Raw genomic sequence first — 57671 nt, 5'->3', positions numbered from 1 at the left:
CCGGCTTGCAGGACGAGATGGTGCCCGCTGCGGAAGGCGTCGGCCGCTTGGGCCTGTTCGTCAGTGGGGGTGTGCAACAAGGACTCCGTGAAAGAGGAATGAGGACGAACGCGGACGATGCCGGAGACTGCCCGCGCCGGGAAGCGGAGAGGACAGCTCTTTCACGGCGCGGCCGATGGACCGTGGTCCTGCCTCCTTGTGCAGCAAGGCGGCTCCACCCGCGAGGACTTCCTCGGGTGTGTGGTCGGTAAGCAAGGGCTTGAGGCACTCCTCCTCGCGGGCACGGGCGATGGCCACGTGCTGGCGCAGGACGCCGCGGGAACGCTGCCCCCGGGCGGCCGCGTCCCGGCGCGGGGCCCGGCCGGCGGTGTGATCGAGCGGGACGTTGAGCAGGACCTGGCCGTGCCGGTCGGGGTAGTGCGTGCTCACCACGTCGATCGGCAGAGGTGTGTCCAGCTGGCGCCGCAGCAGATGCAGGGCGGCGCCCGGACTGGCGGCGCGCTGCACCGCTTTCAGCCGGGTACGGTCCGCGTTCACGGCCAGCCAGCTGCTGCAGCGGACATGACGGAGTTCGCCGGGGCTGGCGGGCCTGGTCAGCAGGATTTCGGCAGCATGACACGGCGTCACGGGCGCACCGCTGTCTGCGCCTGACCGGCGGGGCCGGGGCGCCGGACGGGAGTGGGGAGACGGGCGTGGACGTGCTCGTGATGACGCAGAGGGTCGAAGGGCTCCCAGTCGGCCACCGCCAGGTCGGCGGCCGTGGGGATGGCGGCGTGCTGCAGACAGCGCTGAGCGCGCCAGCGCAACTGCTCGGCGTAGGAGATACCGGCGAGATCGTAGACGGCCATGACCGCGGCGGTCAGGGCCGGCTGACCGCTCTGCGCCGGCGCCGGCAGCAGCGTCCAGGTACCGGGCAGGGCGCCGCAGGAGAGCAGGTTGTTGTTGCAGCGCTGGCGCCGCCGGGTCTGGGCGACGCACTGGATGTCGTCCACCGGGCGTGCAGCGAGGTAGTGCGCGTACAGCAGCCGAGTGATCGGACGCGCCGGACGACAGGCCCGCACGCCGACCCGGGGTACCGGGTCCTGCGCCGCGGCCGAGGGAGGGGTGAAGGCGCCTGCGTCGATCAGACGGCGGGTGTTCACGGCCAGCGACCGGCGCAGCCCGGCCAGTTCGGCAGGAACCGGTGCAGCGTCCCGGGCGGGGCAGACGGCGGCGTGCGGCAGACGGCACCAGCTGCTGCCGTCCCTGGCCGGGTAGGCGGCGCCGGAACTGACGTGCCAGCGGCAGCCGGCGGGCACCCGGCCGGCCGGCAGTTCGTGCGGGTGCAGGCGCACGGGGCCCCGCTGCGGGCCGGTGCCGCGGGGGTACCACTCGATCCGGTTGCCGCACTCGCGGCACCGGCCGCCCTTGCCGCAGCGCAGCAGCCGGCTGACGCCGTCGGGGGAGACCTGCAGGGAACGGCGCGTGCGAGGGGCGGCCGGGGGGCCGCCCTGGTGCCGGGGTGCGGGGTGTGGTGTGGAACGCATGCGGGCGAACCTGCCAGCCAACACGCCGGGGCCACGCTCGCAGTGCTGACAAGTCGCCCGGTCGGCCTCATTTCCTGAGGCAGCTGTGCGAACGGCCGGTCACACGTTCGAGGTGCTCTCGCTGGTTCGGGTGGTCCTGCTGCGGCCGTGCGGGCCGGGCGTCAGCCGTCGGAGGGGCCCGGCAGGTCGTGCCCGCGGCACAGCGTGCTGAAGAGCTCGTCGAGCGGGGTACCCAGCGCGTGGGCGAGGGCGTGCCAGGACTTCAGCGTGCCGATGGTGCGGCCCTGCTCGATCTCGATCAGTGTGCGTCTGGCCAGGCCACTGCGGGCGGCGAGTTCGTCGTAGGTCCACCCGTGAGCGGCCCGCAGGCGCGCGAGCTCCAGGCGCAGCGCGCTGAGGTCCGGATCGGGCGGCAAGATCGTCACCCGTCCATCCGACGGTGCAGGACCCTGCCCTGTCAGTGCAGACCTCTGCCCTATTTCTGCAGGTGGCAGCATCAACGCAAGGGCAGAGGTCTGCACTACGGTGGAGCGCCGCCCACAGTCCCGACAGGACCGGCGCACCAGCGACAGGAGGAACACGCGCCATGAGGCTGCGCACAACCTGCCCGGCGACACCACGCGCCTGGACCGTCGAACTACGCTCGCACCCCAGCGGGCTCGTCCTCGTGTGCCAGCACTGCATCCACGGCAGCAGGCAAATCACCGCCCCCTCGGCCCGCTCGGCGGCACTCGCCCACCTCGCCCGCCACGCACGAGGACACCTCCTGCCGCCCCACCTGCGAACCTGCCAATGCCACGAACGCGGTTGCCCCTGGCACCCCCGCCACCGCGGCTGCGCCGGCCCGATCCGCCTCCTCCTCACACGCGAGCACGGCGGACGCGTGTGGCGGCTCACCGATGCCTGCACTGCCTGCGCCGCAGCGACAGCACACGCCGCCGTCGTACCCGACACCGCCCTGGCCCGCGCACCGCAGCAGGCCGTCCCCCGACGGGCCAGACGCCAGCCCAAAGGCCTCGGCGAGCGGATCAGAGTCCGCGAAATGCTTACCTACCTGGCCGCCGCCCTCCCCGAGAGCACCCCAGCCGCAGCACGCCTGCTCGCCCTGCAGTGCGCACTGCGCATGAACGCCTCCATGCGCGTCCGGCTGGCCCGAGGCCTGCTGCGCAGCCTCCGTCTCGACAGCCCAGACCCCTGGCACGAGTTGGAACAGGCACGATGGCTGCACGTCAGCCCTGCAAGCGGCGCCAACGAAGTCACCGCGGAACTGCTCGACGCCACCCTGCTCGACCAGGCTCCCGCCCGACCCGACCGGACGCAGGCCGCGGACTGGGCCCTACGCATTGCCTGCCTCGCCCCAGCACAGGCACCAGCCGGCCCGCTGCTGCAACTGACAGCCCTCTACCTCACCGCACACGCCGACCCCGGAACCGGCGTCGGCGCGGCCGAACTCGACCAGCTGGCACGCGCCTGCGGGACACCCTCTGCGCAACTGCCTGACCTGCTTGACCAACTGGTCTCCACGAAACTCCTCGCATCGTGGCAGACCTGCCACCACATGGAAGACCTGATCTGGAATCTATGGGCGCTACCGGGCGGCCCATCTCCTGGCGGGCGGGGATGAGCAGACAGGTCCGGTCGAAACTCCTATGCCCAACGCCCACGCCGCGGCAGCAGATGCGGTGCGGCCGCGAACAGCGTCCCCTGACATGAACGCGGACACCAGGCCAGCATTCGCCAGCTCGTCCACCCGCACAGCTGCCTACCGAGCTTTCGAACGAGGAGCATCAAAGTCGCCTCGCCCAAGGACCCCCACCCGTCCGGGCCCCTCTTGTAGCGACACCTGTTGCCTACGGTGATCACCCCCGGACGATGGAAATACGTATCATGCCTCCCTTCCAGGAAGCTGCATCTAGGGCGTGTATCGAAAGTGGATCTTGGCCGTGAGATGATCTTGGCTTGTGGCGCGTGGAGATCTGACGGACGACCAATGGGCCGTGCTGGAGCCGCTGTTGCCGAAGGGCACGAAGCCCGGCCGCCCACCTACTTGGACCCGGCGGCAGTTGATCGACGGCATACGCTTCCGCGTCCGTACCGGCATCCCGTGGCGTGACATGCCTAAGGAGTACGGGCCGTGGGGCCGGGCGTACGACCTGTTCCGCCGCTGGCAGCGCAACGGCACCTGGCAGCGCATCTTCACCCAGCTCCAGGCGCGGGCCGATGCGCAGCACCTGATCACCGGGGACCTCAACGTCGACTCCAGCACGCCGCCGGGGCGAGGAAAAAGGGGAACTGCAGAAGGAACCGCCCGGCGGCGTCACCACCGAGCCCGACGACCACGGCCTTGGGCGCTCGCGTGGCGAACTGACCACCAAGCTGCACCTGGCCGTTGAGCCGGGCCAAAAACCCATGTCCATCGTGATCACCGCCGGGCAACGCGGCGACTCCCCGCAGTTCGAGGTCGTCCTGAGCCGTATCCGGGTGGCGCGGCTGGGGCAGGGCAGACCGCGCACCCGTCCCAGGCGGGTGCGCGCCGACAAGGCATACGCCTCCCGCAAGAACCGCGCCTACCTGCGCAGACGTGGCATCCGCTGCACCATTCCGGACAAGGCCGACCAAGCCCGCAACCGCAAGAAGCGCGGCTCCCACGGCGGCCGTCCGCCGAACTTCGACCCGGAGGACTACAAGGCTCGGCACGCGGTCGAGTGCGGTATCAATCGCCTCAAGATGCACCGGGCCGTGGCCACGAGGTACGACAAGCTCGCGGTCCGCTACGAAGCCACCGTCCTCGTAGCAGCCATCAACGAGTGGCTGTGACCCAGGGCGGCGTCGTTCAGTCGGTGTGTCCGGGTTGATGGGGTTTCAGGAGCTGGGGCACCGCGGCGTCTGCAGAACGGCTCGACGGGCTGGAGCCCCCCGGCGTTCGGGGGCCGACCCACGAAAACGTGACGTCCTGAAGCGCCAGCTTGGAGTCATCCCCGCGGTCACGCAGGACCGACACAGGATCGCTCAACAGGCGTTCCAGCGCAATGGAGTCATCCTTGCGTGCGCGGGTTCACTCCTGCGTCACCTGGGGTGACGTATCGGTCCGGTTGGCCAGGACGGGGAGATGACGAGATGCGGGGATGTGGAGTGACGAAATCAGAGACCACATGCCGTAGGGAGGGCCTGCCGACGTGGCCAGGCGCCCATGTGACTGCCTTTCGGCGGTACTGACGTCAGTCGACGATCTCCGCGTCGACCACCCCGTCGTCGTCATCTCCCCCCTTCGGTAGGGCTGCGGAGGGTCGGTACACCAGCCACTCGGCCACATCAGGCGACATGTCCCCTTGGCTGATGAGGCCCCTGTCTAGCAGGAGTTTGAGCAGCTCCATCTTGTGCTCGCGATCCTCTCTGGCCTCCTGCCTGATCATTTCCATGAGCCTGAACATCGTGTCTGTGTCCTCAGGATGGCCGCTGAGGTGTGTGCTGATCAGCGAGGAGATGTCACCCAGCAAGGGAGGAAACACACCCTCCAATGGCATCTCTGCCAGCGCGGCTCGTTGCCACAGCAGATCGAACCGGCGGAGTTGCTGTTCTGGCGTGGTGTTCCGCGCTCTGGAGCCCAAGACCTCGACGAGTGCATCAATCGTGTCTCTTCTCGGCAAGTAAGTACCGGTGAGAGCGTTGTGCAAGGTGCTGCGGGAGATGATCTTCCTCGCGTCCTCGGTGAGCGCAGCATGCATCTGAGAGATGGAGGGGCGCCCCGCTAACAGGTGCAGTACGTGAAGGGCGTCATTGAGGTCCTTCAACGGCCCGCTCTCAAGTGAAGGTCTCTTAAGGACGCCTGGCTTGCCCATGTGCCGCTTCCTCCTGTGCAGAACCGTCCAGAACCGTCCAAGCATGATGCCATCGTGTCCGGAGGTCGTCAGCGGTATCCGAGGGTTCCGGTGGTGCTAACAAGCACGTCCAGGTAGAGGCGAGTTGGGGACATGGTGATGCGCACGGTCCAATCGATGCGAACCCCAAGGAGAGTTGAAGTGAACGACTGGTTCAATCTCGTTCTGGATGGATTGATCACCAACCTCCCCGCACAGTTCGTTGGAGCGGTGACGGCAGCTGGAGCGGGATTCGTTTGGAGGCGCCGATGCCGGCGGGCGGCGCCCGACCAGAGCAAGTAGGCATATGTAGGGCGCAGAGCTGACAGCCCTGCGCCCTACATATGTGCGATTCATCCCGTGCGCCACGCTGAGGACCTTCGCCAACGGTCGGCCGCGCATGGAAACTGACAACGCCGTCTGTCCGAGGGCATTGGCATGATCCTCGAATTGCCGCACCGGCGCTATCCCGCCGGCGTCGCCGCCAGGCGCTCGGGGGTTTCCAGACCTGGGTCCTCGACGCAGGGTCGCGTCGTTCAGGTGACGCGTCCTGGTTGATCACATGATGCCGAGGGTGATCAGTGGACGGTTGGCGTCGCGGGCGTGGTGGCGGAGTCCAGCGGCGATGTTCGTCTGGTCGGTGAGTCGGAGAGCGCCGATGGCCAGGTTGCGCAGGGATGCCATGGCACGTGGAGCGGTGCTGGTGCGTATGCGGGAGGCATCTTCGGCGTACGTGGTGTCCCTGGCGTGGTGGATCTTGTTCTCGATGCCCCAGTGGTCGCGGACGCGGCGGGCGATCTCGGTTGCGTCGGCCTGCTCCGCGGTCAGGTCGGTCACCCCGTAGACGCGTTCCAGGGTGACCTTGCCGGTGGTGACGATCCGTCGGCGGCGCACGATCTGGATGGCCTGCACCGCGTGTGGGAATGCGATCCCGGTGACGGCTGCGGCTTTGATCCGGCGGATCTCGTCGCGGCCGTGCGCGGTGGCACGCGTCTTGTCCAGGAGTGGCACTTCGCGCCATGGCAGGGCCTTCAGCCACCAATGCAGGGTGGGCTGGTTGCCCTTGATCAGCGCGATGTAGTGGGCGTGCTTGTCCTCGACGAGGAAGCGCGCGTGGGCGGTCTGCGAGTGGAGGGCGTCGAAGGTGATCACCGTGCCGTGCAGGTCGAGCGGGGCAAGCAGGGGCTGGAAGACGGTGATCTCGTTGGTCTTGCCGTCCACCTCGCGCTGGGCGGTGACCAGGCCCGTCCCCGTCATCGCGGCGAGCAGGTGGACCTGGGAGCCGTCGGTGCGGCGGGCACCGCGCACGGTCTTGCCGTCGACGGCGAGGGAGGGCAGTGGCTGGTCGCTGTCGTTCTCCGCCTGGCGGGCGGCGCGTTCGCGCCCGGCGAGCCAACTTCCGACGGCCGTATCCAGCGCGTCGCCGTCGATGCGCTGGAGGACACGACGCACGGTGGCCTCGGCCGGGGCGACGGGGCCGCGGTCGGGCTCCCGGCATGGGCCACCGAGCCGGGCCAGGACGTGCGGCGGGGCGTCGGCTGCCCACTCCGCGATCGCGGCCAAGGACTTCGCTCCGGCCAGGACCGCGCAGGCTGCCAGGGAGAGGATGAAGGCGAGCGGGTGGCGTCGGCCCTGGTCCCGTCGGGGATCGGGCACCTGAGCCAGGCAGGTCAGCAGGCCGGGGAGGTCATCTGGAATGGTCGGTGCGGCGTCGGTGAGTTGGCCCAGAGGGCCCGGGATGAGCAGGGATGAGGGGGCAGGCACGGTCTTCCGTCGTGGTGATCAGGGACTCGACATCTCATGATCACCGGAAGTCGTGCCTGCCTCCGCGTCAGCCCCCGGTGACCAACTCGAGTTCCTGCCCCAGCTCCTGAAGCCCCATCAACCCGGACACACCGACTGAACGCCGCCGCCCTCGTCTTGCCCCGTCTATGACTCGGCGCCCGTGACGCGCTTTGCTGCTCTGTTGGTTTGGGCAGGTTGGGGTGTCGATCTGTCGTCGGTGCCGCGGTATGCGTGGACAGCGTCAGGTGGGGCTGGCCCTGGCGTGAGGATCAACTGGGCAGTCGCAGCAACTCCCACACCCGGACGGACGGGCTGGGGAAATCCAACGGTCTGCGAGCAGCGCGCCCACCCTGGGTAGCGCCCGCCATTCACCTGCCCAGACCCGAGTCCTCGCCCCTTCTGGGAGGAGCGGCTGCAGTGGATCGAAATCGTTGCGATGCGCCGTTGGCCTCTCCCTGGACGGAAGCCCGCAACGCCTCCTCGTCGCCCTGGAGTCAGGGCTCGGAGCCTGTCACCTCCCTCGACGCTCATGGGGGCTAAATCCGGCCATCCTTGGGTTGCCGACGGCTTGCGCCGTGTTGATGTCCTGGCAGTCGATGATCGCCTGGGGGTACGCGTACCTCGGCGTTGCGCAGGTTTTGCCTCGGTCATGACAATCGGCCAACCTTGCGCCTCCCTCTTGATCACGGCACACGGAATCTCCAAGATCTTGGGTTTGTGTGCGAGGCGTGTTGCCTTGCGTGCACAGCGTGAGAGGGGTGGGGGAGTGTCGGCATCTGTGTCTGCGCGTTTGCGTGTCCTGGTTGTGGTGTTGGTGCTGTCCGTGGTGGCGGGTGGCGGCTGGCTGATCAGAGTGACCGCGGACGAGTCCGGTGGGGGCACCGACTACTCGTATCAGGGGCCGGAGCCTGCGGCGCATCAGGACGCGGTGACGCCGGGGGAGCGGCGAGAGCAGACCGCGGACGTCGCGGAGGCGACGAAGCCGCGTGGTTTGCCCGTGACGAAGAGTGATCCCGCTACGTCCGCGCAGATCGAGCTGCATCAGCAGAATCAACGGCAGTTGAGCGACGTCGGGCCGAAGTCCGCGGACACCATTGCCGGTTCGGACTCCGGAGTCACCCCCGCCTCCTTCACAGGCGGCGCGGATGCGGCCGCGGTGTCGTATTCGAGTGGTGCTCTATACCAGGTGACGGCTGACCCGTTCGGGAACACAGCTGCCCAGCAGGGCGGTTTCCTGGCGGCGCTCGGCAACCACATCGGCGCTGCTGTGCCGGGCGAGCCGCTGCAGGTGTCGGCCGGGATCTACCAGGCGGGGGGTGTCACTGGTGAGGTGCACCCGGTCAAGGTCCGTTGGAAGGTGGACTTCTACGGCTGCCGGCTGAGTAACGACGACGTTCAGTACTTCGACTTCGGGCAGACGGTCCAGGCGCCGACGCTGGGCACCGGTGTGGTGCTTCCGGTAGTGAACGCGACGTTCACGGTCCCGACGACGGAGTGCACGCAGCAGGTCCCGGCTTACACCGTCTGGGCCTGCACCACGGTCACGGACGATCCCACGGACACGGAGTCCTGCGGCTCCTACAACATGTTCTACATCGTCCCGGCCCTCCCTGAAGGCGCCGCGTGCAGCGCGGTGTGCGGGGACGCGAGCGGTTCGGCGGGCACGACGGTGATGCGCGCGGACCCGGTGAACACGGCGACGGGCGCATTCACGGAAGCGTTCACCGATGCCCACGTCGCTGCTCCCGGAGTTCCGCTGACGGTCGGACGGGTCTACTCCTCGGACAACACACTCACCGGCGCGTTGGGCAAGGGATGGCAGCTGCCGTGGGAGACGCGGCTGTCGTTCGAGTCCGACGGCGACGCGGTCCTGATCGGTGAGGGAGGGACCCGGCACACCTACGCCAAGAAGTCGGACGGGACGTTCACCGCTCCCGCGGAAGCCCGGTCCAAGCTGGCCGCTGACGGCACCGGTTACAAGGTCACGACGGCCGACCACTCGACGTACGGCTTCAATGCCTCGGGTCAGCTGACCGCGGTGAAGGACGGTATCGGGCGGGGCCTGGCTCTGGCCTACACCGGCAGTAAGCCGACGACGATCACGGATGCGGCCGGGCGCGCGGCCGCACTCGCCTATGTAGGTGACCGGCTGGACAAGGTGACGCTGGCTGATGGCCGGGTGGTCGACTACACCTACACCGGCGACTTGTTGACCGGTGTGACGTCCCTGGACGGGAAGACCGAGGCGTACGGCTACGACACCTCCGGCCGCGTCAACAAGGTCACCAACGCCCGCAGCAAGCAGGTGACGTTCAACGAGTACGACACCCAGGGCCGTGTGACGTCCCAGACGGACGCGCTGAACCAGAAGACGACCTTCGCCTACACCAAGAACGGCGTGTTCGATCAGGTCGATGTCACGGCCCCGGACCAGGGTGTGTGGACGGACGTCTATTACAAGAACGTCTTGTTCACGCAGATCGATCCTCTGAACAACAAGAGCTATTACCGCTACGACAAGTTCTTCAACCGCACCAGCGCGGTCGACGCGGAGGTCCGCGAGACCGAGTGGACGTTCGACACCTCAGGCCGATTGAAGCGCTGGTCCAACGCTGCATCGGACGAGGAGTGGTCCTACGACAGCAACGGCAACGTCGCCGCCTACTGGGACGGCGAGTACAACAAGACCGTCTTCGGCTACAACACGAACAACCAGCTGACCACGGTCACGGACCCGCTGGGCAAGATATCGACCAACTTCTACAACGCCACCACCGGGCTGCTGGAGACGTCCACCACGGCGCGCGGCAAGACCACCAGGTACGGCTATGACACGGCCGGCAATCTGACGTCGGTCACCACGCCGACGGGCAGCAAGACGACCTACACCTATGACGCGTCGGGACGGGTGAAGACGGCCGTCGACCCGCGCGGCAACGTCAGCGGCGCGGACCCGGCGAAGTACACGACCGCCGTCACGTACGACGACGCCGACCGCACCAAGACGGTTACCGACGCGAGGGGGTACACCACCGGCTACGGCTATGACGAGGTCGGCAATCTCACCACGGTCACGGATGCCCTGAAGCGGATCACCGCCTACGGCTACGACGCCGCCGACCGGCTGAACCTGATCACGGACCCGGTGCTGAAGCAGACCAGCCTCGGCTACGACCCGGTGGGCCGGCTGGCCAAGGAGACCAACCGCCTGGGCGCGAGCACCACGTACCAGTACGACAAGGCCGGCAATCAGATCAAGGTCGTGTCCGCCCGCGGGAACGCCACCGGTGCCGACGCGGCGAAGTACACCTGGACGATCGGCTACGACAAGGTCGGCAATCGCAAGACTGTCACTGACCCGCTGGGCAAGACCACCGCCTTCACCTGGGACGCGGACAACCAGCCGCTGTCGGTCACCGACCCGCTGAGCCACACCCGCAGCGTCACCTATGACGACAACGGCTCTGTCACCAAGACCACTGACGGCCTCGGCCACGGAATGACGCTGGCCTACGACGACGGTAACCGTCTGCTGTCGTCGAAGACCTGGGCCGGCTACCTCACCACCTACGAATACGACGACGACAGCAACCTGAGCGCGGAGGTCTCCCCGGAGGCCGAGCGCATCACGTACGGCTACGACGACGATGGCAACCTGGTCAGTACCGTCGACCCGCGCGGCAACGTCTCAGGCGCGGACCCGGCGAAGTACACGTGGACCTACGGCTACGACCCGGCGGGCAACCCCACCTCGGTCACCGACCCGCTTGGCCACAAGCAGTCGACCGGCTACGACGCCGTCGGCAACATCACCACGGTCACCGACGCACGCACCAAGTCGACCAACTACGAGTACGACGAGCTCAACCGGGCCAAGAAGGTCACTGCTCCGGACACCGGCACCACGGGCTTCACCTACAACGCCGCCGGTCTCCTGGAGACCACCACCGACGCCAACACCCACACCAGCACCTACGGCTACAACGCCGAGGGGCAGCTGACGTCGGTCAAGAACCCCCTGTCCAAGACCGTCTCCTACGAGTACGACCTCGACGGCAACCGCACCAAGGTCACCAACGCCCGTGCGCAGACCGTCACCACCACGGTCGACGCCCGCAACCTGCCCACCAAGATCGCTTACTCCGATGGCACGGCCACCGAGAGCTACGTCTACGACGACGCCAGCCGTCTCACCAATGTCACGGACGCGACCGGCAGCCGCACCCTCACCTACGACAACGACGACAAGATCCTCTCGATCACGTCACCGGGCGCCACGAAGCCGTTCAGCTACGTCTGGAACACGGACGACACCCTCAAGTCGCGCACATACCCCGACAGCCGGGCCACCAGCTACACCTACGACAAAGTCGGCCGGACCAAGAGCCAGACCACCAACAGCAAGGCCACCAACTACGCCTACGACCCGGCGGGCAACCTCACCACGGTCACCCTGCCCACCACCACGGCACGCAGCGAGACCCGCACCTACGACGAGGTCGGCCGCCTGACCGCGCTGACCACGCCGACCATCAGCAACACCTACACCTACGACGACAACAACCGCCTGGTCGCCGACAAGGCCGGCACCGGATACCCGGCCCGCTACGGCTACGACGACGCGGGCCGCATGACCCGCACCTGCACCGACACCTCGGCCACCTCCTGCCTGACCGGCACCACCGGCACCACCTACGCCTACGACAAGGTCGGCAACCTCAAGAGCACAGCCACCTCGACCTCCACCACGGCGTATGCGTACGACGTCGGTGACCAGCTGCTGTCGACCACCGTCGGTACGACCGTCACCAGCTACACCTACGACGCCGACGGCAACCAGACCAAGGACGACGACGGCACCTACGCCTACGACCCGGCCGGCCGCGTCAAGTCCGCGACCATCGGCGCCAACAGCTTCTCGTTCCTGTACGACGCCGACGGCAACCGCACCACCACCAACAAGAACAACGTGCTCGCGAGCACCTCCCGCTGGGACATCAACAACGATCTCCCGCAGATCGCCACCGACACCGACGCTACGGGCGCCCTGCTCGCGGACTACCACTACGACCCCGACGGCACGGCCCGTTCCATGGACCGCACCGCCGGCACCTACTACTTCACCCAGGACCGCCAGAGCTCCACCAGCGCCGTCTACGACGCGGCAGGCGTCGACAACTACCGCTATACCTACAGCACCTGGGGCACCCCCACCGGCACCGCCACCATCACCGGCGGCCAGACCAGCGCCTTCGGCTACACCGGCCAGTACAAAGACCAGTCCCTCCCCGACCGCCTCCAACTGCGCGCCCGCTCCTACGACACCACCCAGAACCGCTTCACCACCCAGGACCCGGTCCCCGCCGCCGCGGACAACCCCAACCAGTCGGCCTACAACTACGCGGACAACGACCCCGCCGACCTCTCCGACCCCTCCGGCAACTGCCCGATGTGCATCGGCGCAGGCATCGGAGCCGTCGTCAGCGGCGGCGTCTACGCCTTCACCCACCAGGACGACTTCGACTGGGGCGACTTCGCCGCCGCCACCGCCACCGGGGCCGTCATCGGCGCCGGTGCGGGCTTCCTCGCTCCCGCGGGTGCTGGCCTTGCCACGAGCCTCGGTTTGTCGGGCGGCCGTGCACTTGCTGTCACAGCCGTCACAGACGCCGCGATCGGCACGGGTTTCACCTGGGTCGTTAACACTGCTCAGTGTCAGCCGACCACCCCCCTCGACCTCCTTGTCGGTGCCCTCACTGGTGGGCTGAACAGCCTGTTCAAACCGGGATGGACCGCACTGAGGCGGGCCTTTGCAGGCCCCGCCAAGCCGGGTGGCTTGATCTTGGACATGCCGCAGCTTCCTGGGATTCGAGGGGCCGCAGGAGCAAAGAAACCCGCTGTCGTGCAGACCATTCCGGCCCCATCCAACTGGACTCATAATGGCCAGCTCAGCCAGGCAGAGAGCATGGTTGACCAGTTCGCGCTCAGCCACCATTCCGCCAGGACAGGTTCCCGAACCTACGTCGGTGGATACAATACGGAAACCGGAGAAATCGTTCTAGCCTCCTCTGGAGGTAGGCACCCAGGCTACAGTTATTGCGCCGAGGGGAACGCTTGCTTTGCCTTTGGCGGAGACGTTTCGAAGCTCAAGTTCACGAATGCGAAAACTGTGGAGAAGGTCAATGGCGTGAAGGTGACTCGCGTAAAACCCGTTTGCGTTGGGTGCCAGGACGACTACGACCCGTCCCAGTTCATACCCGGCATACAAGCGGAGCGAGGCGGAAGCTGGGGGCGCTAACGTGGGGCGCATGAACATTCTGAGCATAGAGATCGCCCGGCATGACTGGGGGCTGATGACGTGTGGATGTCGCAGGACCGGCGAGCATATTCCTGTGGACTTCCTCCGCTCGCTGGAGGGCCCGCCGCCAGATCGAGCAGGGGAAGGTTGGGCTGACAACCATGCGTTTGTGCAGTCAAACCTCATGCAGCCTGCAATCGCAACGGCGTCGATCGTCATGGCTGCCTTGACGAGGGGGGTCCCCGCCGAGCATCGGCGCCAGTTGATGCTGGTCCTCCATGCACTGGCCAACGGCGAGCAGGATGACATTGCCGAAGAATGCCAGGAAATCATTCGAAGCGGCGCATGGCTTCTTTACGAAGAGATCTCGTCTGGCCGCAATATCGACGCGGCGTCATACGCGTATGAATTGCTCGAACTCATTGAAGGTGAGTCCAGCCGATTGGAGGATTTCCATGCAGCGGTGAGGGAAAATCTCCCATCGGATCTACAGTGAGATGCCAGGACGATCGCTGCGTGCGGCAGGAGTGCCTGTGATGGGTATAGACCGCCTCGGTGGCTCCGGGAGCCGGTCCACGGCCGCCATCCCAGGGCGCAGGCCTGGTTCGACCCGGGCCGGACCAGTACGAGTGAAACAACCGTTCCGGCCGCCATCACGCGTGCCTGACGAAACTGCAGCTCACGGATGGTTGGTCCCGTTGAATCCAACGGGACCAACCGGCGTTGGCGGGGCCGGTCAGGTGCGGGTGGCGGAGGCGCTGTCGTCCCAGCCGTCTTCGCGCTGCCTAGGCCGGGCCTATCCGCTCTAGTCGGCGATGGTGACGCCGACCTTGCCCATCTTGTGGCCGGTGGAGGCCAGGCCTATGCGCAAGGATGTGCCCGGCCCAGCGGATCGGCACCCGGCCCGCTTCGAAATCCGTTTGATGGCTCGGTTGTTGCTGTCGGGGTTAAGCCGCCAGTGATGTGGCCTCACTGGCCGATGCCGACGAACGCGGGCGTGGACGGTCGGCCCACTGTTGGCTTCGACCGTTAGAGCCAAGGCTGGGTGGTGGTGTCCCGCCGAGCGGTGTAGAGATGCCAGCCAACTCGAACGAACTCAGCATGCTGAGCCGCAGATTGGTGCCTGTGGGGCACTGAAAATCGAACGAACCTACACCACTCGGCGGGACACCATCCAAGGCTGGGCCGCACCTGTCAGGTAGGGCTGTTTCGGCGGGATTGGTTGGAGTAGAGACACTGGGGCAGAGCTACGCAATGCTTCGACGGTGGCGAGAATCGGGAGGCGCAGCGACCGGCGCCGCTGGACTTGGATGTGCGGGTTCGCCCTGCTTCTGGTGGCGGCGAGCCTGACGTACGTCGGTATTCAACTTCGACGCGGCGGCTTGGACCCCTCCGGCACGGCGAGCTTGCTCGGTTTGCCCATTGGCTTGCTATCCCTTGCGGTATCCGTCGTGGCCCTGCGGAAGCCGCCCGAAGGGGCGTTGACGGATCTGGCTCGAGGCTGGGCAGCGACACTCGCGAAGCGAGTGCACCAGGAAGCGGCAGCGCAGCGACGGCAACTGCTAAGGGCTGTCCCGTAAATGATCTCTGACGCCTCGGGCGTGGTGGGCCGCCGTGCGGCCCGCTGGCCTATCCGGCGAGGACGAGGTTGTGCAGGCGGGCGATGCCGAGCATGGCGTGATGGACACCGTCTCCTTTGAGGCGGCAGTCGCGGAGGATCTTCCAGGTCTTCATGCGGGCGAAGACGTGCTCGACGCGTGCCCGGACCTGCTTGTGGGACTTGTTGTGTTCCTCCTTCCAGGCTGGAAGTTCGGTCTGGCCGCGTTCTCTGCGGTGAGGGATGACGAGCCCGGTGCCGGGATAGCCGCCGTCGGCGATCGTGAGCGTCTTGCCGACGGCGGCCTTGGCGCCGGACTCCTCCCACGCCTTGCAGTCGTTGCGGTTCCCGGCGAGTGGCCGGCCGACCACGACGACCATGCGGGTGTCGGCGTCGATGACGACCTGGTGGTTGGTGGAGTACCGGTAGTTCTTCGACCGCTCGGCGATCGTGTGGTCGCGGGTGGGCACCAGGGTGCCGTCCACGATGAGCACGGTGCCCTTGGCGAACCGCTTGCGAGGCTGGAGCGCGAGCATCGGCCCGAGGTTGTCGATGATCCGGTCCGCCGCCGACTTCGAGATCCCGAACAGCGGGGCGAGCTGGCGCATGGTCAGGTTCGTGCGCCAGTACGCCGCGACGAGCAGGGCCCGGTCCTCCAGCGGAAGGCTCCACGGTCGGCCCCTGCGGACCGGGTCCGCACCCTGGCCCCGCAGCACCGTCACCAACTTGCCGAAGGCGCGAGGGCTCAGCCCGGAGAACGGGGCTATCCAGGACGGCTCGGACGCCGTGTCACACCAGCCACAGCAAGATCATTCCAGTTGTCGGGCCTGCCAGCCGGGTCCTGCCCACAGCATGGAAATCAGGCGACCGGGCCTCATGCATCGTTCAGGATGACCTCATGAGCCAAGACCTTGTGACGTTCCTCCACGCACGGTTGGACGAGGAGGCAGACCTGGCCCGACGTAGCGACAGTGACGGCTGCGGGGAGTGGACCGCTCACGGGCACACGGTCGACTTCTGCCAAGGAGAACTCTCCGGCTTCCATCCCACGATGGCCCTACACGTCGCGCTGCACGACCCGGCTCGTGTTCTGCGGGAGGTCGAAGCCAAGCGACGCCTGCTCGCCCGCCATGTACTCAGTCCTGCCACGGGAGACCCTGAACTTCCGTGGGACAACCGCGATGACTGCCAGTACGACGGCGAGACCTGGCCATGCGACGACCTGCTCGACCTCGCCTCACCCTACGCCGATCACCCCGCCTACCCGCGACTGCCCTGAGACGGAGATCGTTTGCGGGACAGCCCTTAGATAGGTCACCGGCGCCCGCGAAGCCCCCGCATCAGCTCCGCGATGGCATACAGGATGTTGGCACGATCCTGCGACGCGGTGTCTTTAAGTGCCAGGCTGGCGATGATCACGGCTGCAGTCGCGAGGACAACCGGCCCGGCCAGCAGCACCCCTACTTCCCAGATCTCCATGTGTCTGTCTCTTCCGCTAGGCGTCCACCACCCCGTTCGAGGCGGTCAAGAGCACCCTTGCAACGGCCACAGCCGCCGACCACGGATGCCGGATCACCGGATTCCCAACCACAAAGTCTCCAGGTCACAGCGTCGTTCAACCCACGGTCACCGGATCGCACCGCCACGAGGAAGGACGGCACATGAGCGCAACAGATGAACCCACCTCGGGACGCGCCGCTCTGGCGAACCAACTCGGCACGCTCCACGCCAAACTGCGCGAGCAGGGGAAGACGCAAAAGTCTGCTGTCGAGGAAGCCAACCGGCGTCGCCGGATCGCCGGAGACCGTGCCCCAGGTGAACCCTGGCCGCGCAGAGATGGCGGACTAGATCTGTCGGTCAAGACAGTCAATGACTGGTTCCCCAAGCGAAACGCTTCGAAGACACCAAGCCTGCCAACGGACTTCGAAGACTTGTGGGCCGTGGTTGGGGTGATGCTGGGATGGACCGGGCAGTTCACTGATGAACGGTCCGCCGAAAGGCAACGCTGCGCCTGGAAAGCACTGTATGCCGATGCGCAGAGAGGGAGCGGCCTCAGCGAGGACGTGCGCGTCTACCTCGAAGCCGCCCGCGAGGCCGCCAGGAAGCACCCGCATCCGGGAATCAATCTGCTGGATCCGCCCTCACTGGCCGATGTCTATGTGCGCCAGCACAGCAAACCTGCAGCCGTGGACGCGCATGCATCAGCTCTCTGCGATGTCCCTGCCGTCACTACAGGCGGCACCGGCCCTAGCGTTCCAGCCGAGCCTGCCGAGACGATGCTCCGCAAGGCCGACCGCATGTGCGTGCTCATCGCCGGCCCGGGCGGTGGAAAGTCCTCGCTACTGCGCACGCGACTGCGCGATGTGGCCGACAAGTGGCTCAACGGCACGGAGCACGCTGCCACGGCGGGAACGGGAGTACCGATTTGGGTGAGCGCACGCGCCTTCGTAGGTGAGGAAACGCAGGTCCCGGACGCCCTAGCCGCCGCTACCCGAAAGCTCAGTCGCTATGGTCGGCAGCCGGGACTGGACCGAGCCCGATTCCTTGAGCGGCCATGCGCCGGGGTGCACTGGCAACTGCTCGTTGATGACCTCGACGAACTCCCCAACAGGGCCGAACGCCAGGCCGTGCTGGAGAAACTGGCTCATGCCGTCGCAGCCGAACCACCGCTGTACCGATGCGTCGTGGCCACCCGACCCTTGACCGACAATGATCTCGACGTCCTTGACCGTGTTTTCGGCTGGCAGGTGCCGTGTTATGACCTGCAGCCCTTCACCGCCGATGACCTGTACACCTACACCGAAAGCTACTTCGGCACGCGGTGGCCGAAGGAGGAAGCCGCACGCCGTGCCCAGCACTTCACCGGAGCGCTCCGCAGCGCCTCCCTAGCCGACCTGGCCCGCACCCCGCTGATGGCTTTCATGCTGTGCCAACTCTATTTCGCCCGGCGCGATCGACCGCTGCCCGCTGGCCGCACCGAGGTGTACGACGCATTCACCGATCTGCTCTATGAGAGCAACCACAGCAAGCGCATCGCGGCGAGCCACGAAGGAGCGATCCAGCACCTCGTGCAAAGCCTTCAAAGTCCCCGCGCGCGCCGGGAAACCGACGAGGCCGCCCAACAGGTCCACCAACGGCTGCCCGAGCTGATCGACTACCTTGCCTACCAGTGGCTCACGGGCCACCAAGCCCCAGCGACCCTGGTGCTGGCCTCACACGAGGACGTCCGCCGCCCCGCCAAAGTGAGTCCAGAGCGCTGGGACGCGTTCCTAGAGGACCTGTTGCGCCATACCGGCCTGCTCGTCCATTACGCGGACGGCCTCGGCTTCCCCCACCAGACCTTCCTTGAGTACCACGCCGCCCGCCATGCCACCCGGGACAAGCAAGCGCGCACAGAACTACTCGCTCAGCTTTTCCCCGCCAGTCTGCCATTGCACGTTCCCACCTTCGAACCCTCCTACTTGGGCTTCCTCCTCGATGCCCTCTTCGCGAGCCCCGACGACACCGCACGCGAGACCATTAGCAGAATCGAAACCCTCACCTGCCGGGGAGGAACAAGCGCCTGCGATTTCCTTGTCAAGCAGGTAGCCCTGAAAACCAACCTCGCCACTGAGCCCACCGCAAGACAACTCACCCGCTTTGCTCAGAACAGAGACCTTCACGGATACGACCGCGTGCGGGCGGCCGTGGTTCTGGCCGGGATGGACGGGTGCCGGGAAGCGGGTATGGGCCGCCTGATCGCTCTCGCCGACGACCCCAGCGTCGACGACGTCAACCGCCTGCGGGCGGCCGTGGTTCTGGCCGGGGAAGCAGGGTGCCCGGAAGCCGGCGCCAACTCGCTGATCGTCCTCGCCGATGCTCCCAGCGTCGACACGGCGGTTCGCGTGCGGGCGGCCGTGGTTCTGGCCGGGATGGACGGGTGCCGGGAAGCGGGTATGGGCCGCCTGATCGTCCTCGCCGACGACCCCAGCGTCGACGACCATGCTCGTGTGCTGGCAGCCGAAGGTCTTGTGGAGGTGGACGGGTGCCGGGAAGCGGGTATGGGCCGCCTGATCGTCCTCGCCGACGACCCCAGCGTCGACGACCATGCTCGTGTGCTGGCAGCCGAAGGTCTTGTGGAGGTGGACGGGTGCCGGGAAGTGGGCATGGGCCGCCTGATCGTCCTCGCCGACGACCCCAGCGTCGACAATCAGCCTCGGGTGTGGGCGGCCACGGCCATTGCCCACGCCGATCGGGATCGTGGGGCGAGCCTCTATGCCAGGCTTGCCAACGACCCCACCCTCATGGAAGGCCGCGTACAGGCAGCTAAGGCTCTGGCCCGGTTAGATGGGTGCCAAGAGGCAGGCACCAATTGGCTGATCGCCCTCGCCGACAGCCCTACTCTCTGGTTCTACCGCATGAACGCGGCCGAGGCTTTCGCCGAAGTCGAGGGGGATCAAATTCGCGTGGCCGACCTCTATGCCAGGCTCGCCAGCGACCCCACCCACTGGGTTCACGGCCGCGTACAGGCAGCCCAGATTTTGGCTCGGATAGAGGGATACCGGGAGGTGGCTGCCAACCGGCTGATCGCCCTTGCCGACGACGCTACTCTTGAGGGCCGCGACCGCATGGAGGCGGCCGACGCTCTGGCCGGGATAGAAGGATATCGGGAGTTGGGTATCAACCTCCTGACTGCCCTCATCAATGGGAGCGCAAGAGGATCGATGGGCTGAAGAGCAGGCGAAGTCAAATGGGCGCGGCTCTCCTGAGAGGTGTTTCCCCCATTGTTTCATCGCGAGATGCGGCTTTGACGTGCCATCAGAGTCCTTGCCAGGTGGGGGTGGATTCTTTAATGAGGCGGCGGACCATCAGAGAGATCATCGCAATGTAGATCATGGCGGCAGAGCGGGCCAGGAGGGCTTCGCAGCCGCGGGCCCGGTGGTGGAGCATCAGCCGGCCGAGCGTTCGTTCCACTGTCCACCTGCGTGGTTGCACGACAACGCCCCGGGTGCCGGGAGTACGGCGGACGATCTCGAGGTGGATGCCGAGCCGGGCGGCGTGGTCGACGAGGTACTCGTGATAGCCGCTTTTGCGAATGGTGGGGTGGGCTGAGGAGCTCCGGTTGACCAGGCCTCGCCCCCGGTAGAGTCCTGGATGCTCGCCGCGGTCACGAGGGTTGTCAGCAGCAGGCCGGTCGTGTCGATCACGACGCTGCGCTTTCCGTAGCCGGTGTGGTGTCCTCAGGGTAAGGCCGGTTTACGCGAGACATTCAGATGATGTCCGCACCGATCACGGGTCCACGACTGGCCTTCGTATCCGAAGAACGGTGGTACTCCTTGACCCTTCAGGCTTATTGCAGAATTCCGGACGCCAGAGTCGACGGAGTGAGGTGCTTATAGCCGACGCTGGTGAAATATACGAGCAGCTCGTGGTCGTCCCGGCTGAGCAGGTGTCCTTCCCCCCAGAGCCGGTGCCGTACGAGAGTACCGCCGTCGATGACAACCGGTCGCTGCGGGCCGCCCACACCGCGGTCGCCGCCCTCTTCCACGACAACGAGGCATTGCGGCAGCAGCTCAACAAGGGCACCGCGGGCACGGTCACCCCCATCCGCCCGCGCGGTCCGCAGCAACGCCGCTGAGCCCGTCAGGCCCACTTCAAGAGAACTCGAGTTATCGTTCTCCTGCCGATCCGTACCTCTGAGCGCATGGGTGGAGCCCAGGTTCTGATCGATACAGTCCGCTCCTGCATGGATTCGGGTGGTGTTGCCAATTGGCAACACCACCCGAGCACCTCAGGCGGCAACCCCGAGCTCCTTGCGGGTCCGCTGGACGAATTCGCGGACGGCCGGCTCGCGTCGCCAGGGGGCGAGGGCGGTGTTGAACTCGGCCACGTAGTCCTTGGCCCGGCTCGACTGGACGCGGGCGAGGATATCCACGGAGCGGTTGCCAAGCTCAAGACCGCGGTCGAGATCGCGGGCCTGGAGGTGGGCGGTTCCGACGATGGCGAGCCGCATGCCGACGGAGCGGGTGAAGACCCCGGTCGGCATGGCGGTGGCCTGCTTGTTCCAGGTCAGGGCGGCCTTGGGGTTCTTCAGGTCGCGGAAGACCTCGGCGGCATCCGCGGACAGGCGGGCGTGGTGATAGAAGTCGATCCACGCGGGCTCGTCGCCGCTGTCGATTTTCGCCTGGCCCAGGAGGTCCTCGGAGGCCTTCAACGCGCGTGAGGCGGCCCTCGGGTCGTTCTCGCGGGCATGAGCGCGGGCCTCGATCAGCTTGGTGAACGCCAGCACCCGAGGGACGGCCCGCCCCTTGGCACGGTTGAAAGCACCCTGCGCCATATCGACGGCCTCGGACGCGAACCCGCGCATGAGGGTCTGCATAGCCATGGTGGTCAGCACATAGCAGCCGAGCTGGACATCGCCGCCGGCGCGGGCGAGGCGGAGGGACTGGATGAAGTGCCGCTGGGCGGCATCATGCTCACCGACGTCGAACGCCGTCCACCCGGCCAGCCTCGACAACTCGGCAGTCACGGAGAAGAGTTCGCGGCCGATGTCATCGGAGAACGACCCTTGCAGCAGCGGGCCCGCGCGGTGGTCGAGGCAGTCAGTGACGGAGTTGGCCTTCCAGTTCCCGCCGCCGTATTTGGAGTCCCACCGCCTTGCGTCGTCGGCCGCGTCACGCAGTTCGTCGAGGTCGACCCGCCCGACCTGCTTCCCGCCGGCATGGTCGGCGGTGTCGTCGGCGGGGGTGACGAGCCAGCGGGTGACGGGGGTGGTGAATGCGGACGCGGCGAAGCCGGATCCGGCCAGGAAATCGCGGCGGTTCACGGAGCTCCAGAACGAAGTGGCGACGCGGACGGCGTCGGCGGGGTCTCGCGGGAAATCCAACCCCATATCTGCGCCGATTGTCTCTGCCTCGCCCATTCCGATCTCGCCGAGGTTGACGGGCCGGCCGAGCCTCTCGGCGATGGCCTGCGACAACAGCTTGGGGACCGGCCATTTCGGCGTCATCCCACGGCGGCACCAGTTCGCCACGGATGTGTGCGAGTAGTCGGTCTCTATCCCGGCAGCGTGGGCGAGCTGGTTGATGCGCAGAGCCAGGGACTTGTGGCTCGCGCCGCTGGCTTCGATGAGCCGGGCCAGGTCCGCGTTGGGCGGACGGGTCCGGCGGGTGGTCGATGCCACGCCTCTCCCTCTTGCCGGTGACCGGACCACGCACGGCTCGAACAGACGGTTGAGTACGTATGTCTGTACTTGATGGAGCACGAGAGATCCGTACTCGATGGGGGACGAAGAGTCGTACGCGTTCCGCGTGTTGGGTCAGTAACGATATTCCTCCGCCACCGGCCGCGAACCGTCCTTGCGAGTTGTGAGCCCCCCTGCGAGCCCTCCCCCCGCTCTTTGCGGGCGGCTGGGATGTGAGTCCAGGCCGCCGCCGGGACCGGAACAGATCTCCTTCCGGCGGCCGCCGCAGGCACCACCACATCCCGGGGGTGAACCAGATATGTGCGGAATCGCAGGACTGGCCGGAGCCGACGCCGTCCACCACGAGCACACGATCGGTGTGATGGGCGCCTCGCAAGCGCATCGCGGCCCGGACGGCACCATGCACACTGCCGCGACGGACGGTCGGGCGGTGCTGGCCATGAACACGTTGCTGATTGTTGAACCGCAGGCCATGCCCGGCCCCTATCTCGACCGTGAGGCCGGGATCCTGTTGGCTTTCAACGGCGAGATCTACAACTACCGCCAGCAGGCCGCAGCGTGGGGCATCCCGCTCGGCGACCGCGAGAGCGACTCGCACTTCCTGCTGCGGGCCTGGGCGAAGATCGGACCGTCCTGCCTGGACGGATTGGACGGCATGTTCGCCCTGGCCGTCTATGACCCGCGCACCGGGAAGCTGTTCCTCGCCCGGGACCGGCTCGGCGAGAAGCCACTCTACTGGCGTCTGGACGGCGGCCGACTCGCCTTCGCGAGCGAGGTCACCACCTTGACTGGCTACGGCCCCGCCCCCCTGGTCCTGCGGCCCGAGGTCCTCGCGATCGAGACCCCGGTCGGGGTCGACACCCCCTTCCAGGGCATCCAGCTGCTGGCCGCCGCCACCCTGCTGACCTTCGACATCGTCACCGGCTCGCTCGACCAGCACGTCTACTGGCGCCTTGAGGACCGGCAGCCGTTCACCGGCACCTACCGCGAGGCGCTGGCGAAGTACTCCGTCGTCCTGGCCGAGCAGGTCCCGCTCAGGGCCCCGGCCTGCGACTTCGCTCTCCTCCTCTCGGGCGGCCTGGACTCCTCGGTGCTGGCCTACCTGATGCGGCCGCCGGTCTGCGTCACCGTCCGCTACCCCGGACAGGACCGCCTCGACGAGTCGAAGATCGCCGCGGCCATCGCCCGGGACATCGGCGCCGAGCTGGTGGTGGTCGAGCCGGATCCCATCGACTTCACCACGGTGCTGCCGCACATGATGTCCGCGCTGGACTACCCGATGGGCAACGCATCCGCGTTCTCCGAGTACATGGCCTACCGGAAGATCTCCGACCTCGGACTGAAGGTCGCCATCGGCGGGCTCGGCCCGGATGAGTTCCTGATGGGCTACGTCCGCCAGGCCCTGGTCCTGTTCGGTCCGGACGCGGTCCTGGCCGCGGGGATGGATGCCTACAAGCCGCTGGCTGCCAAGCTCCTGCACGCGGCGGGCGAGGACCTTGAGCCGGCCGAGGCGGTCACCCGGCTCGTCCTGCGCGGCCCCGACCCGGACCGGCGCATCCACGACCTGATCGCGGGCGCGATGGAGAAGGCCGGCGGAGACCTGGCCCGGGCCCTCACCCTCGCTGACTTGGCGACGGCCTGGCGGCCACTGGTGATGACCAGCGACAAACTCGCTTCCGCCTACGCCCTCGAACGCCGGTCCCCGTTCCTGGCCCGAGACCTGCTCGAGTTGTCCTACCGGCTGCCCCAGGGGCACAAAATCTGTCACCCCGCCGAGGGCAAGCGCATCCTCCGCGACGCGGCGAAGGCTCTCGGGTTGCCGCGGGAGGTCTGGGGCAGCAGGGACAAGCTCGGTTTCGCCTCACCGGTCCCGTCCTGGCTGAACGGCCAGCTCGCCGCCTGGGCCGACACGCAGATCCACACCGCCTTGACCGAGGCCCCGGCCGCGATGCGGCCGCTGCTGGAAGGCGGCCTCAAGCCGGGCGGCCGGTTCGACCGCACGCGGATGCAGGCACTCATGGCAGCTGCCTGGTTTTGCGACCAGACGGTGAGGGCGGCGGCATGACGGTCGCTTACGTCACTACGGTGTCCGGATGCACCAGGACACCACTGCCGGTCTGCCGGCCACCGCCCGCGGAGCGGTCGCGATCATCGCCAACCGCCGCGGCGAACTCCTCCTCCACCTCCGTGACGACCTGCCCGGCATCGCCTGGCCGGATCACTGGAGCGTTCTGGGAGGGGGCTGCGACCCCGACGAGGACCCGGCCGCCGCGATCGTCCGCGAACTTCACGAGGAAGCCGGCCTGGCCGTCGACGGCCTGACCGAACTCTTCGAGATCCGTGACGAGCACGGCTCCGGCCAGCTGATCACGTTCTTCGCCGCCTCCTGGGACGGCGACGAGACCGCCCTGCCCCTCGCGGAGGGCGTCAAGCTCCAGTTCCTCGCCCCCGAGGACCTCGAAATCCGCACGATTCCGCCGTTCATCCGGGACGGGATCAACCGCCATCTGGCCGCCCGGCCCGCCTGACCACCCCGCCCTTCCGGGCGGGGCAGAGGTGGGGCCGCCAGCGGCCCCACCTCGCAAAGGAACCCCGCACATGAAGCTCACCGTGATCGGCTGTGGTTACCTCGGCGCCACCCACGCCGCCTGCATGGCCGAACTGGGCCACGAAGTCCTCGGCATGGACTCCGACATGGACAAGGTCGCCGTCCTCAACTCCGGCAAGGCCCCCTTCCACGAACGCGACCTCGACGACCTCATCGCCAAGCACACCGCCAGCGGAAAACTGAGCTTCACCGCCTCCTACGCGGAGGCCGCCGCCTTCGGCGACCTGCACTTCATCGGGGTCGGCACCCCGCAGCAGCCCGGCGAGAACGCCTACGACCTCAGCCACCTTTTCGCGGCCGTCCGCCAGCTCGCACCCCGCCTGAAGAACCCGGCCGTCGTCGCGGTGAAGTCCACCGTCCCGGTCGGCACCGCGCCCCGAGTCCGCAGCATCCTCCACGAGTTCGCCCCGGCCGGCGATGCCGTCGAGGTCGCCTGGAACCCGGAGTTCCTGCGCGAGTCGTTCGCCATCGAGGACACTCTCCACCCCGACCGGCTTGTCCTCGGCTTCGCGACCGAGCACTCCTGGGCCGAAGCCGTCCTGCGGCAATGCTTCGGGAAGATCATCGAAGCCGGGACGCCGACGATCGTCACCGACTGGGCCACCGCTGAGCTCGCCAAGGCGTCCGCGAACGCCTTCCTCGCCACGAAGATCAGCTTCATCAACGCGATCGCCGAGGTCTGCGAAGCCTCCGGCGCCGACGTCACCACCCTCGCCGACATCCTCGGCCACGACGTCCGCATCGGCCGCCGCGGCATGCGGCCTGGCCTCGGCTTCGGCGGCGGCTGTCTCCCCAAGGACATCCGCGGTTTCATGGCCCGCGCCGGTGAACTCGGCGCCGACCAGGCCCTGACGATCCTCCGCGAGGTCGACGCCATCAACAACCGGCGCCGCGAACGCATGGTCGACCTCGCCCGCCAGCAGCTCGACGGGAACCTCGCCGGCAAGCGCATCACCATCTGGGGCGCCGCGTTCAAGCCGAACACCGACGACGTCCGCGACTCACCCGCCCTCGCCGTCGCTCAGAAGCTCCACGAACTCGGCGCCGCGGTCACCGTCACCGACCCCCAGGCCCTGGACAACGCTCGCAAGATCCACCCCGAGCTCGACTACCTCGACGACCCGATCGCCACCGTTCAGGACGCCGACCTGCTGCTGCACCTGACCGAGTGGCCGCAGTACTCCGACGTCGACCCGCACCGCCTCGCCTCCCGCGCAGCGAGCCCGAAGGTGATCGACGGCCGCGGCACCCTCAACGCCGCTTCCTGGCGTGAGGCTGGTTGGATCTTCAGGGCCCTTGGGCGCCCTTGAGCCTCTCGTTGCAGATGCGGGCCCGCCCAGGTCAACCTTCCTGGTCACGGGCCTGCAGCTGTCTGCCGCAAGGGAGTCGAAGGGGCTGAGTGGCTTTGTTCATGAGAACGGGCTCTGGTCCACTTGCGCCCGTGAATCCCTGCTCGTTGAGGTGGCAGAGGAGTTCCGCGACGAAAGGGGAGGCGCGGGTTGCCGGCCGTCTGACGGTGTCGCCGGCCTTGACGACGCCTGGGGTAGGACGGCCGCCGGTCAGCGGCACTTCCCTTTCCACGGCCCCATCTTGCACGCGTCGGCGCGCTAGGTTGCCCAACTGGCGTGCAGCGCTTGCTCATGTCGGGTCCGTGAGGTTGTGCAGGTCGTCGCGGACGAGGCTGTCGCGTTGGGCGGCGGTGAGCCAGCGGGCCTGGGATCCGAGATGGTCCTTTTCCACCCACAGCACGTCGTTGACGGTTTCGGCGACCGGACGCAGGTGGCTGATGACGGCCAGGAGCGTGTCGGCGCCGACGTGCGTGCGCAGGACCTGCAGGGCGCTGTCGAGGGACGCGGAGTCCAGGGTGCCGAAGCCCTCGTCGAGGAAGAGGCTTTCCATACGGGTGCCGCTGCGGCCGTGCATCTCCATTAGCGCGAGGGAGAGCGCGAGCGAAGCCTGGAAGGTCTCCCCGCCGGAGAGGGTGCGCGAGCTGCGGCGGGTGTGGCTGGTGAGGCTGATGATGTCGAAGTTGTCGGCGAAACCCAGCCGGTTGCCGGAGAGCTGCTGCAGCAGCTCGCTGCCGTGCGCGAGCAGGGCACGGGTACGCAGGTCGGTGAGATGGCCGAGGAACTTCCCGTCCGTCAGATGCGTGCACACCGCCTGCCAGGCCGCCAGCTGGCGCTCGCCTGCGGTGAGCGCGGCCGCCAGCTGCTCCTTGTAGGAGATCTGGGACAGGGCTCGCTCCTCGTCCTTCACCGCGTTCGCGGCGTCGCTGCGCAGGGCGCCGACCTGACTGCTCAGGCTGTCCAGGAGGGCGGAATCCAGCGGACTAGTTTCCTCGGTCACCTGCAGCGTCACGGTGCCGGGGTAGATGTCACTGACCTCCTGCGCATCCGCGGAAAGCTGCGTGGTCAGCATCGTCATGGCCGCACGCGCCTCGGCACCGTGTCCGTCCAGTGCTGCCAGCAGCAAGGTGCTGGCAGCGTCCAGGGCCACGGCGTACTCCTGGGCAGCCGCAGGATCGTTCGCTGTGGACTGGGAGGGCAGGGCGGGCCGTTCGGACTCCTTGACCAGGGCTGCTGCGCTGCTGGCACGGTCCGCCCAGCGCTGCAGCCGCGCTTCAAGATCTTGCAGGGGCCCGGTGACCTCGCGCTGATGGCGCTCGGCCAGCTCGCCCCGCTCGGCGAGCAGCAGCTGCACACTCTCGCGCAGGTGTTCCTGCCGGCCGGCGAGGTCCTTGTGGCGGTCCTGTTCCGTGCGCACCACCGCGGCTGCGGTCTCCAGGTGGCCGGCCGTGGGCAGCTGCGAAGGCAGAGGGAGCGAAACTCGCACGGGCGCGGGCACCGAGGACCAGCTCGCCAGCAGGCCGCGCTGCTCCGTCTGCAGACCTTCGCCCCTCTGGTCCGCCTGCTTGCGTGCCTTGCTCGCAGCTCGTGTGGCCGATTCCAGCGAGGTTCGTTCTGCATCCAGCTGGGCTTGCGAGCGTGCCAGTTCGCCCGTGCAGGCGGTCGCGGCCTCCTGCAGCTGAACGACGCGGCTGCGGGCGCCCTGCAGCAGGTCACCCGTCAGCTCCTCCCGCTGGGCGGCCGTCGGCGGTAGCGCCTCAGCCATACGGGCAAGGGCCGCCGCGGCGGTGCTCTCCAGCTCCTTGGCGTACGCCTCCGGCTGCGAGTGAGCGGTGCGGGAGGCGAGATCCATCGTCTGAGCACGCACCGCGGGCAGCGATGCCTGCAGCCCGGCAGCGGCTTGTGCGACCTGCTGGTCATGTTCTTTTAGGGCGTGGCGCAGCCTCTCGACCTCCTGGGCATGGCGGGCGTGTTCCCGCTCGACACTGCTCAGCGCGGCGGTGGCCTCGTGCAGCGCCGTCTCGGCCTGCGCAAGGGCGTCGGCGTCCTGCGGCTGCGGCGGCCGGTAGCCTTGCGGAAGCGGCTGATCGCAGACGGGGCAGCCGTCTCCTGCGGCCAGACCATCGCCCGCCGAGTGGGCCGCCTCCCCACGCCTGATGCCCTGCAGGACACCCTGTGCGACAGCTACTTCGGCCCGCACCTGCTCAGGGTCGCTGTCCGGAGGCGCCTGGAGGAGAGCGCTGATCTTGCTGCTGGTAGCGGCCTGGTCCGCACGCTGCTGCGCCAGCACGCCGGCTGCTTCCCCGGCGAGCCGCACAGCAGTCGTCAGAGCCTGCAGGATCTCGGCTGCATCGGCCGCATCCTCCCCGGCGTCCTGCGCCTGCCCGCGCAGCTCGCCAAGGCGCTCCTCGGCCGTCTGCAGCTCGTCGGCACGACGGGCCAGGGCTTCTTCCTCGTCCGTGAGCTCGGCCAGGAACTGAGTGTGCGCGGCCTGCCCGTCGGCGAGGGCATCGAGCCGGCCGGGCAGATCCCTGAGAACCTGGGCTGCTGCCGCAAGAGCGTCGGGCGCCAGACCTGCCGCGTCGGCTGCCTCCTTCTTCGCGGTCACGTCCTTGAGGCTGGTCTCGGCGGCGGCCGCGGCCGCCGCATTGGTGGCCTGCAGGTGCAGCAGCTCCTCCTGGGCCTGCCGGATCGCGGTGGTCGCACGGTCGTAGTTGCTCACACGCCGCTCGGTGAGTTCGGCTGCGGCGCTCGCGCTGATCCGGGCGTGCTGCGCCGTCTGTGCGGCCTTGGTCTGCAGCCGGCGCAGTTCGGCCAGTCGGTTGCCGAGGTCGGCGGCATCGAGACAAGCGCGTTCGTACCGCTCCCTGTCCGCTGCAGCCTGTGCACGCGGGTCGGCGAGCAGTCGGGCGTCTTCCTCCCGTGCCTGGCCGAGGAGGTCCTTGATCCGGCCGACGGCCCCGTCGGCGAGCTGGCGCACATGCTGGAGCTCGTCGACGCCGAAGAGCGACTTCAGGATGCGGGAACGGTCGGCGTCACGGGCATTGAGCAGGTCATCGAAGCGCCCCTGCGGTACGAGGACGGAGGATTTGAAGGTCGCGTAGTCGATGCCGAGAAGATCGCGGACGGCCCTGTTGACGGGGCGTGTGTCGTCGGTGTGGTTGCCATGCGGGTCCGTCAGTCGTGCCTGGGTCCGGTGGGCGTGGAAGACGCGGCGCACCTGCCATTCACGGCCCTCCACGAGGAAGACGAGGTCGACCGTCATGGTCTGGCAGTCGCTGGAGCGCAGCTGGGCTGTCTGGTCGGTGAAGGAGCACCTGCCGTACAGGGCGACGGAGATGGCTTCCAGGATGCTGGTCTTGCCCGCGCCGGTGTCGCCGAGGATGCCGACGAGGTTCTTTCCGGTGAAGTCGATCTCGCAGGTTCCGGGGTAGCTGCGGACCCCGGAGAAGGTCAGGCGGACGATCTTCATGGGGTCGTCTCCGTTGCGCTGGGTGTGGTGCTGGTCCAGGGGCTGGCGATGGCCTGGGCGAGGAGGTGCTCGGCGGGGGAGTGGGGCAGCTCGGTGTCGGGGGTGTTCAGCAGGTCGGCGAAGGCGGCCACGACCTCGTCGGCGTTCTGTGCGGGGGTGCCGGCCTCGGCGAGATAGGAGCTGAACGTGGCGGTGACGTCGAACTGGCTGCCGTCGGTCGCGTCGGCGCCGCTCAATACGGTGGCGTGGGTGGCTGCGCACTCCTCCTCGACGTCCACCAGGACGGCGTCCGGGACGAGGTCGGCGACCCGCTGCCCGAGCCGGGTGATGGGTTCGTCGCTGTGGATGAGCACCTTGAGGTAGGCGCCGGTGTACTGGGCTGCCGCGGAGCCGAGTTCCTCGAGGGTGCCCCGGAAGTGGGCCAGACGCCGTCCGGAGCGCAGCGTGTGCGGAGTGGTGAGGGTGCGCCGCCCGGGGCTCGCCTCGATGACGGTGACGCTCTTGGTTTCGTCGCTCTCGCCGAAGTCCATCTGCAGGGGGCTGCCGGCGTAGCCGGCCAGGCGCCGCCCGATGCCGACGGATTGGGGCTTGTGGATGTGCCCCAGCGCGCAGTAGGCGACCTGGGGCAGCGCGTCGGCGGCGGTGGCGTAGGGCTCGCGCACCTCCCACATCCGCTCACTGTTCGCGGGCTCGGCGCCGGCCACGTACTGGTGGGCGGTGAACAGCAGCACGTCCCGGCCGGCGTCGTAGCCGTCGCTGAGCCGGGTGAACAACTGCTCCTGCAGGTCGCGCAGACCGGCCGCGTAGGCGCCCGCGGTGGTCCCGAAACCGGGGAACAGGTCCAGGTAGCGGTTGGGATGCACATAGGGCAGGGCGGCCAGACGGATGCGCTCGTGTCCGTCCCGGCTGTCGAAGTCGAGCACGGTACCCGGTTCCGTGTCGCCCCGGCTGTGCACGAAGCGCAGGCGGTCCTGCTCGGTTTCGGAGCGCAGCGTGCACACATAGTTCAGCAGGTTGAACAGTTCGGGGGAGTCATGGTTGCCGCCCAGCACCACGGTGGGTGCGATGCGCGCGAGGCTGTCGAGGCAGCGCATCGCGCGCAGGATGTCCTTGTGGGCGGGCCGGTAGGTGTCGAACAGGTCGCCGCTGTGCACGATCAGATCCGGCTGCACCGTCTCGGCTATGGCGATGATCTCTGCCAGGACGGCGTCGAACTCCGCGTCCCGGGAGCGGCGGCCCAGGGTGCGGCCCAGATGCCAGTCGGATGTGTGCAGGGCTTTCATGAACGCCTCTCCTCAGCGCAGACAGAACCGCCCGACGCCACCTGCCCCAGGGGCAACTGACGAAGTGCCGGGAACTCTACAACAGGAATCACAGGAGAAAACTGGAAAAACTTGGAATGCGGTAGGGTGGCTGCCATGCACGAGCATCTGGACGCACTCGAACAACGCATGCAACAGCTGCAGCACGCCATGCGGCGCGCCCAACTGGCCCGTGACAATGACCAGGTCAAACAACTCCGCGACGAACTGCGGCGCATCCAGCGCGCTTGGGACGCCCTGTTCGCACAGGCCGAAGAGGGCGAGGAGGACAACGCGCCCGGCAACGGCGAGAACACCGCTGCCGCACGTCCCGCCCCACCGGAGCCGCAGACCCTGCTGCCCGCCCGCGAACAGGTCCACCAGGTCCTGACCCTGCTCGCCGTGCCCGCCGCCCCCAAACTCATCAGCACCGTCCACGAAGCCTTCTTCGCCGGCGCGCTGGCCCCCTCCCGGCTGACCAGCCTGCGCCGCGACGAGGAACGCTCCTACCGCAGCGCCCCCGGCGCCCGCCCCTACTACCTGTGCCCGGCCCTCACCTCTGACCTGCTCTCACCCGCCCGCGGCCTGCTCACCGTCAGCACCTGGTCCCTGGAACAGCGCATCGTCGGCCCGCTCAGCGCCCGCGTCCACTTCCTCACCAGCGCCCTGAACATCGCGGACGCCGCCGAACGCCTCGACGCCGACACGCTGCCGCTGCCCGCCCGCCAACTCCTGGCGCGCTACGCCCAGAACATCCCCGGCGCCCAGCCCTCCATACAGCAGCCCAACCATGCCCGCGCCCCCGTCGACCTGATACTCCTGCGCCGCGCCGCCGAGGACGAACTCACCCTGCACACCGCAAGCGACACCACCAGCCGCACTCAGGCCGCCGCCCGGGCACGCAGCCAACTCGACGACGCAGCACTGCTGTTCGGCGGGCCCTTCCAGTCCGCCCGCCGCCTGCGCTCCGTGCCCTGACCGCCTGCGCCTCGCACCTGCCAAGGAAACTTCGTGAGTCTGCTCAACGACCGGCTCGACGTACTGCGCGGCCCCGCCCCCGCCAAAGGGCACGACGCCCGCACCCTCGCAGCCCTGACCACCAACCCCGGCTGCACCCGCCGGGCCCTGCTCGACGCCGCCGGCGTCGACAAGGACGCCATCGCGGTCCACCTCGGCAAAGGCCGCCCGCTCGCCAAATCATCCATCGCCCTCAGAAGCGGAGCCACCTTCGAACAACAGGTCAAGGCCGACGGCTGCGCCGAACTGCTGCGCCTGCTGCGCGACGTCCTGAAACTGCCGCTGCCCGAAGCCGCCCACACCGACCTGGCCGTCGTCGGCACCCAGGACGCCTCCCACCAGGTGCGCTACACCCACACCCGCAACGCCGTCCTGGAAGCAGCCCGCTCCACCAGCCCCGCCCGCACACTGCTGGACCACCCCATCCTGCAGCTGACCGTCGCCGGCACCCCCGTCTACCTCGAGCCCGACGTCGTCGCCTTCCAGATCGACGGCGTCTTCCACATCATCGAGATCAAGTCCTTCGCCGTCGTCGACCAGCAGGCCAGCCCGGCGAAGGTGGCCGCCGCCGTCACCCAGGCCGCCGTCTACATCCTCGCCCTGCGCGAACTCCTCGAAAAAGAAGGCATCGACGGCGACAAGGTCTCCCACGACGTCATCCTCGTCACGCCCACCAACTTCACCCGCCGGCCCACCGCCAGCGTCGTCGACGCCCGTAAGAAGATCGCCGCCCTCACCCGCCAGTTCGACCGCCTCACCCGCATCGAGCCGCTCCTCGACGCACTGCCGGACCACACCACCTTCGACCTCGCCCTCGACCAAGACGACCGGCCCACCCGCGACCCCAAGGAACTCACCGCCGCCCTCCAGGCCACCACCACCCGCTACACCCCCGCCTGCCGACACTTCTGCGACCTGGCCTACGTCTGCCGCGGCGAAGCCCGCGACGACGGACTGATCGACGTCCTGGGCAGCGACATCCGCGACGACCTCGGCGGCGTCGACCACATCGGCACCGCCCTGCGCCTGGCCGACAACACCCGCACCCCCGCCGCCGACCAGGCCGACCTGGCCGCCGCCCTCAGACACGCGCACACCGTCCGCACCCAACTGAGGGAGTCCGCATGAGCCGACTGTCCACCCTGCTGCGCCTTGAGGCAGCCGAGTCCCAAACGGTGCAGGACGCCAGCATGATCGGCCACTTCCACCTCACCGAGCACCCGCTGATCTTCCTGCCACTCAACCGCTCCGGCACCGAAGCGACCCTGCTGGCCGTCATGTTCGGCGACGACCCGGCCCGCCCTCACCTCCTCGTGGCTCCGCCCAATGGCCGGCCCACCGCGTTTCTGGAAGAACTGGCCGACCGCATCCTCACCCACATCGACAGCTTCCAGAACACCGAACACCTCCCCGCAAAACGCAGTAAGCCCGCCCGCGAGCGTCACACCCACGCCCCCCAGCTCTTGGTCGCCAACCGCAAGACGATCCCCTACATCCGGCAGCTGGGCCGTTCCCTGCGCTTCACCGACCCGCCCGAGGGCAGCGACCCGGCCCGCAGCGTCGGCCGCCTCGGTCAGTGGCTCACCTTCTTCGCCGACCACGCCGAACACCCCGGCTCTGCCTTCCTGCTGGCCCTGACCGACCTGCTGACCACACGCTGGATCACCGGACAGAGCAGCCTGGAGGACGAACACCTGGCCGCCCTCCTCGCCTGGATCGATCCGCCCCCCGGCACCACGGGCCTGAGCGCCGCCATCGAGGCCGAAAACCCCCAAGTGCCCGGCCCCGACGGACAACTGCGCCGGCCCGCCGGCCCCGCCACCGACCCATCCTTCGACAGCCTCGAACTCGACCCCCTGCTGACGGCCTACAACAAAGCCGCCAAAGAGGGCAACACCGCCATGATGGCCCGGCTCACCGACCGGCTGCACACCCTCCTCCACCACTACCTCACACCCACCTGGGACGACGCCTGGCACGCCCTCGGCCTGCTCCGCACCCTGCCCCGCACCCAGGACTCCCAGCACCGCTGGGCCGCCGACCGCGACCGCTTCACCGCCTACCGCAGCTACCTCGCCGACGACGGACGCCCCCAGCCCGCCAAGGACGACCCCGTCTCCGCCGCCCGCCGACTCGCCCGCATGGAACTCGCCCAAGGCGCCTTCAACGCCCACCGCGCCCTGGAGGACCGCTTCTTCATGGCCGAGCGGCGCACCACTGGAGAAGCCCTCGCCGGCACCGTCACCGACACCGACCCCCACCACACCGTCCCCGGCGCCAGAGGAGACCTGCTGCGCCCCCGCCTGACCCTGCACACCACCGACCCGGTACGCCTGGACATCGGAAGCCTGCTCGCCGGCCCCCACAACCCGCGCGTGCACCTCGCCGTCCGCGCCATCACCCCCCGCGACCACGGCACGGACCTCCTGCTGGAAGTCACCACCCTCACCGGCACGGTGAACAAACCCCGAACCGACTCCGTCCCCGCCGCCGGCGACCTGCTCGAGCTCACTTTCGCCCCCGAATTCTTCCGGCGGCCTCCGTTCCCCAGCCGCGAGAACACCCCCTGGACCCACGGCGGCCCCCAGCACAACCACCCCGCCGCCATCCTGGAGACGGCCGAGGAGCCCCAACCATGACCCAGCCCCCGATCCCGCCCGCGGAACTGGCCAACGCCGCCGTCACCGACATCCTCACCGCACTCACCAGCGGCACTACTCAGCCCCTCGTCGTCGACTCACCCCCCGGCGCCGGAAAGTCAACCCTCGTCGTCCGCGCCGCCCGTACCCTCGCCGCCGCCGGAGAGCGCTGCATCATCGTCGCCCAGACCAACCACCAGGTCGACGACCTCCTGATCAGCCTCGCCGACCCCGCAGCCCCCCAACTGCGCCTGGGACGCCTCACCGGAGGCACCTACGAGGTACCCGAAGACGTCCTGACCCTGCCCGGCACCATCATCAGCAAGGACATCAAAGACGTCCTCTCCTGCGACGTGATCATCGCAACCGCCATGAAATGGGCGTACGTCGACGGACCCCACTGGCAGTGGGCCATCATCGACGAGGCCTACCAGATGCGCTCCGACGCCCTCCTGCTGATCGCCAAGCTCTTCGACCGCGCCCTCCTGGTGGGAGACCCCGGACAGCTCGACCCGTTCTCCATCGTCAGCACCCCCCGGTGGACCGGTCTGCCCCACGACCCGCTGAACAACGCCGTCACCGTCCTGACGAACCACAACGACGCCACCCTCCACACCCTCCCTGTCTCCTGGCGTCTTCCCCCCTCGGCTGCCGGAATCGTCTCGCGGGCCTTCTACCCCTTCACCCCCTTCCACCCCGGCACCGCACCCGCCGCCCGCACCCTCACCCTCACCACCCAAGGCCTGCACGACCGCTGCGACGCCACCGTCGAGGAAGCCGCCCGCGCCGGCTGGGCCCTGCACGAACTCCCACCCCGGCACACCGGACGCATCGACGCCGAGGCCGCCCACGCCACCGTCGCCCTGGCATCCCGCCTCCTGACCCGCGGAGCCGATGCCGTGTGCGAAAAACACCCCGGCGGCCGCCGGCTCAAGCCCACCGACATCGCCATCGGCACTGCCCACCGCGAACAAGCCCGCCACATCCAGCAACTGATCAACCACACCCCCCACGCCCGGGGAGTGCGCGCCGACACCGCCAACCGTCTGCAGGGCCGCGAATTCGCCGTCACGATCATCCTGCACCCGCTCTCCGGCCGCCGTGACGCCTCCGCCTTCCACCTGGAAGCCGGCCGCCTGTGCGTGCTGGCCTCACGCCACCGCCACGCCTGCATCATGGTCGCCCGCGCAGGCATCACCGACCTCCTCGACCGCCACCCCTCCAACGACCCCGTCCCCCTCCACGTCCCCGCCAAATTCCCCGACGGCTGGGAAGCCCACCAGCACGTCCTCGACCACCTCTCCCAGCACCGCGTCCCCGCCGCCTGACCAGCCCCCTCCTTCCGGAAGTCGCCCACTGCCCATGGCACCCACCGAGCTGACGCTGCGCCCTCACCAGAAAGACGCGGTCGCGGCAGCCACCCGGACCCTGACCCAGCACTCCCGCGCGAGCGTGATCGCCGCCTGCGGCACCGGCAAGACCCTGATCGCCGCCCGCATCGCCACCCGCATCACTCCCCGCGGCCACGTCCTTGTCCTGCTGCCGACGCTGGACCTGCTGGCGCAGACCATCCGATCCTGGCGTGCAGCAGGCCGCAAAGGACCAGCGGTAGCGGTGTGTTCGGCCCGCCAAGCCCTCGACCACGAACCGGTCAGCGCCGACGTGCCCATGACCACCGATCCCGGTGAACTGGCCGCCCACATCCGCGAGACGGAGCAAGGGCCGGTAACCGTCTACGCCACGTACGCCTCCCTGCCCGCTGTGGTCACCGCGCACCACGTCTACGGACTGCCCGCCTGGGACCTGGTCGTGGTCGACGAGGCGCACCGCACGGCCGGCCGTCTCGGCAAGGCCTGGGCGGCGATCCACCACGACGACCAGGTCCCGGCCACGCGCCGCCTCTACCTGACTGCCACCCCCCGCATCTGGGACCCCGACAGCGACCAGGGGGAGGAGGCGGTGGCCTCCATGGACGACGAGAGCCTCTTCGGCCCCGTCGCCTACCGGCTGACCCTCTCCGACGCCATCGACCTCGGCCTGCTCGCCGACTACCAGATCCTCGTCCCCGTCGTCGACAACACCGACCTGCGCGACTGGCTGGCCACCGGACCCGGCGCCGGCGCCGACGGACTGCGTCTGGCTGGCCGCCAGGTCGCCGTCCTGCGCGCCATCCACGACCACCGGCTGCGCCGCATCCTCACCTTCCACCACCGCGTCGCCGACGCCCGCGCCTTCGCCACCTCACTCGCCGACACCGCCACCACGCTGCCGGCCGAACTCCGCCCACAGAAACTGTGGGCGGACTGGATCAGTGGCAGCCACGCACCCCAGGTACGCCGCCACCTGCTCCTGGAATTCGCCTCCCACACCGACCCGCAGACCCCCGCGGTCCTCTCCAACGCCCGTGTCCTGGGGGAGGGCATCGACGTACCCGCCATCGACGCCGTCGTCTTCGCCGACCCCAAGAACAGCCCGGTCGACATCATCCAGGCCGTCGGCCGTGCCCTGCGCCAGGACCCCGGCGCAGGCAAGAAGGCCACCCTCATCGTCCCCGTCTACCTGACCCCCGGCGAAGACCCCGACGATCTCCTCGGCGCGGACGCCTACACCCCGCTGTGGCGCACCGTCCAGGCCCTGCGCGCCCACGACGACCGCCTCGACGCCCGCCTCGCCGACCCGCGCACCGACCGGCCCACCCTGGCGCCCGAGGACCCCGACGCCTGGCTGCACTTCGACCGCCCCACCCGGACCGAGGAAGTCGCCCTCGCCCTGTCCCTGCGGGTGCTGGCGCCCAAGAGCGCCGAATGGCGCCGCGGCCTCACCACAGCCCGCCGCTACCACCGCACCCACCACCACCTCGACGTCCCCCAGGCCTACGAAGACCCCTCCGGCTACCCCCTGGGCCGCTGGCTGACCTGGCAGCGCCACCTGCACACCAGCGGCGCACTCGACCCGGCCCGCACCCATGCCCTGGAACGTCTCAGCATTATCTGGGACCCCCGGCAGCAGGCCTTCGACCGGGGCCTGGCCCACGCCACCGCCTATGCCGCCCGCCACGGCGACCTCGCCGTCCCCCTCGACGAGGTCAACGACGGCTATCCGCTGGGGCGTTGGCTGGCCACGCAGCGCACCCGCGCCGACCGCCTCGCCCCGGAGCGCACTGCTGCCCTCACAGCCCTGGACCCGTGGTGGAATCCGCCGTGGCCCTTCACCTGGCAACGGGCCTACCACGACGCGCGTCGGAATCTGGAAAGAGCCGGGACAGCGAAAGCGAGAGAGTGGCTCGACACCCAGCAGACCCGCGCCGACGACCTGCACCCCGGCCAGCTCGATCTCCTCACCCAGCTGGGATGCGACCAGGCGCGCGAGCCCGGCACCTCGACACAGCGCAGCCGGCAGCCCGCACGTGAACGCGCCTTCCAGCGCGGGTTGGCTGCCGCACGGTCCTTCCTCGAACGGGAGGGCCACCTCGACGTGCCCCAACGGCACATCGAGACCCTCGAAGGCGACCCCGTGCGCCTGGGGCAGTGGCTGAGCAACGTGCGACGCCGCCGTTCCGTTCTCGGACTTCAGCGTCAGGCGGCCCTCGCTGAGCTCGGCCTATGAGCGGACGAGGAGGTAAAAGCGACTGCCGGACGGAGCTGGAACGCCATGGCATGGCCGACCGCGGCCGGGCCGTGCCGCCAGGCGCCCGCTTCCTGGTTGCTCGGTCGAACGCCAGGTCTCGCTGTCGAGGCCCCAGGCGGCACGGGAGTTTCCGGCGCTCCTGGACGCATCAGCTGATGTGTCCAGACGGGATGCGCGGAGTGCGGGCGCCCTAAGTGGAACCATTCGATAATTTGTTCGCTTTGTAGTGTTTGTCAGTGTCAGCTTCTAGAGTGTGCCGTCCTCCGCGCAGTTGTCCCGGCCCGCCGGTTGGACAGCCTTCGCCGTCGGCCAGCGGCACTTCATCCAGGCTCTCCGTTTCGCCCGCGCAGGCGGAGACGCTCCTGGTGGAAACGAAAGACCTACTGCCATGCCAGGTGAGGGCTCGTGCGGTCGTTCTCGGTGAGGGTGCGCTCGCCTATGTGGCGTGTGGCTCCCCCCTCGAAGTAGCGGCGGTGGGCTGCCCACAGATCGGCGTAGAAGTGCCGGAAGACGAAGTCGGCAAAGCGGCCGACGTGCATGGGCGCGGCGCAGGCGATCCGGCAGTGCGCCGAGTTGATCGTCAGATGCGCGGCGGGGTGTCCCGGTGCGGCGGACTCGGGGTCGTAATCGAAGCGAACCGCCGAGTGCAGCACCATGCTGGTGGGGGTGTCGACCACGTAGATGTCGACGACATCGAGCAGGGATTCAGCGCGGACCAGATCCGGGTCCATGCGATAGGGCGCGGGTATGTAGGCGAGCCGGTGGCCGGTAATCGATCCTCCTTCCACGTCGTAGGTGAGCTGCAGCAGTGCTCCGTCGAAGAGGTAGGCCGAGAAGGCGCCGGCCGCCACCCACCGGCGGTAGTCCTCCAGACCGGGGTCTCCGCGGTGGGTGAGGAAGGGCAGGCTGGGATCCAGCGAGTGCCACGACACTCTGGTGCCGCTGATGGAGACCTGGTTGATGAACACGGCGATCTCTGCGTTGAGCAGGTAGTCCAGAAGGTTGTTGATGTCGTCGCGGACGGCTCTAGGCGTCGTCACCCGGCAGCTCTTCCCTCAGCTTGGTCATCAGACGCGTGCGCAGGGCAGGGGGGATGTCACCGAGGTCGATCTCTTCTGCTTCGTAGGCTTCCATGAACATCTGCAGGCCTTCGGTGGCCCGTTTCACAGAAGCGCGGCCTTGGGGCGACTGGTTGCGGTTCACCTGCCGCATCTGATCCAGCTCTGCGCGGCTGGGGATGGTGAATTCCAGCTGGAAGTTCTTGTTCCGGACGGTGTCGACCTCGCGGGAGATGACGTCCATGGCGTCGCCGTAGCCCACGATCCGTACCCAGGCCCGGCTGCGGGTGATGGCGGTGAAGAGCGTGTTGCGGCGGGTGACGGCGTTGTAGTCGTGTGCTGCATGCTGAGCGTCGACGACGTAGACCATCGGTGCCTCGTTGCCCTTGGCGCGGTAGATATGCGCCAAGGCGACGGAGTCCCTGACGAAGACGGTGTCCGCGCTGGTGCTGACCCCGACCAGGTGAGAGGCGATTCCGTGTTCACGCAGCGTCCGCATCAGCCGCGGGGCGCGGGACTTGGCGCGGTAGACGTCGGGCAGGACGATCAGGATGTCGTCGTGCTCCAGCTCGTCCTCGGCCAGATTTTTCCGGACCTCCTGAGCCACCCAGATGTCCTGTGCTTCCTGACTGTCGAACGCCTGCATGACGACGGCATCGTCCACGCGCAGCTGCTCGCGGAAGTAGGGAGGTGCGCTGCTGTCTTTGCGCCTGAGAGCTACGTGGGCGCCGAGAGCCAGTTCACCGTGCACTGTCTCGTAGCCGATGTCGGCCCACAGGGCAGGGTCGTCGAAGTGCTGCAACAGGCTGCCCTCCCGGTAGGCGCCGATGCCCAGAGCATGAGCGGTGGCCAGGGCCCAGGGAGTGTTGCGGTAGCAGACGGGCAGGACGACGTCCTTTCGCGGCTCCTTGTCCCGGTTGACGATGCTGACCAGACTTTCCCCCTCGGGGCCGGTGCCGAAGAGCTCATCTGTGCTGGGCATAGCCGATTCGGACAGTTTCTGCAGCTCGTCATAGCCCCACACGATCCGCTTGGGGTCCTTGGTGAAGTGATAGACCAGCTGGAAGAACTCCGGGGGAAGATCCTGGGCCTCGTCGATGAGAACGACGTCGAACACGGGGTCCGGACGGGTTTCCTTCACAATGGTCAGCAGCTCGCGGCAGACCCCTTGGAAAGCGTCGTTCATCCCGTAGGTGGCACGGGCATAGTTCCAGTCCCTTGCCGTGGTCCCGGCTGCGCGGGCCATCTCGCTGTAGAGGCCGGCCCGTGAGGCAGAGCCCCACGAGTGCATGATCTGGAGGTATTCCTCGTCGGGGCGGTCGTTGCTGTACTCAAATGCGAACCGTGTGACGAGATTGTCGATCTGCTCGTGCAGCGCGCGGGAGTAGTACGTGAACGCGATACGCCACTCGGGGTGTTGAGTGTGCAGGTAGGCCGCCTTCAACGCCAGGACCACGGTCTTGCCCGACCCGGCAAGGCCACGGATGCGCTGCGGTCCCTCCGGAGTCTCAATGGCCGCCTTCTTCTGCCATTGGTCCAGGTTGGCTATCCCCGCCTCAATGACCTTCAGGACAGCGCCGCGAGAAGCGTCGTCCCGCACCGAGGCACGCTTCTTGACCGGCTTGATGGTCGTGACACGCTGCAGCGCCGCTTGTACGGCCCGCTCCAGGAGTTCATCCAGCCCCCGCAACCGGCCGATCTGTGACGCCACATCCTGCAGATCACAGTAGATGCTGCCCTCGGCGTCAGACGCCGGAGCCTCCACACGGCTTGGAAACACTGTCACCGTGGTGATGTCCACCGCGAGTGAACGGCGCCGGCGGAGCGCGCTGTGTTTGCTGAGGGTGCTGTCCAGCACGTCGTAGAGCCGGTCCTGGCGAGCCTGAGCCGTCTCCCACTCCGCCGCATTCTGGGGAACTGACTCAGGCAGCAAGAACGCGACCAGACCGTGCGCCTGACTGACCATCAACGCATCCACTTCGACGGTTTCGTCAGCCGTCGCCAACACTGGATAGCCGAGGTACACCGTTCCTTCGTCGGCCACCTCTCGTAGCTGCTCCGCCAGCAACGAGGCACGGATCCGATTCCGGCTCTCGCCATACACCACTTGCAGGGACATTCGTGGCACAACTCCATCGAGGTCGTCGGGGGGTGAGGCTTCCGGTCCCGCCTGGCCCCTGACCGTCGTGCGGACACCTCATCCTAGTGACAGGCTTGCATGCCGCTAGCCGGTCCAGTAGGCGTCAGATGCCTTCGCCTGCCGCACGGTTGGCGTGCGAGGCGAGGTACGCGCGCCCGGCCGGGGTGAGGCGATACTGCCAGGCGCTGGCGTCCTCGATGTAGCCGTGGCCGCCCGGGCCGAGCCGCCGGGCCCCTACGCGCCCGATGGCGATCTTGGCGAGGGTCTGTCCGGGAGCGGTGGCGACGGTTTCGAGTGCTGCCTGCAGCCAGGGTGGCAGCAACGATGAATCCGTGGTCTGTTCGGCCGGCTCGGGTCGCAGGGCCCGCCCGGCGGCCCGGCCGGAGCGGGTGAGGCGGAGCTGAGTATGCCGGATCGGGCCGGTGGGGCTGTCCTGCGTCACGCGCCTCACCTCGATGAGCCCACGGCGCTGCAGAGCGGCCAGCGTGGCACCGGCGCCCGCGTCGAGCACATGACGCCGGCCTAGCTGCTGCTGCACCGGGGTGGCGTCGGCCATCGGATGGTCGACGCCGTAGGTGATCCACCGCCACTGCTCGGCCGGTTGCCGCTCCCCGGTGGTATGCCAGCGGCGTTTCTGTGCAATTTCGTTGTCCTGGTCGATCGTGAACAGCACCTCCAGGTAGGTCTGCTGGCGCTCGTTCAGGCTCCGGAGACGTCCGCCCGCACCACCCGGCTGCTCGCCGTGCGGCGCGGGCGGTGTGGGCGGCGGCGTCATGAGGATTCCGGCTGCTCGATCTTTTCGAGCTGGTGGGAGGGGAGCACCACGCTGCCGAGTTTGTAGGCCAGGTGCAGTTCGATGGGAAGCGTCACGGGATCGGCGAAGTGCGCGGCCGCGGTGCGGCGCTGGTGAGCCAGAGCCGCCCACGCAGCGGCAGAGTCGTCACTCTGCTTGACCGCCACGAGCAATTCCAGCAGCTGCGGGTTCCACACGTCCTTGCACGCGTCGATCTTCTGCACGATTTCCCTGTCACGGTTCCTTCCCTCGTGCCATTCCAGCCGGGAACCGCCCGGGCTGCCGGGTCCTGCGGTCTTGGGCTTGTCGGCGGTGGCGAAGAACAACCTGTCATTGTTCCTGCTGGCCCACAGTCCGCCGCCCACTCCCACCCGCTCCTGCGGGCCGGCCATGCCGTAAGCGAAGTGCTGTGCGCTCTCGTCCCGGACGTTGGTGCGCAGCCGGATGTGCCGCAATCCCTTGTACCGGTCGGCATCGAGGGGCCGGTCGGGGTGGAACGCGAGCCGGTCGGCGACCATGTTCGGATTGGTCAGCGCCGGGCAGGCCGAGCGGATGTTCTGTGCCAGGGTGAACAGGGCGAGATCCCCGCCGTCGCAGGACTCGGCCACACAGTCGGCAAAGAAGTTCTGGATGTCCTGCTTCTCAAAGGTGCGTGGTCTGGTCCAGCCGGCCAGTTGGACGGAGGCCTCATGGTAGGTGAGCCAGCCAGAGTGGGGCAGACGTACCATGACGTTCGGCCGGTCGGGCATGCTCGCCACCGCCAGAGGCATGACGGTCCTGAAGTCGCCAGTGCGGCGTACCATCCACAGGCCCAGGCAGGCAACGTCGGTCAGCGGATGTTCTGTGGTGCCTTGCCGAGCCGGATGCCGGATCAGTCCGTTCTGCCGGATCAGCAGATCACCGACTGCCCTGCGAGTGCGCTCCCGCTGACTCTTGGCACTCCCTGTCTCCGCCTGCGCGCCGTCGCTGCCGTCCCCAGGGCCGTCATCCGGCGCGGCCGCGGAAGGCGGCAACAGGTTCTGAGTGATCGCAAAACAGCCCGCCGCCCCGGCCCGAACGGCCATCTTCGGATCGTGATCGGCGGAGGTGAACCCGTCGGCACCGCGCATCTCCACCAGGACGAAGCGGGACGTCACCCCCGGCTCGGGCTGTCCCAGCGAGCTGCGGACCTGTACCTGGCGACTGACCCCGGCGTCCTTGAGCCGGTCGTTGCGACGCTTGATCTGCTCGTTCACCGCCAGGTCGTCGGCGATCGCGCCCACCGGCGACACCCGCAACAGCACGTCAAGTTCGGGCAGCGTGTACGTCTGCTGCCACTCCTGGACCTGACCGGGCTGGTCTGCCGCGTCCAGCGGCAGGTCCAGGGCGAGAGCAAGCGCGCCGAGGGCCTCGTCACGCATGGTGGCGGTATCGCACCACAGCACGATCTCGATCCGGTTCCCGGCAGCTGCGGCGAGCGCGCTGCGGTCGATCCGCAGTAGCTCCTCGGCGGTCGGGCGCGAACGGGCGGGAACCGGCACACGCACATGGGGTTCGTCAGCTGTCGCGAAGTCCTTCAGCGCGGGCACCAGCTGACTGAAGATGCGCCACTTGTCCTTGGCGGAGACGCCGTCACCGATGGCGTGCCCGGTGTTCTTTCCCAGCCCGGGCCGGTAAGGGACGCCCGCGATCGGCTCCCGGGGCAGGCCGTCGTTGTCGGTGCCGGGTTCCAGGAAACCGAGCGGGTCGTGGGCGAGCTCGGCGGGGTCGGGCAGGAAGTCGAACGAGCCCAGGCGCTTCAGCGTGGGGACCAGGTCGTCGGCCCACCCCATGAAGCCCTGCTTCTTGCCGGCCGGGCCACGTTTCCAGGCCATGGAAGCCAGCCCGAACGGGCTGCTGGCATCCGCCCAGGGAGAGGGGGAGAACAGATGCACGCCGATGCTCCGCTTCGGATCGAACACGTTGTACCGGGCCCAGCGGCGCATCCCGACCCGCACGTGCAGCCGGGGCTGTGTCGCATCTTCCAGACTTCTGGTCTGCACCGACAGCCGCAAGGTGTAGGACCAGGGATACCGCACCTTCCCCTTGCTCTCGTACACGTAAGGCGGCCAGGACACCAGTTCCGCTCCGTCCCGGGAGGCCGTGCGCCGCCACCGGGTCGTGTGCACCGCCCCAACCGTTACGCCGTCCTGCGCGTTCTCCTCGCACCACTGCCCGCCACCGTCTTCGCCCGTGCTGGTGGTGCTGTCCTCGCGACTTTCGTCTGCTGGATCACCGTGAACGACGTGCCAGTCCGTCAGACACAGATGGGTGGCCAGCGCATGAGGTACCAGGCTGTAGTCGGCACTCTCCGGGGAGGCACCCGGCTTCAGGCCGAGGGTCTTACGCGTGAACTTCAGATCCTGCCCGCTGAAAGTCTCCAGAATGCCGGCCAAGACTTCCGTGTTGATCGCCGCCGGGCGCCCGTTGCGCTGCGCCATCTCGTTGCGGTGCGTCGCGGCAGCCATCAGCCCGCCCTTGACGAACTCCACCAGCAGAGCACGGTCCGGGGCCTTCTCGTGCGCGTTCGCCGACCATGCCAGCCACATCTCGCCCCGCCGGGCGCGCGCGTCATGAGTGAGGACCTGCGGCATCAACGCGGCGATCGCACTGTTGACCGCCCACAGGGGGATGCCCCGTTGTTCTTCCTCGCTCTCATCCTTCGCGGTAGTCGGCCGGAAAACCTGCTCGCGCAAGGGCTCGGCCCACTGCGCAGGAAACTCGCACGCCCAGTACTGCGCCAGGTCATGGTCAGCGAAGGACTGCAGCACAAGAGAGAGAGGTTGCAGGAAGTCATAGCGCACGATGTTGCTCCACAAGGGTATGCAGGGACTGTCGAAGAGGCCGGTACAGCGGCCCGGCGATCGCCTCATCGGGCCCCTCGAGGGCCTCGTTGAGAGCGTCGAGCATGCCGACGAGCATGCTGTCGTCGTGCCGGGGGTCAAAGGCGGCGTCGCAGAAGTACACCCGGGCCGAGGTCCCGCCACGCAGCATCCTGCCGATGATCTGGTCCAGCGGGACGATGTTCGTCCAGTCCATGGCACGCCGCTGAGCCGAGTGAGGATCGGTCGCCGTGTACTGCAGCGTGCCCTCGAGCAGGTTGAGCCAGGTACGCCGGGCCAGTTCACGAAACATCCTCGCCCGCTCGCCCAGCGTCGTCTCGGGGCCGGCCGAGGGGACGGTCCGCTGGATTTCCTCCACAGCCCACCGGTTCATCGTCTGCACGTGATAGCTGAGATCCTCGGGGTGCAGGTGGGGGCGGACCAGGTAGAACGCCGCTCCCAGAGCGGCGACATGGTCGTCGTTGAGGATGTTGTGGCCGCGTTCGATAGCCAGCTGAGGTGCGATCAGGATCCATGCGTCCTGCTGCTTGGCCATCGCGTGCACCTTGCCGCGGGCGATGGTCTGACGGCTCCAGTGATGGCTGCCGGAGTCGTCGTCGGGCACCATCTGCAGGATCTGGTCGGCCCATTCGGGCCGGAGCCTGATCAGGTGCCGCAGCACTTCCTCGGCCTCCCGGTAGCTGCCCACCAGCAGCATGACCCGCTGCCGTCCTTCGGGCAGCTCGTCCCGGATCTCCTCCAGCGGGCTCTTGCGCGGCCCGCGCAGCCCCTGCTGCCGCCCGCACAATCCCGCCAGCAGCTCCCGCAGCGCCTGCAGCCGGTCCTCGCCCTGCTTTCCCGACACCCGCACCGCGAACGTCGTCCCGCTGGAGGAAAGCATCCTGACCGGCAGGTATTTGAGCATGATCCGCCGGTGCAGAGGCACCTTGTCGCCCATGCGGGAGGCCAGGATGCCGGCAACGGGAACCTGGACGTCATAACGCGGTGAGTTCCCCGCCCAACTGGTTGCCGACAGCAGCAGACACGCCGGCCCCGGCCCCTCCTCGCCGACCGGGTTCTCATACAGATGCGGCAGGTTCAGCAGCAGCCAGCGGCCGATGCCCGAACAGCGGAAGAACGACAGCGTCCCGATCTGCTCCATTGCCCCCTCATGCTCCCGGTACTGGAAGCCCAGCAGGTTGCCCATCGGGGAGTCCGGCACCAGCGGCAGGTACTCGGCCGGCGGGCGGTGCACGAGGCTGGAGCCCATGGCCTCCAGCCCGGTCTCCATCTCCACCTCCCAGCACGCCCGCGTCAGCAGAGCCAGCTTCTCGGCGAGCAAGGCAACGACCATGGTCACCTGGAACCGCACCGCGAGCCGTTCCAGCGCCTGCTCCCCACCGAGCACGATGTCCGCCTGCCCGTGCAGCCACTCCACCAGCTCCTGCGTCACCAGGCCCGGCGACTGGTATCCGCGCGCGGTCAGATCACGCAGAAACGAAACCTTCGCATCCGCGCCCCGGTAACGGCCGGCCGGGTTGTCGAGCCACGCCGCAAAGACATCCCGCCACCGCTGGCGGCACTCCTCGTCCGCATCCCACAACGCCGGCTGCTCCCGCTGCTGCGTGCCGTCCTGCATCGCGGGACGCGGCCGGCGTGAGATCTCACCAGCCAGCCCCACCGCCAGCCGCCACTCGTTGAAGTAGCCCTGGCTCAGCCACTCCCGCACGTGACTGTGCTCGGCCAGCAGACCACGCAGGTGCGTCACCAAAAGCCCCGCCGCACTGATGTCGAGAGACCAGTCCCGCACCGGCTCGCTGAACAAGTGCTGCCCACGGGTATGGCGCATGTGCCGCTCGAACAGCGGCCGCACCTCGTCCAGCCAGGCGTCCTCACCCGGCCCGGCCAACGCCTGCGAGGGACTGAACGCCTGGTCCCACTGGATCTGCACCCGGTCGGCCTCGTCCACCACGAACGCGTCGCTGCGCTGCCAGGCCAGCTCCAGATACCGCATGTCGTGCCGCAACAACTGCTCAGGCACCCGGCAGTGCATCAGACTCGCGGGCGTCGCCACCCACACCGTGGCATCCACCAACTCCCGCGCCGCCTCGTGCCGCCCGCACACCGGCAGCAGCGAACAGTCCACCGCCGTCTCCCGCTGCTGCTCAGCATCCTCACCGCTGCTCCACGGCCGCAGCCGGCGCACGCAAGGAGCGTCCTTCAACGCCAAGGGCTCGGTCAGCTCCGCCACACCCTGCAGCACGCACCCGGTGGAGATCCACCGCAGCCGCGGATCCTCCAGCAGCACCAGCCCCCGGGCGTGCGCGTCCGCCGGACGGTGCACCTGCTGCAGATGCCGGCCGCGGTTGGCAGCCCCCAGGATCGGAGCCGCCCTCACCCCGTACCGGCACAGCGCGGTCACCATGTCCAAAACGGCCACGACATCCCCGAGAACCACCGTCAGTGTGTGCCGCCGGTGCGGCTCAGCACACGCCCACACCGCCGCCACCGTGATCAGCGTGGTCTTGCCGACGGCCGGCATGCCCACCACGTGCATCACATCCGCCAGAACCAGCGTCCTCGACTTCCGCAGCCGGCCGTTGCCCTGACGCACCAGCAGATACAGATCATCGATCCGCCCCCGCCAATTGTTGTCCCGGCCCAGCCCCGCATCCACCGCATCCATACGGTCCGCAGTCGCCTCGAGCGCCGCCCAGCGCAAGGTCACCTTTTTGCGCTGCCGCCCCGTCCGATGCCGCTGCGCGGGCAAGGGCGTCATCCCCTCCGGGACCACCACACTGGCGTCCCCGCGCCCCATCCGGTAGCGCACCCCCTCCTCGGCAACAGGCACCCGCAGCTCACGATGCTCCGGCAGTGTCGCCAAAGCCTGCGCATACACCTGCTCCCGCTCCGACGCCACCGCCACCGATATCCGCCGCTCGGGGGGCCGCGACGGATCTTTCACATCGAACAGCCGCAGCATCTCCGGCAGCGCCTGATACGACTGCAGAGCCTTGCCCCACTCGCTCGGGCTCTTCAGCTCGCTCACCAGCCACCGCAGCGCCGCCGAACTCGGCACCGCCCGCTGCTCCTGCGTACGGAACTCATAACCGACCATCAGAGCCCAGGCATCGTCGGCCGCCGCCTCCGCAGCCCATGCCTCGAGCGCGAACAGCCCGAGCTCCACAGACGCCAGCAACCGCACATCCACACGGCCCAGGCCGTTGCTCTTGGCCGCCCGCTTCAGCTTCTGCCCCAGCTTCCGGTACCAGCCACTGCGGTCACGGGCCACAGACAACCTCCCCCATCACACCCAGATCGGGGCAGGACGCGACCAGGTCGTCGTCGCAGACCACACCGATCCGAGGCTGCGCCTTCAACGCCTCGCTGCGCTGCACGAGGATCTTCACGTAGCGGCGATTGGCACGCAGACGGTCCTGCGGAATGACCAGAAAACCCTTGCGGTATGCGTGCGGATCTCCCGGACCCCAGTTCGGAAACGCCTTGACCCGCCGGGCCAGCAGATAGGGACTGTGCCAGTCCTTCACATCCACCCCGACGCTGTATCCGCCGGGCCACACCGCCACAAGGTCCAGCGCGTCCAGTTTCGGATACAGCACCACCCGTGCCCCTCGCGCCGCCAGCCGCCGCGCGAGATCCAGCTCCGGCCTGCCCGGCAGCGCCACGAACCGCACCAGTTCCGGCTCCAGCCGCCGTGCTCCCCGTGCCTCCGCCCAGACCGGCTCCGGGAGGTCGTGCCGATACACGCACCGCCACACCCGGCACCGCACCCGGCCGTCCGCCTGGGGGGCGATCCACTGCCCGCACCCGCTGCAGACGGCCACCCGCCCGTTGACCACCGTCTCCGCCGTCACCGGCCCGTAGGACTCCTCAAGCCAGGTCGCCCACTGCGGCACGTCCAGCACCGCGTTCTTCGCCGCCACGAACTCCTGCGGCCCCAGCACCGCATGCTCGGTGACGAACAAACGCCACCGCGCATACAGTTCAGGCCGCCCCAGCAAGGCCGCGGTGTCCTTGACGTGCTTGACCAGCGCACTCTCGTGCACCTCGGACACCACGTCCCTGGCTGCAACCGCCCACTCCAGGCAGAACTCGCTCGGCTCCCCGCCGATGAGGAGCCGCTCCCCGCTCACCTGCGCATCAGGATCGACTGCCAAAGGCCAGGAATCCACCGACAGTTCGGCGCACCAGACCCCCACCAGATCCTGCACACCCACAGGACCGTCCCTGCCCGCCCGCACACACAGGGCCGACAGCCGGTCTAATCCCAGCTGCAGACTGCGGTCATAGGGATGCTGAAGCTGACGCACCCCCGCCCAGCCCCGCATTCCCACAAGCCCCGACGCCACCAGGCTCAGGACCATCTCGCCGGCACGGACTGCACTGGCACGCCCGGAATACACCGGGCCGATCTGCTTCAGACTCACCCGCCACACGGTAGACGCCGCCACTGACAGTCACCGGATAAACCGAGCAGTAACCCCCGGTGAACTGCCACATTCTCCCGTCGAGCCGCCGTAACGGGGTACGCTGCCTTCCCGCGAACGCGCGCCCCCTACCGAGGTTCTGGCTGCAGCGACGGGATCCGGACATGGCGTGAGCCAAACTACTGACGGCCAGACACACCGCGCTCCCGGGGATGCCAGGCCCTCACGCCGTGCCTCATACGACACCCTGCCGCCCTCGTCAGGGGCCTGCTGCCGTCTCCGCATCCCCGAGACCGCGAACCTGAGCCCGCCAGAAGGCGAGGTTGCCTTCGATGACAGATATGTGGGGGTCATTGCCACCCAGAATCCGCTGCGCAATGGAGAGCATCCGGGCCAGAACACGCACAGCCTCCTCCGGACGGCCCGCACGCCCCTGCCACATCGCGAACTTGTCGAGAACCGGCAGGACGCCGAGGTGCTCGGCACCGAGGTACCGCTCGATACGAGCAATCAGATCCCCGTAAGCCTCGATCGCCGCGCGCATGTCTCCGGCGGCTGCGCACCAGTCGCCCAGATCCTCGATGACCTTCACCGTGCTGAGATGCCCGGGGCCAAGAACCCGCTCCAGATCGGGACGCAGCCCGCGAAGCCCTGCGATCGCCTCGTGAGGGTCTCCCGCTTCACCGCACATCACGGCAAGGCTGTGACGCGTCTCGAGAACGCCCGCATGATCCTCGCCGAACACATGCACCTGGTCCTGAAGCAGAAGTTCCAGCACAAGCACGGCGTCACAGGGTCTTCCCGCCTCACCCAGACACAGCGCGAGGCTGTAACAGGAAACCAGCGTGTCGGGGTGCCGCGGGCCCAAAATACGGGTCCGGTCCGCAGCGACAGCCTCAAGTTCTGCAACGGCCGCGACGGGGTCCGTCCCGGCCTGCAGCCGGGCGAGATTGTGACGGGCGGCCAGCAGCTCGAGAGGATCGCCCTCGAAGACGTCGCGCATGTCGCGGATCAGCCCCCGGTAGCCGGCGACGGCCTGGTCCGTGTCACCTGCTGCAGCCTGCCAGCGCCCAAGGCTCTGCCGGGAGGTCATCACATCCGGATGCCGGGGCCCCAACGCCGCGGTCTGCACCCGCACAAGCGCCTCAAGCAGCTCAACAGCCTGGGCGGCATCCCCTGTCTCGCCGATCCACCGGGCAAGGTTGTGACGGGCCATCAGAGTTCCCTGGTGATCACCGCCGAACTCCTCTTCCATGGCAGGGAGCAGTTCGCGGTAGGCCACGACCGCCTCCGCAGCATTGCCTGCCACACCATTCCAGTAGGCAAGATTGTGCTGCGTCGTGAGAATTACCCTCCGCCCCGCCCCGGCACGCCGCCGTCCGGCGAGTACGTCGGCAAGGGCGGTAACCGCCCCGGGTGCGTCTCCTGCATCCCCGCGTACCACCGCCAGTTCGTGACGGGCCGACAACGTCTCGAGGGCGCCCGATCCATACACGCGCCGGTAGTCGGCCTCCACACCCTCCAAAGTCGCCACTGCCTCCGCGAAATCCGCCGACTTGCTCTGCCAGCGGCCCAGCATGACGCGCGCGACCAACGTAGAAGAATGATCAGCCCCTAGGTACCCAATAGCCCTTGGAACCAGCGCTTCGAAATGGTCACGTGCCCACGCGGTGCTACCGGACTCACCCGCACTGTTGCCCAGCCGGAACAGAACGGCATAAGCGCTCTCGTCGGACCACAACGGATTGCTGTCCGTGCCTTGGTCGAGATCGGCCAGCGAACCAGCACTGGCCCGCAGCCGCTGCGCCATGTCCTGGTCGTCTTCGGGGTCGGTCCAGATCTCGAGCAGAGCGCGTGCGGCGGCCGGCAGGACAGCGGGCGCGCGCTGCTGCCAGGCCTCGCCTTCAGAGCCGGGCACGCGATGCTCGCGGACAGCACGCTGAATCAGTTGATGGACCTGCACCCACCAGGTGACATGGCTACTGCCCTGCACGACACGGTCGATCAGATGCAGACGGTCCAGCGTCGCCAACGTGAGCTCGGCCTCGAGCTCACCAACCTGCCTGCCTGCCTCACCGCGCTCGACCAGCCAGGCACAGGCTGCCTCGCTGAGAAAGAACTCCTCCGGTACCCCCGCGGCTCCATCGACAACGGCCGCCAGCTCCAGCATCGGCCTGGCGAGATTGCCGGTGTGCTGGTCGGCCTGGTCGATGGAGATGTCCCACAAAGCAGCCACCGAACTGCCAGCAGCACCACCCCGCACAGCAGGAATAAGCCGCTCGAGAGTCAGCCGACGATCCGCAAGCAGACGCCGATAACGAGCCACGCTGCAGGAGACGTTGTAGTCCAGGTACGCGGCGGCCCGCGACAGAGCCAGAGGAAGATGCCCCAGATCCTCGGCAAGTCCAGCAAGCGCCGCCACCGAATCGCTCCCGGCATCCGCGGGCCGCTGCAGCGCGCTGCGCAGGTAGGCGAGCGACTCAGCAGGGGTGAAGACCCCCACCTGCAGGAAGGCATGGCCGCTCAGTACGACGAGATCCCTCTCGCGGCTGCGCGTGGTCAGGATGACCCTGCCGTCACCAGCAGTGTGCTGAGGTGGCCAAAGGCCCTCCAGCACACCGGGGGAGTACACATCATCAAGAACGATCAACCACCTGCATTCCGTCGTCCGCAGCCAGTTGAGAAACTGGCGGGCCATCACCGCGGTGTCGTCGCCACGGGGTGCTACAGCCAGCATTCCGGCCGCCTGTGCATAAGCATCGGCCACATCCGAGGCACCGTGCGCCGTCACCCACAACAGCACATCGACACCGCGCGCGGCGTCGCTGACAGCGTCGTGGCAGTACCAGGCGGCCAGGCTCGTCTTACCCGCCCCTCCGGTACCGGTGATCACCCTCCCCTTTACCGGCACGGCCACGCCGCGCTCCGGTCCGTCGCCGTCCTCACGCCGTAATGCGCGTGCCAACGCTTCCTGGGACTCCCGCTCGACGAAGGCACTGCTCACATCCGGTACCAGTCCACAGCGCAGGCGTCTGCCGTCCCCTGGCGTCTGCGGTGCGCCGGTCCACCGGAGGTAGTCGCCGATTCCGTCGGCCAGCCCACTTTGTCCGACACCTGCCTCGGCGATGCGTTCAAGGAGGTACTCAGGGGCATCCTGCAGCGCATAGCGCACGAGATCGGGATGGGCCGCGAACTTGTTGTCCAGCCAACTGCGGCCCCGCCAATGGCGTACGAACGGGAACTTGACGCGCAAGCTGTCGAACCACCGCTGCTCGGCGGGGTTCGGGTCGATCGGCACGAGCAGATCCCAGTGGTCCGGTTGGTGGCGTGCCGCCGAAATCAGTGACCGTCTCACCTGACTGCGGCGCCCGGCATTCATCCGGCCGGTGAACGACTTTGCCTCGTACAGCACGAGTTCGCCGTTTTCCGTGTACTCGAACAGGTCCCGGCCGCCGTCCCCGCCGCTGCCGTCGACCGCTTGGGCCCGTTTCCGCAGGCGCAGCACCAGCAAAGTCACCACAGACTCCGACAGCGCCGAATTCTCGGCCAGTCTCTCCCACGGCACTCTCACCACACAGCCACTCTAGGGCCCCCTGTGACACCCACGGACGTTCCTTCCGCGCGGAGACGAAGAGAGACGGTTCACGGCGATCCTGACCCCACCCAGGGGCAAGGCCCGGTGGACGACGGACGAGGCCAGCCGGCGGACGGGCCAGAAGGTCGACCATCCGCTCTCATCGCAGGAGAAGATCACCCTCGCGATCCACTCGCTGGCCAGGACGACCAGGTCGCCGCGACGGTCACCGGTGACCTCTTGAGGCGTCCGCAGGTCGCAGCGAAAGTCCCGGCTGAGGACAAGGCCCGGTGGTCGAGGACACCAGCCCGGTCGTTCCGGTGGTGCGCAAGATGGAGCGGACCGCGGAGTTCCTGGACCTGGTCACCGCCTGTCATTCCTTTGTCGCCGCGGTCGGACGCACCGTTCCGGGTTTGCGTGGCCGACAGTTGAAGGAGGACGAAGCCGCTCTCGTGCACCAGAACGTGGCCTGGGTCACGGCCGCGCTGGACTGGATTGAGCAGGCCGTGGACACCGGCAAGGCCGACATGGACGAAGAGCTCACCCGCCGCGGGGCGAGTGATCGTGCCCCGGGCCTTATGGCGCCGGGGAGGAAGCGGCCAGACGTCACGCCGACACCGTCCGCTTCGTGCCTTCCGAGGCCTGGCACGCCGGGCTCGTCTGCCACCAGGTGGTCAGAGCCGGTTCCCTGACTCCCTCTCAGACCAGATCAGGCTGGCCGCCCTGCGGGACCAGATCGCGGAAAGAGGGGGGCCGCCCCTGATCTGGACCCGGTCCGACGGCTAACAACTCGGCCCCGAGCGGCCTGCGTTGAAGAACTACGAACGAGCCGTGATCAAGGAGAAGGTCACCGAGATCCGCCGGTTCACCACCGGCCCTCACGCAGCCACCCGCCCCGGCGACCGGTGGGGCCCCGCTACCTCGTCGCCCAGCTCAACTTCATCGAATCCACCCTCGGCCTCATCGACTCGACCGCCTGACCGCACCAGGCCCCACCACGGCTTTCCCTTGGGTGCCTCATCCGTCGACGTCGCTATCCCTCGGATTCCACCGACACGAATGGGGCTTGATCGAACCCCTGCTGCCGGTTCCGGTCTGCGAGACGCCGCGCGGCGGCCGGCCGGAGAAGCATCCCCACCGCGAAATCGTGGACGCGATCCGCTACGTCGTGAACACCGGCTGCAAGTGGAGGGCCATGCCCTCGGACTTTCCGTCTGGCGCACGGTCTGGGGCTTGATGGCGAGGTGGGCCGCCAACGGCATCGCCGGACAGATCCGCGACGAACTCGCCGCCCCCATTCGCCGCGAACTGGGCAGAGCCCCCGGGCCGTCGCCACCATCATCGACTCGCAGTCGGTCAAAGCCGCCTCGACCGTCACCCGCGAATCACGCGGCTGCGATGCGGGCAAAAAGATCAACGGGCGCAAGCGGCACCTCGTCGTCGATACCCGCGCTCTCCCGCTGCTGGTCATGGTCCCCCCGGCAGACCTCCACGACTCCGCTGCCGCGAAGGAAGTCTTCCGCCTTCGCATGATGCACCCCGAACTCACCATCGTCTGGGCCGACCGCGTCTATGCGGGCAAGCTCGTGACTTGGGCCTAACGCCACTTCGCCCTGACGGTCAAACCGTCAGCCGCCCCAAGGACACCCTTGGTTTCGTCATGATCTCCAAACGCGGGGGCGTCGAACGGAACCGGTCTGGATGGTGAACGCCTGCCGCCGCAACCGGTAGGCCGGATCAACCGGATCCCGCGGATAGCCGGGCCACCGGCCCGGTCGCCCGCGGATCTCCAGTCACGTCATACAGGCCCAGGATGCCGTCCAGCATCACCACCACAGGGCCCTCGGGATGGCGGGCGGCAAGACTCCACCAACTGGTGGTGACCCGCAGCACCTTCACGTCGCGGCCCGGCGGCCACGCGGGACGCACCTCTACGACATCCCCGCCGAGCTGGCCGGCCGCGTGTTCCTGCGCGACTTCACCCAGTTCCTGAAGCATCGCCACGGCGACAGGGTCGCTGGTCGCGGGCAACGCCCGGGCGGTATCCGTCAGCCGGACACCGGCTGGCTCCGGATCGGTGATGCCGTCGTTGTATTCGCTCCACAGATGCATCTCGCGGTGCTTCTCCAACGGCCACCACTGATACAGCTCCTCAACGATTCGCTCCATCGCCTCCCGGCGGAAAGCCGGCAGCTTATCCAGGAAGTCGTCACCACCACGCTGGGCACCATTCATAGAACTCAGAGTGACAGCACCAGCTCTCACCGGCTGCCCTTTCCAGGCCAAATCACCTATGAGGCCTGCAAACAGGCACTCATCAGTTCCCCGGAACGCAGCGGCACGACAAGCCGATCCGGCACCGTCGCCACCTCAGTCTGCTTTTGAAGCCTCATCAGAATCCGCGAACTCACCAGACATGGCCATCCGCGCCAGGAGCAACCGCAAACGGTCCGCACGTCCCGGCTCCCAAGCCGGCAGGAGCGTCCCTGATCCGGGGTCGATCTGCCCCCGCCACTGCGTGACGCGATCCCGCACGGATGTCTCCCACCCGTCCCAGTCCGCCCCCGGCAGACTGCTCATGACAGTCAGCCGCAACGGACACCCCAGCATCTCCAGGCGGCGCGTCAGCGCCGACACCTGTGCCTGCGTCCAGGCCAGCACCCGCCGCCCGCCCAGCGCCTCCTCCAACACTTCCACCCCCCTGCCAGGAGGACAGGCGCCCTTCGGCACCTGCCGGCTACGGACCCCGGCCATCCGTACAACCACATCCGCCAGCTTCACCCCCCGGCCGTCCACCGCCGTCACATGAGCCGCGGCCGCCGGACGCGCTCGCAGCGACGCCGTCCGGCCCCCCTCCACCATCTGGACCCACACCACCGCAACGCGGGAATCCTCCAGCACACCCCGCGCCCACCGGGCCAGCTCCCCGCGCCTCTCCCTCAACGACACCTGCAGAGCCGTCACATCACGCAGCCGCCAGCACATCGGGCACAGCCTGACCCTCTCACGCGCGACAAGAGGCCGATCAGAGCAAGCGCCGCAGCCCGCACACACGTGCATCTCACGGGTACGCCGGCTTGCCGCAGCCTCCAACTGCCGCGCAGACGATCCAGTCGGCTGAGTGGCCTCCACCACGTACAACCCCACCACTCCGCGACGGCCGCGGCGATACGTCCGCACGTAGCCGCTCACCCCGCCCACAGGCTCCCGTGGGAGATCAGCTGTCAGAAGTTGAGTCTTCGACGCCATAGACCACGGCACCTGCTCCCAGTCCTCGTACGAAACAGCCATCCATAACCTCCCAATATTCACAGCCAGTAATGGAGGAGCGGCCTCGAAGATAGCTCTAGATTTGAATTCACGCAATCACGGAAAAGCCCCTGAGCAGCCAATTTCAAGTTTACAAACTAAATTTTAACGCCCTGCTGAACCAACCCCCACCCCAATCCAGCCCGCAAAACATCACCTACAGTAACGACCTGATCCGCCCACCGTTCGTACTCCGCCAACGCCTCCACGGCCCCCAAATCCCGCCCCGCCCGTGCCACCACCACCCCCGGATACCGATCACGCCAATCCCGCAGTGCACAGACCGCCTCGGCCGACACCGACCAACACCCCGCCTGAACCCGCCGAGCCACCCCCACAGGAAGGCGAAAGGACACAGCTTCCGGATACCCACCGTCCCGAGCTCCCGGCCAACGCCCCATCGCTCCATCTCGACCTCCCGTCTTCGGCCACTCCCTCAACCACTGCCGCTCAACCAACTCATGGCGAACCCCGTACAAGACGAACGAGTCGACCGTGTCCAGCAACCGACCCTCCTCACGCAGCCCAGCCAACTCCACACGCCACCCTGCACGTACGACACCTGCCTCACGTCGACTCAGGCCCCGGACATCCCACCGGGCACCACGCTCCAACTCCTTCCGCACTGCACGATGACGAGCCACGACAGCCTCCAGTTGAGACCGCGTCCCCAAAGCCACCTTCACCGTCATAGACACCAAACCCTCATCAGTCACAACCTCAGACTCCCAGAAACGACATTCCGACACAGCGCAACGCCCCACGGCACACCCCATAGAGCCCCCTGGGCGTCAGCCCCTAAACCAGTGCTCGCCGACAGGCGAGCACTGGTTCCCACATGGAAGGGCAGTCACAACTTCCAAGCAACTGCAAGAAGCAAATACCCCTCAGTCCGGCGACAGCCGGACACCATTCCCGCTCCCCAACAAGGGGAGCGGGAATCCAAATAACTGTGCAAGTACCCCCTTATGACATCACCCGGCGCCGGCAGGCGCCGACACCTCACCCCGAACGAGCCCTCCCCGTCAGGGGAGGGCCCATCACTCTTGCCTGTCCTGCCGCCAGGCAGGACAACCCCGCTCGCTGAGCGGGCCGCCAGGCCCGCCAACACCCCTAGAAACCAACCAAGTTGGCCCGCCAGGGCCAACCCCGCACCGTACACACAGTCGTGCCGCCAGGCACGACGACAGCTACTTAACGGGCCGTCAGGCCCGTAGTTGGCCGCCAGGCCAACTTAAGAGCCGACAGGCTCTCCG

At 67.9% G+C, this 57671-nt stretch carries 34 protein-coding genes and 5 pseudogenes (1 of these 39 running past the window's edge); 19 read left to right on the top strand and 20 right to left on the bottom strand.

Going from position 1 to position 57671, the window contains the following annotated elements; all coding sequences use genetic code 11:
* From ACIP79_RS40890 to ACIP79_RS40875, 4 genes are all read right to left on the bottom strand, one after another.
* Positions 1-77, bottom strand: the beginning of a protein-coding gene (locus tag ACIP79_RS40890; RefSeq protein WP_401232650.1) for a UvrD-helicase domain-containing protein. It extends 1387 nt beyond the left edge of the window; the window shows 77 of its 1464 coding nt (coding positions 1-77); it begins with the start codon at positions 75-77; the stop codon falls past the left edge of the window.
* Positions 61-627, bottom strand: a complete 567-nt coding sequence (locus tag ACIP79_RS40885; protein ID WP_401232648.1) for a hypothetical protein — start codon at positions 625-627, stop codon at positions 61-63. The genes ACIP79_RS40890 and ACIP79_RS40885 overlap by 17 nt, the downstream gene beginning before the upstream one ends.
* Positions 624-1526: a DUF6083 domain-containing protein gene (locus ACIP79_RS40880; protein WP_401232646.1), complete on the bottom strand. Its 903-nt coding sequence runs from the start codon at positions 1524-1526 to the stop codon at positions 624-626. Before ACIP79_RS40880 ends, ACIP79_RS40885 begins: the two co-directional genes overlap by 4 nt.
* Before the next feature lie 161 nt (positions 1527-1687).
* On the bottom strand, positions 1688-1951 hold the full coding sequence (locus ACIP79_RS40875; RefSeq protein ID WP_401232645.1) for a helix-turn-helix transcriptional regulator: 264 nt from the start codon (positions 1949-1951) through the stop codon (positions 1688-1690).
* A 617-nt stretch (positions 1952-2568) separates the two neighbouring features.
* Between ACIP79_RS40875 and ACIP79_RS40870 the strand changes: the two genes are divergently transcribed.
* On the top strand, positions 2569-3150 hold the full coding sequence (locus tag ACIP79_RS40870) for a hypothetical protein (protein WP_401232642.1): 582 nt from the start codon (positions 2569-2571) through the stop codon (positions 3148-3150).
* Between the two features lie 337 nt (positions 3151-3487).
* Positions 3488-4343, top strand: a protein-coding gene (locus ACIP79_RS40865; protein WP_401232638.1) for an IS5 family transposase whose coding sequence is annotated in 2 segments (ribosomal slippage) — positions 3488-3861 and positions 3860-4343 — 858 coding nt in all. Because the reading frame shifts where the segments join, the coding sequence is not laid out codon by codon here.
* Positions 4344-4744: 401 nt separating this feature from the next.
* Here ACIP79_RS40865 and ACIP79_RS40860 read toward each other — a convergent pair.
* On the bottom strand, positions 4745-5410 hold the full coding sequence (locus tag ACIP79_RS40860) for a hypothetical protein (protein ID WP_401232635.1): 666 nt from the start codon (positions 5408-5410) through the stop codon (positions 4745-4747).
* A gap of 531 nt (positions 5411-5941) precedes the next feature.
* Positions 5942-7147, bottom strand: a complete 1206-nt coding sequence (locus tag ACIP79_RS40855) for an ISAs1 family transposase (protein WP_401232632.1) — start codon at positions 7145-7147, stop codon at positions 5942-5944.
* A 799-nt stretch (positions 7148-7946) separates the two neighbouring features.
* Between ACIP79_RS40855 and ACIP79_RS40850 the strand changes: the two genes are divergently transcribed.
* Positions 7947-13463 (top strand): DUF6531 domain-containing protein, encoded by a 5517-nt coding sequence (locus tag ACIP79_RS40850; protein WP_401232629.1) that lies wholly within the window; start codon positions 7947-7949, stop codon positions 13461-13463.
* 10 nt (positions 13464-13473) lie between these two features.
* A complete protein-coding gene (locus ACIP79_RS40845; RefSeq protein WP_401232627.1) occupies positions 13474-13959 on the top strand; it encodes a hypothetical protein in 486 nt (161 codons plus the stop codon).
* Positions 13960-15092: 1133 nt separating this feature from the next.
* Here ACIP79_RS40845 and ACIP79_RS40840 read toward each other — a convergent pair.
* Positions 15093-15827 (bottom strand): transposase, encoded by a 735-nt coding sequence (locus ACIP79_RS40840; RefSeq protein ID WP_401232804.1) that lies wholly within the window; start codon positions 15825-15827, stop codon positions 15093-15095.
* A 131-nt stretch (positions 15828-15958) separates the two neighbouring features.
* On the opposite strand from ACIP79_RS40840, the gene ACIP79_RS40835 reads away from it, so the two are divergent.
* Complete coding sequence (locus ACIP79_RS40835; RefSeq protein WP_401232624.1) at positions 15959-16339, top strand: DUF6221 family protein; 381 nt, start codon at positions 15959-15961, stop codon at positions 16337-16339.
* Positions 16340-16374: 35 nt separating this feature from the next.
* Here the strand turns inward: ACIP79_RS40835 and ACIP79_RS40830 are convergent, their stop codons facing one another.
* Positions 16375-16539, bottom strand: a complete 165-nt coding sequence (locus ACIP79_RS40830) for a hypothetical protein (RefSeq protein WP_401232621.1) — start codon at positions 16537-16539, stop codon at positions 16375-16377.
* A 182-nt stretch (positions 16540-16721) separates the two neighbouring features.
* Between ACIP79_RS40830 and ACIP79_RS40825 the strand changes: the two genes are divergently transcribed.
* The gene (locus ACIP79_RS40825) at positions 16722-19772 is read left to right on the top strand and encodes an NACHT domain-containing protein (protein ID WP_401232618.1); all 3051 of its coding nucleotides are present in this window, start codon (positions 16722-16724) and stop codon (positions 19770-19772) included.
* Between the two features lie 85 nt (positions 19773-19857).
* On the opposite strand, the pseudogene ACIP79_RS40820 reads toward ACIP79_RS40825, so the two are convergent.
* Positions 19858-20258 (bottom strand): annotated as a pseudogene (locus tag ACIP79_RS40820) (transposase); the annotation flags it as partial.
* 209 nt (positions 20259-20467) lie between these two features.
* Here ACIP79_RS40820 and ACIP79_RS40815 point away from each other — a divergent pair.
* Complete coding sequence (locus ACIP79_RS40815) at positions 20468-20677, top strand: hypothetical protein (RefSeq protein ID WP_401232615.1); 210 nt, start codon at positions 20468-20470, stop codon at positions 20675-20677.
* A 153-nt stretch (positions 20678-20830) separates the two neighbouring features.
* Here the strand turns inward: ACIP79_RS40815 and ACIP79_RS40810 are convergent, their stop codons facing one another.
* Positions 20831-22222: a sporulation protein gene (locus tag ACIP79_RS40810; protein ID WP_401232612.1), complete on the bottom strand. Its 1392-nt coding sequence runs from the start codon at positions 22220-22222 to the stop codon at positions 20831-20833.
* A 319-nt stretch (positions 22223-22541) separates the two neighbouring features.
* On the opposite strand from ACIP79_RS40810, the gene ACIP79_RS40805 reads away from it, so the two are divergent.
* From ACIP79_RS40805 to ACIP79_RS40795, 3 genes are all read left to right on the top strand, one after another.
* Positions 22542-24308: an asparagine synthetase B family protein gene (locus ACIP79_RS40805; protein ID WP_401232609.1), complete on the top strand. Its 1767-nt coding sequence runs from the start codon at positions 22542-22544 to the stop codon at positions 24306-24308.
* A gap of 28 nt (positions 24309-24336) precedes the next feature.
* Positions 24337-24771, top strand: a complete 435-nt coding sequence (locus ACIP79_RS40800) for an NUDIX domain-containing protein (RefSeq protein ID WP_401232606.1) — start codon at positions 24337-24339, stop codon at positions 24769-24771.
* Between the two features lie 70 nt (positions 24772-24841).
* Positions 24842-26161, top strand: a complete 1320-nt coding sequence (locus ACIP79_RS40795) for a UDP-glucose dehydrogenase family protein (RefSeq protein ID WP_401232603.1) — start codon at positions 24842-24844, stop codon at positions 26159-26161.
* Between the two features lie 328 nt (positions 26162-26489).
* Here ACIP79_RS40795 and ACIP79_RS40790 read toward each other — a convergent pair whose 3' ends face one another.
* Both ACIP79_RS40790 and ACIP79_RS40785 read right to left on the bottom strand, forming a co-directional pair.
* The gene (locus tag ACIP79_RS40790; RefSeq protein WP_401232601.1) at positions 26490-29669 is read right to left on the bottom strand and encodes an AAA family ATPase; all 3180 of its coding nucleotides are present in this window, start codon (positions 29667-29669) and stop codon (positions 26490-26492) included.
* A complete protein-coding gene (locus tag ACIP79_RS40785; protein ID WP_401232598.1) occupies positions 29666-30952 on the bottom strand; it encodes an exonuclease SbcCD subunit D in 1287 nt (428 codons plus the stop codon). The genes ACIP79_RS40790 and ACIP79_RS40785 overlap by 4 nt, the downstream gene beginning before the upstream one ends.
* 135 nt (positions 30953-31087) lie before the next feature.
* On the opposite strand from ACIP79_RS40785, the gene ACIP79_RS40780 reads away from it, so the two are divergent.
* Genes ACIP79_RS40780 through ACIP79_RS40760 form a run of 5 tightly spaced genes read left to right on the top strand, consistent with a single transcriptional unit; the run spans position 31088 to position 38232 of the window.
* Entirely contained in the window at positions 31088-31948 is an 861-nt protein-coding gene (locus tag ACIP79_RS40780; protein ID WP_401232595.1) for a hypothetical protein, read from the top strand.
* Positions 31949-31981: 33 nt separating this feature from the next.
* A complete protein-coding gene (locus tag ACIP79_RS40775; protein WP_401232593.1) occupies positions 31982-33115 on the top strand; it encodes a hypothetical protein in 1134 nt (377 codons plus the stop codon).
* Entirely contained in the window at positions 33112-34626 is a 1515-nt protein-coding gene (locus ACIP79_RS40770; RefSeq protein WP_401232590.1) for a hypothetical protein, read from the top strand. Before ACIP79_RS40775 ends, ACIP79_RS40770 begins: the two co-directional genes overlap by 4 nt.
* Entirely contained in the window at positions 34623-35954 is a 1332-nt protein-coding gene (locus ACIP79_RS40765; RefSeq protein WP_401232587.1) for an AAA domain-containing protein, read from the top strand. The genes ACIP79_RS40770 and ACIP79_RS40765 overlap by 4 nt, the downstream gene beginning before the upstream one ends.
* 34 nt (positions 35955-35988) lie before the next feature.
* The gene (locus ACIP79_RS40760; protein ID WP_401232585.1) at positions 35989-38232 is read left to right on the top strand and encodes a Helicase associated domain protein; all 2244 of its coding nucleotides are present in this window, start codon (positions 35989-35991) and stop codon (positions 38230-38232) included.
* A 401-nt stretch (positions 38233-38633) separates the two neighbouring features.
* Here the strand turns inward: ACIP79_RS40760 and ACIP79_RS40755 are convergent, their stop codons facing one another.
* From ACIP79_RS40755 to ACIP79_RS40725, 7 genes are all read right to left on the bottom strand, one after another.
* Positions 38634-39293 (bottom strand): DUF2290 domain-containing protein, encoded by a 660-nt coding sequence (locus ACIP79_RS40755; protein WP_401232582.1) that lies wholly within the window; start codon positions 39291-39293, stop codon positions 38634-38636.
* Positions 39280-41430, bottom strand: coding sequence for a DEAD/DEAH box helicase (locus ACIP79_RS40750; protein ID WP_401232580.1), 2151 nt, complete (start codon positions 41428-41430; stop codon positions 39280-39282). Before ACIP79_RS40750 ends, ACIP79_RS40755 begins: the two co-directional genes overlap by 14 nt.
* A gap of 124 nt (positions 41431-41554) precedes the next feature.
* A complete protein-coding gene (locus ACIP79_RS40745) occupies positions 41555-42226 on the bottom strand; it encodes a hypothetical protein (protein WP_401232577.1) in 672 nt (223 codons plus the stop codon).
* The gene (locus tag ACIP79_RS40740; protein ID WP_401232574.1) at positions 42223-45066 is read right to left on the bottom strand and encodes an RNaseH domain-containing protein; all 2844 of its coding nucleotides are present in this window, start codon (positions 45064-45066) and stop codon (positions 42223-42225) included. The genes ACIP79_RS40745 and ACIP79_RS40740 overlap by 4 nt, the downstream gene beginning before the upstream one ends.
* Complete coding sequence (locus ACIP79_RS40735; RefSeq protein ID WP_401232571.1) at positions 45056-48376, bottom strand: hypothetical protein; 3321 nt, start codon at positions 48374-48376, stop codon at positions 45056-45058. The genes ACIP79_RS40740 and ACIP79_RS40735 overlap by 11 nt, the downstream gene beginning before the upstream one ends.
* Positions 48366-49532, bottom strand: coding sequence for a hypothetical protein (locus ACIP79_RS40730; RefSeq protein WP_401232568.1), 1167 nt, complete (start codon positions 49530-49532; stop codon positions 48366-48368). Before ACIP79_RS40730 ends, ACIP79_RS40735 begins: the two co-directional genes overlap by 11 nt.
* Positions 49533-49791: 259 nt before the next feature.
* Positions 49792-53106 carry a tetratricopeptide repeat protein gene (locus ACIP79_RS40725; protein WP_401232565.1) on the bottom strand — a complete coding sequence of 1105 codons (3315 nt, stop codon included), beginning with the start codon at positions 53104-53106 and terminating at the stop codon, positions 49792-49794.
* Positions 53107-53182: 76 nt separating this feature from the next.
* Here ACIP79_RS40725 and ACIP79_RS40720 point away from each other — a divergent pair.
* The 4 pseudogenes from ACIP79_RS40720 to ACIP79_RS40705 form a co-directional block, all read left to right on the top strand.
* Positions 53183-53337 (top strand): annotated as a pseudogene (locus tag ACIP79_RS40720) (DUF6192 family protein); the annotation flags it as partial.
* Positions 53338-53438: 101 nt separating this feature from the next.
* A pseudogene (locus ACIP79_RS40715) lies at positions 53439-53594 on the top strand (DUF6192 family protein); the annotation flags it as partial.
* A 76-nt stretch (positions 53595-53670) separates the two neighbouring features.
* Positions 53671-54086: pseudogene (locus ACIP79_RS40710) on the top strand (RacP protein).
* Between the two features lie 39 nt (positions 54087-54125).
* Positions 54126-54834: pseudogene (locus tag ACIP79_RS40705) on the top strand (IS5 family transposase); the annotation flags it as partial.
* Between the two features lie 9 nt (positions 54835-54843).
* Here the strand turns inward: ACIP79_RS40705 and ACIP79_RS40700 are convergent.
* Positions 54844-55341 (bottom strand): hypothetical protein, encoded by a 498-nt coding sequence (locus ACIP79_RS40700; protein WP_401232563.1) that lies wholly within the window; start codon positions 55339-55341, stop codon positions 54844-54846.
* Between the last annotated feature and the right edge of the window lie 2330 nt (positions 55342-57671).

The organism is Streptomyces sp. NPDC088747 (genome assembly GCF_044751025.1).
In the GTDB taxonomy this organism is placed as follows: Bacteria; Actinomycetota; Actinomycetes; order Streptomycetales; family Streptomycetaceae; genus Streptomyces.
This window is presented reverse-complemented; position numbering and strand designations above follow the sequence as displayed.

Bases quoted from the DNA above. Each gene is read 5' to 3' on its own strand.
- ACIP79_RS40880 (WP_401232646.1), bottom strand. From the start codon at position 1,526: ATGCGTTCCACACCACACCCCGCACCCCGGCACCAGGGCGGCCCCCCG.
- ACIP79_RS40870 (WP_401232642.1), top strand. From the start codon at position 2,569: ATGCTTACCTACCTGGCCGCCGCCCTCCCCGAGAGCACCCCAGCCGCA.
- ACIP79_RS40860 (WP_401232635.1), bottom strand. From the start codon at position 5,410: ATGCTTGGACGGTTCTGGACGGTTCTGCACAGGAGGAAGCGGCACATG.
- ACIP79_RS40845 (WP_401232627.1), top strand. From the start codon at position 13,474: ATGAACATTCTGAGCATAGAGATCGCCCGGCATGACTGGGGGCTGATG.
- ACIP79_RS40835 (WP_401232624.1), top strand. From the start codon at position 15,959: ATGAGCCAAGACCTTGTGACGTTCCTCCACGCACGGTTGGACGAGGAG.
- ACIP79_RS40830 (WP_401232621.1), bottom strand. From the start codon at position 16,539: ATGGAGATCTGGGAAGTAGGGGTGCTGCTGGCCGGGCCGGTTGTCCTC.
- ACIP79_RS40825 (WP_401232618.1), top strand. From the start codon at position 16,722: ATGAGCGCAACAGATGAACCCACCTCGGGACGCGCCGCTCTGGCGAAC.
- ACIP79_RS40805 (WP_401232609.1), top strand. From the start codon at position 22,542: ATGTGCGGAATCGCAGGACTGGCCGGAGCCGACGCCGTCCACCACGAG.
- ACIP79_RS40800 (WP_401232606.1), top strand. From the start codon at position 24,337: ATGCACCAGGACACCACTGCCGGTCTGCCGGCCACCGCCCGCGGAGCG.
- ACIP79_RS40795 (WP_401232603.1), top strand. From the start codon at position 24,842: ATGAAGCTCACCGTGATCGGCTGTGGTTACCTCGGCGCCACCCACGCC.
- ACIP79_RS40790 (WP_401232601.1), bottom strand. From the start codon at position 29,669: ATGAAGATCGTCCGCCTGACCTTCTCCGGGGTCCGCAGCTACCCCGGA.
- ACIP79_RS40785 (WP_401232598.1), bottom strand. From the start codon at position 30,952: ATGAAAGCCCTGCACACATCCGACTGGCATCTGGGCCGCACCCTGGGC.
- ACIP79_RS40780 (WP_401232595.1), top strand. From the start codon at position 31,088: ATGCACGAGCATCTGGACGCACTCGAACAACGCATGCAACAGCTGCAG.
- ACIP79_RS40770 (WP_401232590.1), top strand. From the start codon at position 33,112: ATGAGCCGACTGTCCACCCTGCTGCGCCTTGAGGCAGCCGAGTCCCAA.
- ACIP79_RS40765 (WP_401232587.1), top strand. From the start codon at position 34,623: ATGACCCAGCCCCCGATCCCGCCCGCGGAACTGGCCAACGCCGCCGTC.
- ACIP79_RS40760 (WP_401232585.1), top strand. From the start codon at position 35,989: ATGGCACCCACCGAGCTGACGCTGCGCCCTCACCAGAAAGACGCGGTC.
- ACIP79_RS40750 (WP_401232580.1), bottom strand. From the start codon at position 41,430: ATGTCCCTGCAAGTGGTGTATGGCGAGAGCCGGAATCGGATCCGTGCC.
- ACIP79_RS40745 (WP_401232577.1), bottom strand. From the start codon at position 42,226: ATGACGCCGCCGCCCACACCGCCCGCGCCGCACGGCGAGCAGCCGGGT.
- ACIP79_RS40700 (WP_401232563.1), bottom strand. From the start codon at position 55,341: ATGAATGGTGCCCAGCGTGGTGGTGACGACTTCCTGGATAAGCTGCCG.